Source organism: uncultured Idiomarina sp. (assembly GCF_964010655.1).
Classification (GTDB): Bacteria; Pseudomonadota; Gammaproteobacteria; order Enterobacterales; family Alteromonadaceae; genus Idiomarina; species Idiomarina baltica.
The window spans coordinates 1-57,671 of the sequence record NZ_CAXGLS010000010.1; the positions used below are offsets into that span (position 1 = coordinate 1).

The window sequence follows — 57,671 nt, forward strand, 5'->3', positions numbered from 1 at the left end:
ATAGTTGTAACTTCGAAGTTTTGAATACCATTACCGCCCGCCACTAACTCAGCATTTTCTGCGTTCTTTTTAATTTTTGGCCAAAGTGAGTCAGGGTAGGTTGCAGAGCGACGCGTTGGGTAAACGATCATTTTGTAATCGTCATACTTATTAAACATCGCAATCTGACCTGGCGTCAGGTTGTCTTTGTATTGATCGAGGTTGTCGTGAGTAATCGTGAACAGTGGTTCGTCACTTGCGAACGGGTCCGTGCCGCGCACAATCTCAACGCTTGCATCAGAATAACCACCATTCCAAGCTGGAATTGAACCGTCTGCATTACCGGCTTTTTCAGCACCAATCGGTGTTAAATCCTTGCCTAAACGATCGGCTTGGTCAGGCGTGACCTTAGCCATTACGCTGGCGGAGATAACTGATAGGGCGAATACACCCGCTTTTAGCATCAGTTTATTCATGGGTAATTTCCTTGTTGTTCTACTTTCGTACATCACTTTGCCAGAGGTTAGACCTGTAAGACAATAGTTTCACTAAAAAAAGCAGGAAAATATGCGAAAAAGGTTTTCAAATGAATATAACCTTATACAATTCTAAGACATTTTTTTTGTTTAGGAGGTTCCATGCGTCTGTCCCCAACCCATATTGGGTTGTTGCTCAGTGGGGTTTTGAGCACTTTTGCATTCGCACAAGCAACCGATGTGTCGTCGCAGCAAGAATTTGATGTGATTTACGCGCCGGCAATGCAAGCAAGCAGCAAACTAATTATAAAAAACCCGCTTATTGCAACCGCTAAGCTATCTAACCGCCTTGTTGCGGTCGGCTCACATGGCAATATCATTACTCGAGATCTCAATAGTAACACATGGAAACAGGCTAATGTTCCGACCAGTGTGTTACTGACCAGTGTCGACTTCGAATCTGACTCGATAGGCTATGCCGCAGGTCACCATGGCGTGATATTAAAAACGACCGATGGCGGCAATACTTGGCAGCGTATCTTTGATGGGTTTGATCTGCTCGATCTTGAAGTTGCGTTTTATCAGCAACGCATTGCAGAACTCGAACAAAAAATAGCCGCAGATGGTGATGAGTCGGGTGATTTGCAGTGGGCGCTCGATGATGCCAGGTTCTATTTAGAAAATGCACAACGTGCAAAACAAGAGACAGGCCCTTCAAAACCGATATTAGATATTAAAACGCTAGCCAATGGCGATGTGCTGGCGGTAGGCGCTTACAACACTTTGTTGGTCAGCCAAGATAAGGGGGCGAATTGGCAACTTATTAGTGGTCGTCTAGATAACCCAAATGGTTTTCACTTAAACGCCATCGCTACGCAGGGCGACAATGTATTTATCGCCGGTGAAGCGGGTACCGCGTATGCGAGCCAAGATGGCGGCGCATCATGGTCGTCGGTTGCACCGCCGTACGATGGTTCATTGTTTGGTGCTCACTTTGATAACCAAGGTCGGTTATGGACCTATGGACTACGTGGCAATATTTTTGTCTCGGACGACTTAGGTGAGCGTTATACCGCAATTGATAGCCCTGCGGATGCCAACTTGATGAGTGGCTACGCGGATACTAAAGGTACTCAATGGATCGTGGGTAACTCAGGTGTCATTTTAGAAATTACGCCCTCTCTCGACGTGACTGAACACACACATCCAAGTAGTGCTGTATTCGGCGATATGGTTGAATTTAACGGCGAAAAAGTACTGACCAGTCGTTCTGGTATTTACTATTGGCCAGCAAAAACAACCCAAAGTGACACAGCGGAAAAGGGGCTAGAGTAGCGTGGATAATAATATCGAAAATAAAAAACCCTCTTTACTCGAGCGGGCATTATTCAAGTTTCGTTTAGGTTGGTTACTGTTATTTGCGGCGGTTACCCTTGTGCTGGGCTACAACGCCGTTCAAGTGCGCCCAGACGCTTCTTTCACCAAAATGATTCCGACTCAGCATCCGTTTATTCAAAATTATTTTGAATACCAAAAGGATCTATCGAGTCTTGGCAACGTGGTGCGTATTGCCGTTGAAAATAAGCAAGGCGATATTTTTGAGCCTGAGTTCCAAGAAACGGTCAAGCAAATTACCGACGAAGTGTTCTACATCCCTGGTGTTAATCGCTCAGGTTTACGAAGCTTATGGACACCCAATGTACGTTGGATGGAAGTCACTGAGGAAGGCTTTGTGGGCGGCCCGGTTATCCCAGACGGTTACGATGGTGGCAAAGAGTCCATAGCTCAACTGAGGGAAAATGTGCTTCGCTCCGGTGAGGTGGGTAACCTGGTTGCGAACAACTTCGAGTCAACTATCATTTATGTCCCTCTCGACGAAGTGAATCCCGAAACGGGCGAAAAGCTGGATTATGGGGAATTTTCGGAGCGCTTAGAAACCTTAGTACGTGACAAATATCAAAGTGATGAAATTGGTATTCACATTACCGGTTTTGCCAAGTTGATTGGTGATTTGATCGATGGTGCCGAGCAAGTGGGTTTGTTCTTCTTGCTAGCGATCCTTATCACTTTGGCTATGTTGTATGTGTACAGTCGCTGCTGGCGTAGTACCTTCACCGTACTGGGCTGCTCAATCATTGCCGTGATTTGGCAACTGGGAATTATCGACCTGATTGGTAGTGGGATAAACCCATACTCGATGCTAGTACCGTTTTTGGTGTTTGCTATTGGCGTCTCTCACGGTGTGCAAATTATTAATGCCATTGGTTACAATCGCACGCATGGTTTCGATAAATTTGAAGCGTCCAAGCTTGCTTTTCGGAGCTTATACATTGCGGGTCTAACCGCATTGGCGAGTGATGCGATTGGCTTTACCACGCTGATGGTGATTGATATCGCTGTGATAAAAGAGCTTGCGATTGCGGCCAGTATCGGTGTAGCGGTTGTGGTACTGACTAACTTAGGTTTATTACCTATTTTGATGTCGTACTTCGGGGTATCTGATAAAGGTGTCGAGTATCACCGCAAAGCGGAAAGCGAAAAACACATCGTGGTGCGTACCTTTGAGAAGTTTGCTCAACCGAAGTGGGCCTACAGTGCCTTGGGTATCGCGATAGTGTTATTGGCATGGGGTCTTTATTATGGTCAGCAGATGCAAATTGGTGACTTAGATAAAGGTTCGCCGGAACTACGTCCTGATAGTCGCTATAATCTTGATAATGCCTACATCGTTGATAACTACAGCTCAAGCACTGATATTTTTGTTGTGATGGCTGCGACTGAACCACAGCAATGTATCGCGTATAATAACCTTGAGTTTATGGATCGCTTTAGTTGGCATATGCAAAACACCAATGGTGTCCAAGATGTCAAATCCATCGTATACGTATCGAAGATGGGGATGTTTGCCATTAACGAAGGTAACCTAAAGTGGTTCACCTTAAACCGCAACCAGTTTGTTACCAACGCATCGTTGAGCCGTATTCCAGATGGCTTAATTAACAACGATTGTTCGATGGCGCCGATTATTATATACCTTGATGATCATAAAGCGGAAACATTGAAGAATGTGGTCGCCTCTGTGGAGTCGTTTAAGCAGAACTACCAAAAAGAAGGTATTGATTTGCTGATGGCGGCGGGTAACTCAGGTATTGAAGCAGCAACAAACTCCGTCATTGAGAGCGCCCAGAACAAAATGCTGTTGTGGGTCTATGGTGTAGTGATTTTCCTTTGCTTAATCACCTTTAGAAGCTTACGCACAGTGGCTTGTATTGTGCTTCCTCTCGCCTTTACAACAGTCATGAGTCAAGGGTTAATGGCGGTGTTAGGGATAGGCATTAAAGTTGCGACCTTGCCGGTTATTGCACTCGGTGTAGGTATTGGTGTCGACTACGGCATCTATATTTATAGTAAGGTTAAGGAAGGTTTGCAGCGTGGTATGGATCTGCCAGCTACCTATCGTTATGCACTTGAGAACACGGGGAAAGCGGTTGGCTTTACTGGATTGACGTTAGCGATTGGTGTCGCGACGTGGATCTTCTCACCGATTAAGTTCCAAGCGGATATGGGGATTTTGCTCACCTTTATGTTCCTTTGGAATATGCTCGGTGCGCTGATCTTGATCCCTGCGTTAGCGCGTCTATTTAAGGTCGGAAAACTGCATCAAAAATAAACGCGTGTAATTAACGGAGAAAAATTAAAAGGCGTCGGCTTTAATCAAGTCGGCGCCTTTTTCAGCTATAGCGATGGTAGGGGCGTTGGTATTACCACTGATAGGCGTTGGCATTATTGACGCATCAATAACTCGTAATTTGTTGACTCCGCGCACACAGCATCGTGGATCAACGACGGAATGCTGGTCTTGACCCATCCGACATGTACCTACAGGGTGGTAGATCAGCCCGATTTCCTCGGTAATTTGCTGGGCGAGTTCGCTATCTCGATTATAGGGGCGAGGAAACAACCGTTTACCTACGAATGGCTTCAGGGCATCGGTCTCGAGTAAGCTACACACCTTTTTAACCGCCGCTGTCAACGCGACTAAGTCATTGGGGTTTTCGAAAAAACGGTAATTGATGAGTGGCTTTCCAAACGGATCCTCGGGGTTAATTTGAATGCTTCCGCGTGACTCAGGCCGGAGCAAACAGACATGAATACTGAAGCCATGCTTTAATGTGGGCCACCAGTTATAACCCGAATCTTTAAACATCACGGGTAGCACATGGCACTGAAATCTAGGCTCATTATCATTCGCCCAATCGTTATCGCTTACATCGAAAAATGCGCCTACCTCGGCCAATGAATGGCTTAATTGTCCGTTTTTATTGATAAGGTAGTACAAAAGCGCGGGTAAGAGTTTCACTAGGCCCCAAGGCGTGAGTGTCAGTCCATTCCGTTTTTTATTTTTCACATGGACACAAATATCTGCGTGTTCGGCAAGATTCTTACCCACTTCGGGCGCATGGTATACCACCGGAACATGCACCGATTTAAGTGATTCGTTGTCACCAATTCCCGAACGTTGCAAAATAACAGGTGATGCGAGTGCACCGGCGGCAAGAATGACTTCACGATTGGCATAAAAATGTTGCTTTTGCCCCTCACAAAACGCCTCCACACCTTGAGCATTGTGCCCATCAAATAGCACACGATGAACATCGTAACCCGACAGTATGGTTAAGTTATGTCGGTCTGCCACCGGTTTTAAGTAAGCTTTATAGGTGCTGCAACGTTCGCCATCCGCCATAGTAAATTGGAATGGACCTGCACCTGTTAAGGTATCGCCATTAAAATCATGATTATACGGTAGCCCGAACTCTTGGCAGGCCTCCACAAATGCTCGACAGACGGGGTAATAGGGGACTTTATCACTGACTTTTAACGGACCTTGAGCGCCATGGTAATAGCTAGCACCACGCTGATTAGCTTCGGACTTTTTAAAGTAGGGAAGTAATGCAGCATAACTCCACTCGTGGCCAGCCGCATCGGCCCAGCGCTGATAGTCTTGTTGACTACCTCGGCAGTAAATCATTGCATTGATGGCACTTGAGCCACCTAACCCCTTACCCCGAGGTGTGTAGGTTGTTTGTTGAGCGAAGCTTTGGCCGCGGTAAAGCCAATTAAAGGTCGGGCTATGAATAAAGCGGGCAAAGCCAGAGGGCATCGTGGAGAAAAAGCCGGGCGGCTTGCGCCCGGCTTCTAAGAGTAAAATGCGGAATCGTCCGCCTTCACTCAGTCGATTGGCAAGCACACAGCCAGCCGATCCACCACCGACGATAATATAGTCAAAACTGTGTTCAAAGCCCTTGTGCGTAGTCATAAAGTGATTTCAGCAGCTGCATACGATGTTTATTATCCTGATACTGCTGAGCCAAACCTTCAAGTTTTTCTGCAAACTCGGTTATCGAAAGCTGCCCGTTGGTCGGTTCGGTAAGGCGTTGACGACAGAATTGCTGCCAGCGCTGAAGCTCGCTTTGATTGAGTGTCGCCGGATAATTCCGTGCGCGGTAGCGAAACAATAGCTCGGGTAGACGGCTATCTTGCGTATTCAGCTCAATACCGGCTAACTGTTCGGGTCTCATCGCACGAATCATCTGTAAATTCTGCTTATCTTGCGCGTCGAAGAAACCATCGTATAAGCGTTGATCAACGTCTAAAGGCGGCTGTTCGCCACGCTCGAGTGCGCTATCAAAAATCGCCATGATACGATCACGGAAGTCACTGTTCTCGGCTAACCAACGAGTCCGCTCCCTAAGCGTTGCCAAGTCGATTTGAGTACGTTGTTGTGCTTCCTCTGTTAGCGTTGCCAACGGCGCTAAGAACGGGCAACGATTGAGCGTAATCTGGGTTGCGCCAGGGCGTTGTGTTCCGTTGTTCTGATGCTGCTGACGGGAGGCAAATAGCAAATCTCGTAGTTGCTCAGTCGAATAATCCACAAAATCTGCTGGGTTAATACGTAGATCCCAAGCGATCAGTGCATTAGCACGTTGAGCATGAAAACCAATCGGCAGCACGGCGGATACGAAGAAGTTATCGGCGCCATACAAACCCGAGACATGTATTAAAGGCTTAATCTGCTGCCAATTAATGAGGTTCATCAGGTCATTCTTATGACGGTGCTGTAAGGCAAACTGCCACAGTTTCGGTTGCTTTTCTGCAATCAGTTGTGCCATCGCGATGGTCGCTCGGACATCGGACATAGCATCATGCGCTTGCCCATGCTCAATACCATTTGCTTGGGTCAACTTTTCAAGTCGCAAGGTCACACGACCATCTTCGTCCTCCGGCCAATGAATACCCTCGGGACGCAGCGCGTAACAGGCGCGTACCACATCAATCAAGTCCCAGCGCGAATTACCGTTTTGCCAAGTATGAGCATAGGGGTCATAAAAGTTGCGATAACACAGTGAGCGCGTTACTTCATCGTCAAAACGAATGTTGTTATAGCCAATAATAATGGTATTAGGTTGACTCATCTCTTGCACAATAGCTTGTGCAAAGTTGGCTTCGTTAACGCCCTGGTTAAGCGCATATTGCGGAGTGATCCCGGTGATGAGTACCGCTTCTGGATCGGGTAAAAAATCTGGCGTGGGTTGCGCATAGATCGTTAAAGGACGTCCAACGGGTTGAAAGTCCAATGTGGTGCGCATGCCGGCAAATTGTGCAGGCCGATCAATTAATGGCCGTGCACCCCACGTTTCATAGTCGTGCCAGTAGAAGGTGGGTTGATTTTTATTGTTTTCTGGAACGGATTGCATGTCTCATACCGACTCAATTTAGTTGGCTTGGAGGCTACACCATTGTTGGTAGCCCTGCAATATTAGCACTTTGATATTGAAGTCGCTAAGAGCGGCAACTAAAGCCGCTCGATGTGAGTGATTTTCAAGTCATACGCTTTGTAGAGCTTTTCTTCGACGTTACGGTGGTCATCGTGATTAACCGCCAGTTCGGCATGAGGTAGAACACGCTCAGCGAGTCGACGAGCTACTTCGTCGCGCAAGTCGCGATCGCTATCTAAATGCTCAATCGTCGGTACATTGAGTTGGACTTGCTCGGGTGCACCAAGATGATCGTAGTTAACGCGATAAGTGGGCATAGAGTTACCTCCAAAAACATTGCATTGTGGTGTCGATTACCCTGTAATGTGTAGTTTGAATCCGTTATTAAGGATAGAACCATGAAAATAAAAACAACACTGACTATGCTTACGCTTGCATTGGCGGGAACGTTCACTACCGTGGCAACGAAAGCTGAAACACATGAGTCTGCGGATAACAAGTCACCCATTGCTCTGGTTATTCACGGCGGTGCAGGCACGATTACCCGGGCCAATTTAACCGCAGAACAAGAGGCAGCGTACCACGCGAAGCTCGAAGAGGCTCTGCAGGCGGGTTATGCAGTACTTGAGCATGGCGGCAGTAGCACTGATGCGGTGATTAGTGCGATTCAAGTGATGGAGGATTCACCCTTATTTAATGCGGGTAAAGGCGCGGTGTATACCTGGGATGGCGAGCATGAACTTGATGCGTCTATTATGGATGGCGCAACGGGCAATGCAGGTGCTGTTGCTGGGGTTAAGACGGTAAAAAGCCCGATTGAGCTGGCGCGCACCATCATGGATAAGTCGGTGCATGTGATGCTCAGTGGCGATGGGGCGGCACAATTTGCTCAGCAGCAAGGTTTAGCCCAGGTTGATAATAGTTACTTTGATACTGACCATCGTTATCAGCAACTCATTAACGCGAAACAAACGATTCGTAAAAGTGAGCAACCGGAACAACAAGCTTGGCGTTACCTTGATCTCGATTATAAGTATGGCACTGTCGGCGCTGTCGCACTGGATCAGTCAGGTACCCTCAGTGCAGGCACATCAACGGGCGGGATGACTGCTAAGCGTTATGGTAGAATAGGGGATTCACCGATTATTGGCGCTGGCACTTGGGCGGACAATAGTAGTTGTGGTGTCTCCGCAACCGGTCATGGCGAGTACTTTATTCGTTACCATGTAGCAGCGGATATCTGTGCACGAGTTAAGTATCAGAATCAAACGGTAGAAGAAGCCGGTGATGCAGTGATTCATGGTGTGTTAGAGCAAGCGGGTGGCACCGGTGGTGTCATTATTATGGATGCACAAGGTCACATTGCAACACCGTTTAACACCGAAGGTATGTACCGTGGTTATATTCGCAATGGCAACGTTCATACTGCGATTTACAAAGATGAGGATTAAAGCGGGCGTTTATGAGTCGTACCCCCAAAAAAACTAAACCGCTATCTGCGGAGCAAAAACAAGCGCAAAAACAGGTGCTCGATAAATTTGCCAATGCACTGGCAGAATGTACGTTAGCGGATGCCGCTCTTCTTAGAGGGCGGCTGCGTGGCAGTGTCAAAATTAAAGATGCTGAGCGACGCGCGCGCGTTCAAAGCCAAATTGAGCAGGATATCGAGGCAGCGCAATTGCATTTGCTCGCGCGGCAAGAGCAACAATTTAAACTGGATTACCCCGAACAACTGCCGGTCGCGCAGGAACGCGAGCGTATTTTAACAGCGATGCGCGAACATCCGGTGGTCATTATTGCGGGTGAAACGGGTTCGGGTAAAACGACTCAGTTACCCAAGATGTTGCTCGAATTGGGTTATGGGCGTAAAGGCACTATCGCACACACGCAACCTCGTCGACTGGCGGCACGTAGTGTCGCCGCGCGTATCGGTGAAGAGCTCGGTGATACGCAGAAGCAACAGGTCGGTTATAAGATCCGGTTTCAAGATGAGACGGCACCGACCACTGCGGTTAAGTTAATGACCGATGGTATGTTGTTATCGGAGCTACAAAACGATCCGCTCTTACTGCAATACGATGCGATTGTCATTGACGAGGCGCACGAGCGAAGCCTGAACATTGACTTTTTATTGGGGGTTTTGCACCAACTTCGGCGTAAACGCCCCGATCTCAAAATTATCATCACGTCGGCAACGATAGAAACCGAACGTTTCTCTAAGCATTTTGATAATGCGCCTGTACTCACTGTAAGCGGGCGCACGTACCCTGTCGAAGTGCGTTATCGTGACCCATCGGAGCAACCTGAGGCTCAGAATGATGTTCTGGCAAGTTTATTAGATGCGGTGCAAGAGCTGCAAGCCGAAGGTCCCGGTGATATTTTGATTTTCGCCAGCGGCGAACGTGAAATACGTGATTACGCGGAGGCGATTCAAGAACTGCAATTGCGCGATACCGAAGTGTTGCCGCTCTATGCGCGCTTATCATCGAGTGAGCAGAACCGTGTCTTTCAGTCGCACAGCCAACGCCGTGTGGTGATTGCGACTAACGTTGCGGAGACATCACTGACGGTGCCGGGCATACGCTACGTGATTGACCCCGGAACCGTGCGTATGAGTCGTTATTCATACCGAACCAAAGTACAGCGTCTTCCTATTGAACCGATTTCGCAAGCCAGTGCGAATCAGCGTAAAGGTCGTTGTGGTCGCGTGGGACCAGGTATTTGTATTCGCTTATATAGCGAGGAAGATTTTCTCAGTCGCCCAGAATATACCGATCCTGAAATTCTGCGGACTAATTTGGCGGCAGTTATATTGCAGATGTCCGCGATGCGACTGGGCGATATTAGGCGCTTTCCATTTGTCCAGAAACCTGATGAACGTTTTATTAAAGATGGTTTAAATCTGCTGGAAGAACTCAACGCGATTGCGCCCAACCGAAAACAACAGCAACCACGATTAACAGACACCGGTCGACAACTGGCACGTTTACCGCTCGATCCTAAGCTGGCGCGTATGGTGCTCGCGGGGCATGAGCAGGGCTGCGTCCGCGAAATGCTGATTATTACCTCGGCGCTCAGTATTCAAGATCCTCGCGAGCGCCCGAGTGATGCAAAGGAAAAGTCGGACCAAGCACACGCACGGTTTGCCGATGACAATTCAGACTTTATGAGTTTTCTCAACTTATGGAATTATTTAAGAGAGCAACAGCAAGCACTCTCAGGTAATCAGTTTCGTAAGCAATTAAAGAAAGAGTTCCTGCATTTTTTACGTGTGCGTGAATGGCAGGATGTCTATACCCAAAGCCGACAAACGGCACGTGAGTTAGGATTACGCATTAATGAGGAAGCGGCGACTTACGAACAGGTGCACCGAGCACTACTCGCAGGCTTACTGTCTCAAGTTGGTTTAAAGGATGCCAAGCACGAGTATCAGGGTACGCGTCAAACTCGCTTTCATATTTTCCCCGGCTCTCATTTATTTGGACGACCACCTAAATGGGTTGTCAGTGCTGAACTCGTTGAAACATCAAAGTTATATGCGCGCGTTAACGCCAAAGTTGAGCCTGAGTGGATTGAGCAGGCTGCTGGGCATTTGGTTAAGAAACAGTATCTTGAACCGCATTTTGAAGCCAAACAAGGCAGCGTTGTTGCTGACGAGCAAGTGACGTTGCTCGGGCTGATCTTGGTGGCGCGTCGGCGCGTACAGTTTGGTCCCATCGATCCCACGCTCGCGCGACATATTTTTATTCGTGAGGGGCTGGCGCAGGGCCAAATCAAACGTCAATTGCCTTTTATCAAGCACAATCTGGATTTGATCGCGAGTGTACAAGCGCTGGAGGAAAAATCGCGCCGTCGGGATATCCTCGTTGATGAACAGGAATTATTTGAGGCGTACGAGCGTCATATTCCAGAGGGAATTTATAACGAGAAGCTACTCGCAGGCTGGTGGCATAAGGCCGCAAAGTCTGAGCCTAAGTTGCTGTTCTTCAAGCGTGACGATTTGATTGACGCAGATACCAGCCATATTACGGAACAAAGTTACCCCGAGTTTTGGCGACAGGGTAACCTTAAATTGCCGCTGAGCTATCATTTTGAACCCTCCGCTGAAGATGATGGGGTTTCGGTGAATATTCAGTTGGCAATTCTCAATCAAGTCGAAAATGAAGGATTTGACTGGCATATTCCCGCGTTGCGTGAAGAACGAATAACCGCGTTGATTAAGTCATTGCCCAAGCCGATTCGCAGAAACTTTGTGCCGGCACCTAACTTTGCTCAGGCCGTATTTGCGGATATTGAACCGGGTGAGTTGAGTCTGCTTGAAGCCATGTGTAAGAAGCTACTGCGTATGACGGGCGTGCGAGTGGAGCCCAGTGACTTTAAGCCCGAACAAATTGATGCTCACTTGCAAATGAATTTTAAAATTCTTGATGGTAAGAAGCTAATACGTCAGGGCCGTGACCTCACGGCGCTTAAAAATGCGCTATCGGGTCGCGTACAGGCGCGTCTTGATAAGACCGCGGGGCAGGAAGTTGAACGTGAACCATTGGAAACCTGGTCGATCAACGATTTGCCCAAGGTGGTAAGCGAAAAGCAGCACGGTTTTGAAATGCGGGCATACCCAGCGGTAACGGTAACGCCTGATGATCAATTACAAGTTCAGATGTTCGATCATCAAAAAGAGGCTGAGCTGGCGCATGCCCGAGGAATTCGTGCCTTAGTGCTTAAACAAGTGCCTTCACCTATTAAATACTTGCAGAAAAGTTTGTCTAATAAAGCCAAGCTGGCGATGTACTTTAATCCCTGGGGTAAAGTTGATGCGCTCATCCAAGACTGTATTGATGCAGCAGTGGATAATCTGTATCAAGATTTTGTCGCAGCGGAAGATGAGGTTCGCACGGAGTCCGCGTTTAACGCGCTAGTAGAAAAAACCCGTGCTGAGCTGAATGAGCGCGTTGAGCGTATCGCGCAGCAGGTTGAGCAATGCTTAATCCGCTCCAACGATCTGAAGAAGCAACTGAAGGGAAAAATCCCATTGGATCAGATTCAATCGCGTGGTGATGTGCAGAAACAGGTCGAGTCGCTTGTTTATCGCGGTTTTGTATCTGAGGTTGGTGCCGAGCGATTGCCAGATATCGAACGTTACTTAAGCGCCTTGCAGCGTCGCCTAAAAAAGTTACCGGAAAATCCGAACAAGGACCGGCTGGCAACATTAATGCTTGATGAATTGACTGAGAGCTACAATGCCTTGGTTAAACGCTATCGTCGTATCGTGCCGACTGAGGTTCGAGAGATCTATTGGATGATTCAAGAGTTACGCGTATCGCTCTTTGCGCAGACGCTGGGGACTAAATACCCTGTGTCCGAGAAGCGAATTAAGCAAGCCATAAACGAAATAAAGGCACCTTGAGGTGCCTTTATTTCTTTGCTCACTTAATTAAAAGAATTAAGCGGCGTATAAACCTAAGTGCTCTTTAGCATAGGCTTCAAATTCGGTGAAGCCACCAACATGTGTTTCATCAACGAAAATCTGTGGCACTGTGTGCACTGGTTTACCAACGGTCTTCTCTAAATCAGCTTTGGTAATACCTTCTTCGTGAATATCGACATAGCGATAATCAAAATCGTCGCGATCTGCTTTTAATTGCTCGGCCACTTCTTTAGCGCGAACACAAAAAGGGCATCCTGGGCGACCAAAAATAACTGTAAACATGAATAAACCTCGAGTCCTTGAATTTGACTCTATTATCCATATTTCACGGGTGCTCTACAATGTATCTGCACGATGAGGGTTATCGTTTTTTTCGAACGGTGAGATTAATGTTCAATATCAAGGTCGGATTCCGGAACACAACAACAGGGTAAAAAGTCACCTTTGCGAACATAGGCGAGAGGGTCGGTAAGATAGCGAACTGAGCCACTTTTGAGTTTAGAACGACAGGCCCCGCAAAAGCCACTTTTACAGTGATAATGTACCTCTAACTGATGCTTTTCGAGCGCATCGAGTAAAGTGCCTTCTGAAGCGTCAACGGTCAGCTCATGCTGACCGTTGACTTTGACTTTAAACAGTTTCGCTGTCATCAGGCGCGCTAAAGGTCAAAGTCGCCTAAGTCCGAGGCATCCACACTGCTGTCAATCTGACCGACCAAGTAAGAACTGATTTCAGCTTCTTGTGGTGCAACCTGTACGTTATCAGATACCAAGTATTTATTCATCCACGGCAATGGGTTTGAGCGCTGCTCTGGGAAAGGCGCATCATAGCCGATCGCTTGCATACGCAAGTTGGCAATATACTCGACGTACTGACACAACATGCTTTCATTGAGACCAATCATGGAGCCATCTCTAAATAGGTAATGGGCCCATTGCTTTTCTTGTTTAACGGCTGTCATGAAGATCTCATAAGCTTCGTCGGCGAGTTCTTCAGCGATCTCTGCCATTTCTGGGTCGTCTTCACCATCTTGCCAGAGGTTGATCATGTGCTGAGTTGAAGTCAGGTGCACGTTTTCATCGCGCGCAATCAGACGAATGATTTTTGCGTTGCCTTCCATGAGTTCGCGCTCTGCAAATGCGAAGGTACAGGCAAAACTGACATAAAAACGAATCGCTTCTAACGCGTTAACTGAGTTGATGCACAAGAAGAGTTTTTTCTTCAGTTCGCGGCGAGTCACGTTATGCTCTTCACCATCGACGGTGATCTTGCCCTCGCCATGGGTTTGCCACAGCTGCGTGTAGAAAATCAAATCGTCGTAGTAACGAGAGATGTCGTTAGCGCGCAATTTGATTTGGTCATTAATGACGATATCTTCGAAAATTTCACTTGGATCGCTAAACAAGTTACGCAGAATATGCGTGTAGGAGCGCGAGTGAATGGTCTCAAAGAAAGACCATGTTTCAATCCAAGTTTCGAGCTCAGGCAGCGAAACGATAGGCAGTAGCGCAATGTTAGGGCTTCGACCTTGGATCGAGTCGAGCAGTGTTTGATATTTCAAATTTGAAATAAACACATGCTTTTCACTGGCGGTTAACTTGTTAAAGTCAACACGATCACGACTCACGTCGACTTCTTCTGGACGCCAGAAGAAGCTTATCTGTTTTTCGATAAGCTTTTCAAAAATACTGTGCTTTTGTTGGTCGTAACGTGCAACGTTGACCGAGTTCCCAAAAAACATGGGTTCGGCCAACGGATTAGTTTGTTCTTGGTTAAACGTTGAATAAGACACGCAAATCGCTCCTTATTAAATCTTGCACGCACCGCCTGCGCAATCGTCGTCTTCTTCAATCACCACCTCGGCAGGGCGATCACTTTGCTTACGTTGACGCTTTTGTTCAGCGGAAATGTCGGATTGGTTATCGGCTGCACCGTCGCGCGTATTGTGATAGTAAAGTGTTTTCACACCCATCTTATACGCTGTTAATAGATCTTGAAGTAATTGTTTCATCGGTACCTTAGCACCATTGAACTTACCCGGGTCGTAATTGGTGTTGGCCGAGATAGTTTGATCGACAAACTTCTGCATAATGCCGACCAGTTGCAAATATCCCTTGTTATCCGGGATCTGCCACAATAGCTCGTAATTGTTTTTCAGGTTTTCGTAATCGGGCACCACTTGCTTTGTCACACCGTCTTTAGATGCTTTGACACTGACAAATCCACGCGGTGGTTCGATACCATTCGTCGCGTTAGAAATTTGCGACGACGTTTCTGAAGGCATTAAGGCGGACAACGTTGAGTTACGCATGCCGTGTTCTTGAATGTCCTTACGGAGCTGCTCCCAGTCGAGGTGGAGTGGCTCTGAACAAAACGCATCTAAATCTTTCTTGTAGGTATCTGTCGGTAAAATACCTTGAGAGTAGGTGGTTTCATTGAATTTAGGACATTTGCCTTTCTCTTTAGCGAGTTCCATTGACGCTTTCATCAAATAGAACTGAATCGCTTCAAAGGTACGGTGCACAAGACCGTTGGCTGAACCATCGGAATACTTCACGCCGTGTTTAGCTAAATAGTACGCAAAGTTAATGACCCCTATACCGAGCGTTCTACGGTTCATGGTGGCGTTATAAGCCGCAGGTACGGGATATTCTTGATAATCAAGCAAACTGTCGAGAGCACGTACGGCAAGATCCGCGAGCTCTTCGAAATCGCTGAGCGATTTGATTTTACCTAAGTTAAACGCTGATAAAGTACATAGCGCAATCTCACCTTCTTCGTCATTGACGTGACTGAGTGGCTTGGTCGGTAGCGCAATCTCTAAGCACAGGTTGCTCTGACGAACAGGCGCAACTTTTGAATCGAACGGACTGTGAGTATTACAGTGATCGACGTTTTGCACATAAATTCGGCCGGTGCTCGCACGCTCTTGCATAAACAAGCTAAACAGCTCGATGGCTTTAATACGCTTCTTACGAATATTTTCATCGTTTTCGTATTGGACGTAGAGACGCTCGAACTCTTCTTGATCTTCAAAGAATGCGTCATACAAGCCAGGCACATCCGATGGACTAAACAGTGTGATGAAGTCATCTTTGACGAGGCGTTGATACATCAAGCGATTGAACTGCACACCGTAGTCGAGATGGCGAACACGGTTTTCTTCCACACCACGGTTGTTTTTAAGTACCAACAGGTTTTCAATCTCAAGGTGCCACAGCGGATAAAACAGCGTTGCCGCGCCACCACGTACACCGCCTTGAGAACAGCTTTTCACAGCAGTTTGGAAATACTTATAGAATGGGATACAACCCGTATGGAACGCTTCACCATTGCGAATAGGGCTACCGAGTGCGCGAATACGTCCGGCATTGATACCAATACCCGCGCGTTGCGATACGTATTTAACAATAGCACTGGCTGTCGCGTTAATTGAGTCAAGGCTATCACCCGTTTCAATCAATACACATGAACTGAACTGGCGGGTCGGCGTACGCACGCCAGACATGATAGGCGTTGGCAACGATATTTTGAACGTTGATGTCGCGTCATAAAAGCGCTTGATGTAGTCCATGCGAGTGGACTTAGGGTAATTAGCGAATAAACAAGCAGCCACTAAAATATAAAGAAACTGAGCACTTTCGTAGATATCACCGGTGACTCGGTTCTGCACCAAGTACTTATTCTCTAGTTGCTTAACCGCAGCGTATGAAAAGTTCATGTCACGCCAGTGATCAATGATCTCGTCCATCTGGTCGAATTCTTGCTCACTGAAATCTTCTAGCAAGTGTGCGTCGTAACGCTTCTCATCAACCATTTTCTTCACATGGTCGTAGAGGCGAGGGGGCTCAAACTTGCCGTACGCACGCTTCCGTAAGTGAAAAATGGCCAGACGCGCAGCCATATACTGATAGTCAGGCGCTTCCTCTGAAATTAGGTCCGCTGCTGCTTTGATAATGGTCTCATGGATATCTTCGGTTTTGATCCCATCATAGAACTGAATATGCGACTTAATTTCGACTTGAGAAGCAGAGACATTATTAAGGCCTTCTGCAGCCCACATGATGACACGATGAATCTTATCTAAATTCAGCGGTTCGCGTTGACCACTGCGTTTGGTAACGAAAAGTTGCTCGTTCATTTTAGCGCCGACTCTTAGCTGTTTGTTATAGATTTGTGGCCACAAGATATTGTGTGATTTTCGGTCTGTACACCAAATGAACACAATATCTAGTAGTCGATGTGTTACAGGCATACTAGATACAACCCGCACATCGATCAAGTCTATTTAGTAGTAAATATTCGTTTAAAGCCGCTTGAAATTTTGCAAGCGCTTATCGTGCATAGGCTTGCGTGAAAGTGTAAATTTTATAATTTTTTAGTTGAAAAAATCATGACTTTAGAAACAAGCGTTCTATGCAAAAAAGGTGTCATAAAAACTATTAAAAAATGAACGATTTAGAACATCTACTTTGGTAAAGCGAGTAGCTCCATCAAGGCATTGGGGTGAGCGATGGTGTAGTCCGCTAACCATTGTTGTGGTTGGTCAGTACTAGAGATATAGCCATACTCTGCGAGTACCGTCACCATACCTGCATTACGCCCGGCCACGATATCGCGTTCTGCATCGCCTATATACACACAGTCCTTGGGGTCCACAGTAAGTTGTTCTGCTGCGTAGTAAAGTGGTTTGGGTGACGGTTTGGCTTCTTCCAACGTATCACCACAGACGACTACCGAAATACTTTGTAGCGCTTCAAACTGCGCAATCAGAGGGTGAGTAAGAAACTCAGGTTTATTGGTGACGATGCCTATTTTAATCTGATTGCGGCGAAGCGAACTCAGTAACGTCTCAACGCCGTCAAATAACTTACTGTGAAGCGCTAAGTTGTTGCGATAAATATCGAGAAACCTTGGTTTTAGCGCAAGTAGCGCATCTTCATCCAATTGCGTTAAACCTAATAACCCACGAGAACCGTGCGAAGCAACAGGCGTAAATACCTCTGCGGGTATCTCCGGAAGTCCATTTTCACGACAGACTTGATTGAGCGCAAAGCCCAAATCCGGTGCTGAATCTAATAATGTACCATCGAGGTCAAACAAAACTGCAGCTACCGGATGTTTGTTCACGCGAGTTCCCTAATGAGTTAACGGCCTGGTTTATGAAGTGCAACGATGTAATTAACGTCAACATCATGCTCGTCTAGCATAAAGCCTTGCAATGGCTTATATACGATGCCATTCATCTTCATTGCTTGCAATCCATGTACATCTGTCATACGCAGTAATTCAGAAGGCTTGATAAATCGTTGATGCTGGTGAGTCCCTTTAGGCACCCACCGTAAAACATGCTCAGCCGCCACAATACCTAGCAGCCAAGATTTCACGTTACGATTCAACGTAGAGAAAATAGCGTAACCGCCCGGTTTCACCATCTCACATACAGCACCAACAATGGCGGCAGGGTCAGGAACGTGTTCGAGCATTTCCAAACATGTGACGACATCAAACTGTGCGGTATGTTCCGCAGCAAAGTTTTCAGCGCTTATTTGCTGGTAATTGACACTGAGTTGCGACTCTAAAGCGTGAAGTCGAGCGACTTCTAACGAGTCATGCGCAAGGTCGATACCCGTTACCTGAGCGCCACGACTCGCCATACCCTCGGTTAATAAACCACCACCGCAACCCACATCAACAACATGCTTGTTGAATAACCCGCCTACTTGCTGTTCAATAAAGGTTAATCGCAATGGATTAATTTGATGCAGCGGTTTGAATTCGCCTTCGGTGTCCCACCATCGCGAAGCAAGGGCGGAAAATTTTTCGATTTCTTTTTCGTCAACGTTATTGCTAAGGGCACTTAAAGAGGCTCGTTCTGACATGTGTTAGAGGTTCCAAATTGGCGTAACTTCTATAGAGTTTACATCAGCGGACGTTTTTGAAAAAGAGGGTGCGTGTTCACCCCGTGACGGGTACAATACCTGATTAATTATAACAACGATTAAGTATAGCTTGAGTTTAGGGATACATATATGAGCGATCTGGCTAGAGAAGTCTCACCCATCAATATCGAGGATGAATTAAAAAGTTCTTATCTTGATTACGCGATGAGCGTGATTGTGGGTCGAGCGCTTCCAGATGTTCGGGATGGTTTGAAACCCGTGCATCGTCGCGTACTTTTCGCGATGAATGAATTGCGGAACGACTTCAACAAACCCTATAAAAAGTCTGCCCGTGTGGTGGGTGACGTTATCGGTAAATATCACCCACATGGCGACAGTGCGGTTTATGATACCATCGTGCGTATGGCACAACCGTTCTCGCTGCGCTACACCTTGGTTGATGGTCAAGGTAACTTCGGTTCAGTTGACGGTGATTCAGCCGCAGCCATGCGTTATACCGAAATTCGGATGGAAAAAATTGCCCATCAGTTGTTAGCCGATCTCGACAAAGAAACCGTCGATTTTGTTGATAACTACGATGGTACCGAGCGTATTCCAGACGTTTTGCCAACTAAAGTGCCTAACTTAATGGTCAATGGTTCATCGGGCATAGCGGTGGGCATGGCGACCAACATTCCTCCACATAACTTAACCGAAGTTATCAATGGCACCTTAGCGCTGATTGATAATCCAGAAATCAGCATTGAAGAGCTGATGGAGTTTATTCCAGGACCTGACTTCCCAACGGCGGCGTCAATCTCGGGCCGGTCCGGTATTGTCGAGGCCTACAAAACAGGTCGCGGCCGCATTCATTTGCGTGCTAAAGCCGAGGTCGAAGTTGACGAAAAGTCAGGTCGTGAAAGCATTATCGTCAGTGAAATTCCATATCAGGTGAACAAAGCGCGTTTGATCGAGAAAATCGCTGAGCTGGTGAAAGAAAAACGCCTTGAGGGTATCAGTGGCTTGCGCGATGAGTCGGATAAAGACGGTATGCGTATCGTTATTGAGATTCGTCGTGGTGATGTGGGCGAAGTGGTACTCAACCACCTGTACGCCAATACGCAAATGCAAGTCGTGTTCGGTATTAACATGGTTGCGCTTGATAAAGGTCAACCTAAGCTGTTCAACCTTTATCAGGTATTGGATGCGTTCGTTCGTCATCGCCGTGAAGTGGTGACACGTCGCTCGGTATATGAATTACGCAAAGCGCGTGAACGCGCTCACATTTTAGAAGGCTTGGCGATTTCACTCGCGAATATCGATGAAGTGATTGAGCTTATTCGTCGCTCGCCAACCCCAGCAGAAGCTAAGCAAGGGTTGGTCGCGCGTGGCTGGCAGTTAGGCAATGTCGCGGCCATGCTAGAATCCGCGGGTGTGGATGCAGCGCGTCCTGAACACCTACCAGAAGAGTATGGTATTCGTGACGGTAGCTACTACCTGACCGAAGAGCAAGCACAGGCTATTTTGGATCTTCGCTTGCATAAGCTGACTGGCTTAGAGCACGAGAAGATCCTTGACGAATATAAAGGTCTGTTGAAACAGATCGAAGAACTCCTGCATATCTTGCGCTCAACTGAACGTTTGATGGAAGTGATTCGCGAAGAGTTGGTTGAAATTCGTGACAACTTCGGTGATGCACGTAAAACCGAAATCACCGCGGCTGCGCACGATATCAGCATGGAAGACTTGATCAACGAAGAAGACGTTGTGGTAACGCTGTCTCACGAAGGCTATGTGAAGTATCAGCCATTAACTGAGTACGAAGCGCAACGCCGAGGTGGTAAAGGTAAAGCAGCCACGAAGATGAAAGACGACGACTTCGTTGAACGCCTGTGGGTTGCCAATACTCACGACACCATCTTATGTTTCTCGACCCGGGGTCGTATTTATTGGATGAAGGTCTACCAGTTGCCGTTGGCGAGTCGCGCTTCGCGCGGTAAGCCTATTGTCAACCTATTACCGCTTGAATCGGATGAGCGTATTACGGCGATTCTACCAACCCGTGATTATCCAGAAGATAAGTTCGTCATCATGGCGACTAAGCACGGCACGGTTAAGAAAACACCATTACCTGAATATTCACGTCCACGTAACGGCGGTATTATTGCGCTCAACCTGAATGAAGGCGACGAATTAATCGGTGTTGATATCACCGATGGCGAGCAAGAGATTATGCTGTTCTCAGACGGCGGTAAAGTTGTTCGCTTTAGAGAAGACCAAGTACGTTCAATGGGTCGTACGGCTACCGGTGTGCGTGGTATCCGTCTCGAGGAAGGACAGAAAGTAGTTAGCCTTATCGTTCCGGGTACGTACGAAGATGAGCAACAAGCGGCGATTCTGACGGTCACAGAGAACGGCTTTGGTAAACGCACCTTGGTCGAGGAATATCCGACTAAGAGCCGTGCTACTAAAGGTGTTGTGTCGATAAAAGTCAGCGAACGTAATGGTGCTGTAGTCGGCGCGATGGAAGTTGTAGATGGCAATGAGATCATGCTGATCAGCAACAAAGGTACGTTGGTTCGTACGCGCGTCAATGAAGTCTCGATGGTCGGTCGTAACACGCAAGGCGTGCGTTTGATCCGTACCGGTGACGATGAACAAGTTGTTGGCTTACAGCGCATTGATGAAGTCGACGAGGACGATCTCGAAGATGTGGTTGTTGAAGGTGAAGCAAGTGAAGTGACATCTGAACAACAGTCGTCTGATAAATCTGAGGCAAACGATGAGTAAGATCTTTAACTTTTCGGCCGGGCCGGCGATGTTACCGGCCGAGGTCATGCTGCAAGCACAGGAAGAGTTCTTACAATGGAATGGTACAGGTGTCTCGGTGATGGAGTTTTCACACCGCGATCCTGCTTACGTAAAAATGGCGCAAGAAGCTGAGCAAGACTTGCGAGAGTTGTTGAGCGTACCGGATGATTATCATGTACTGTTTTTGCAAGGCGGTGGTCGCGGTCAGTTCTCTGCCGTACCACAAAACATTGCAGCAAAGACAGACACTGTCGATTATCTTGATTGCGGCACTTGGTCAGGATATGCCATTCGAGAGGCTGAGAAGTATGTGAGCCAAGTTAATGTTGTGGGCGCAGCTCAACAAACAGAGCAGGGCAAACGTATCCAACCCGCCAGTGAATGGCAATTAAGTAACAATGCGCGTTACTTCCACTATTGCCCGAATGAGACAGTGGATGGTATCGCGATTCACGATATTCCTGATGTGCAGGCACCTATCGTTGCCGATATGTCTTCAAATATCCTTTCTGCACCTCTCGATGTTAGCCGTTTTGGGGTTATTTACGCAGGCGCTCAAAAAAACATTGGTCCTTCAGGCTTTGCTATCGCGATTGTTAAAAAGTCACTTTTAGGTCAACCACAACCTGAGGTGAGCTCGATTATGGACTATCAGTTACAGGCCAAAGATAACTCGATGTACAACACGCCCAACACCTTTGCTTGGTACCTCTCTGGGCTCGTGTTTAAGTGGCTGAAAAGACAAGGCGGTCTTGCGGGTATTGGTGAGCTCAACCAGCGTAAAGCCAAGGCTTTGTATGACTATGTTGACGCGTCTGACTTCTATCGAAATGAAGTTCACCCTGACTATCGGTCTATTATGAATGTACCCTTTCAATTAGCTGACGATGAGCTCGACAAGCACTTTCTAGAGCAAGCTCATCAGGCAGGCCTAGTCGGTCTCAAAGGTCACCGATTTGTCGGTGGCATGCGTGCGAGCCTGTACAATGCCATGCCTTATGCGGGCGTTGAGGCGTTGATTGACTTTATGCGCGAATTTGAGCGTACAAACGGCTAAATCTGCTTATCAAAATAAAAGAACAAAAGAAGGAATGAGCATGGCAAAGTTTGATGCAACCCAGATGGCAAACCCCGGCGTTAGGGAGTTACAACCCTATCAAGCGGGCAAACCGATGGATGAACTGCAGCGCGAATTGGGCTTAGATAAAGTCGTTAAGTTGGCTTCAAATGAGAATCCGTTGGGTATTAGTGCTCGTGTCAAGCAAGCCCTCCAGGGTGAAATCGATGATTTGATTCGTTACCCGGACGCTAATGGCTTTTATCTTAAAAGCAAAATTGCTGACAAGTTCTCGGTAGCGACAAATCAAGTGACCTTAGGCAATGGCTCAAATGACGTACTCGAGCTATTAGCGCGTACCTTTGTCAGTGACCAGCACGAAGTCATTTTCTCTCAGCATGCGTTTGTTGTTTATCCACTGGTGACGAAAGCGATTGGGGCAACACCGGTCGCGGTTCCCGCCAAAGATTATGGGCATGATCTCGATGCGATGCTCGCGGCGATAACACCGAAAACGAAGATGATATTCGTCGCTAATCCAAATAATCCGACGGGCACCTTTTTGACGACAAATGCGTTGTATGACTTTGTCAAACAAGTACCTGATAACGTTTTGGTTGTGCTTGATGAAGCCTATTACGAATATATTCCGAATGACGAGCGCGCGCCTTCAATTGAGTGGTTAGCTGAATTCGATAATTTGGTTGTGACACGCACCTTTTCAAAAGCCTATGGCCTTGCAGGGTTACGTGCTGGCTTTTCGGTGAGCTCTGCGGCGATTGCCGACTTAATGAACCGTATTCGCCAACCGTTTAATGTTAATGCGCTGTCATTGAAAGCGGCGGAAGTGGCATTAGACGATGATGATTATCTCGCTGAAGCGGTGCGCGTTAATGCACAGGGGATGCAGCAGTTGATTCGCTTTTGCGAGCAACACAACTTCAATTATATTCCTTCGTACGGCAACTTCCTTACTATTGAAGTGGGATCGGACGCTGATGATATTTATCAAAAGTTATTGCATGAAGGCGTGATTGTACGTCCAGTCGCAGGCTACGAATTACCTCATCATCTGCGTGTAAGTATCGGTCTGCCAGAAGAGAACCAAGCGTTCATCGAAGCAATGGAGCGCATTGTTAAATAAAGGTATTACGTTGTTGAATTTACCTGATCCGCTACACCTTGCACCGCGTTCAGCGTGTAGCGGCACGGTTACACTGCCGGGTTCGAAGAGCATCTCAAACCGTGCACTGCTGATGGCGGCATTGTGTGGCCAACCTGTGACCTTAAAGAATGTGCTTGAAAGTGATGATACGGCGCGCATGATCGATGCCTTAACGACACTCGGCGTATCTGTTAAACGCAGTGATTTGGATCCCTCCGAATACCAAGTCGAAGGCTGTGGTGGCCGTTGGCAACCCGCTCATAACGAACTCTATCTTGGCAATGCAGGCACTGCCGTCCGTCCTCTTGTCGCTGTGCTTGCCGCCTCATTGAGCAACACGCAAGTGATGCGGCTTGATGGCAATGCGCGCATGCGCGAGCGCCCAATCGCGGCGCTAATTGACAGCTTAACCGCGGCCGGCGCAAACATTCAGTGTCATGCAGAACCCGGTTTCTTACCGTTGACTATCGAGAGTGGTTTTAAGGGCGGAGAGGTGACTATTGATGGTAGCGCGTCGAGTCAATACATCTCGGCGTTGTTGATGGCTTTACCTTTGCTTGCTGACGACAGCGAATTGTTATTAGTGAACGAGGTTATCTCGGTTCCTTATATCGAACTCACCTTATCGATGCTGCGTGATTTTGGCATTCAAATTGATAAACACAGTGACCGTCATTACAAAATTCCCGGTCGCCAGAGCTATCGTTCGCCAGGCAGTTACTTTGTTGAAGGTGATGCAAGCGGAGCGAGCTACTGGATCGGCGCGGCAGCAATTAGTGGTGGTCCAATCACGATTTATGGCGTGGGTAAAAATTCAATTCAGGGCGACGTACATTTTGCTGAACTAGCGCAGCAAATGGGAGCAAACGTCGAGATGTTGGATAACGCAATTCGTGTATCCCGGAGCACTGAATTGAAAGCCATCGATGTGGATTGCAATGATCTGCCTGATGCCGCAATGACGCTCGCTCCTATGGCATTATTTGCTCAAGGAACGACGGTGATTCGTAACGTCGCCAGTTGGCGCGTAAAAGAAACCGACCGATTGGCGGCGATGGCGGCTGAATTGCGTAAAGTCGGCGCTCAGGTGGAAGAGGGCGAAGATTATTTATCAGTGATGGCTCCAGCGCATTGGCAACATGCTTTGCTAGATACCTATGATGATCACCGCATGGCGATGTGTAGTGCCTTGATTGCGTTTTCTCCGGTAGGCGTCAGCATCAACGATCCTCAATGCTGCTCGAAGACCTATCCGCAATTTTTTGATGAGTTTTCACGGCTTTGTCACGATTAAAATATAGTCTTACATCAAACTTTGATGTAAACGGCGCGTGACAAAAGATGCAAAATTTTCACAAATCAGTATAATTGCGCGCTTAAATCTGCAAAGAGCAGGGCAAATAGAGGAATTTATGGCGACTCGCGTACCCGTAATTACAATCGATGGGCCAAGTGGCTCAGGCAAAGGCACAGTGAGCCGTTTGTTGGCCGAGAAATTAGGCTGGCACCTTCTTGATAGTGGCGCAATCTATCGTGTTTTGGCATTAGCCGCGATTCATCACGACTTTAGGCCCGAAGAAGAAGAAAAACTTGTCACGTTAGCTTCACACCTAGATGTGAAATTCGAAGCCGAGGAAGACAAAAGCCTAACGCATATCATCTTAGAAGGTGAGGATGTAACCCTGACAATTCGCACTGAAAGCGTGGGTAACATGGCATCTAAGATCGCTGCGTTACCAAGGGTTAGAGAAGCGTTGTTAAGGCGTCAACGTGGTTTCAAAGAGCTTCCAGGCCTGATTGCCGACGGACGAGACATGGGCACAGTGGTATTTACTGATGCTGAAGCCAAAGTATTCTTGACCGCCTCTGCTGAGGAGCGTGCACAACGTCGCTTCCTGCAATTGAAGGAAAAAGGTTTTGATGCTAACATTGACCAATTAATAACCGAAATTAAAGAGCGCGACGATCGCGACACAAATCGTGCTGTCGCACCGCTTAAACCGGCCGAAGATGCTTTGTACATCGACTCAAGTGACAAAAGCATAGAGGAAGTCGTCGATTCGGTTATGGAGTTTGCACATAGCAAACTGTCACAAACTAGCTAGCTGGTCATTAAGACGAGCTATTTAGGGACCTGCTGTAAGGATACGTGCAGGTGAATTTAATAACCCCGCTGAACAGGATGTCCAGTGGATGTCATCTAAAAAGTGAAGTTAATACATATGTCAGAAAATTTTGCACAGCTGTTTGAAGAGAGCCTGAAAGAAGTCGAAACTCGTCCGGGTTCTATCGTTAAAGGTACTGTCGTTGCGATCGAAAAAGATCTTGTTTTAGTCGACGCAGGCCTGAAATCTGAAAGTGCTATCCCTGCCGAACAATTCCGTAATGCTGACGGCGAACTTGAAATCACCGTAGGTGACGAGATCGACGTAGCGTTAGACGCGGTTGAAGACGGTTTCGGTGAAACAATTCTTTCACGCGAAAAAGCTAAGCGCTATGAAGCTTGGCTGCAGCTGGAAAAAGCATACGAAGATAACGCAACTGTTACTGGTATCATTTCTGGTAAAGTTAAAGGTGGTTTCACTGTGGATCTGGGTGGCGTTCGCGCGTTCTTGCCAGGTTCATTGGTTGACGTACGTCCAGTACGTGAAACTGCACACCTTGAAAACAAAGACCTTGAATTCAAAGTTATCAAGCTTGATCAGAAGCGTAACAACGTTGTTGTTTCTCGCCGCGCAGTTATCGAGAAAGAAAACAGTGCAGAGCGCGAAGAGCTTCTTGAGAACTTGCAAGAAGGTCAAGAAGTTCAAGGTATCGTTAAGAATCTTACCGATTACGGTGCGTTCGTTGACCTTGGCGGCGTAGATGGCCTATTACACATTACCGACATGGCTTGGAAACGTGTTAAGCACCCAAGCGAAATCGTTAATGTGGGCGACGAAATCACTGTTAAAGTACTTAAGTTTGATCGCGAGCGTACTCGTGTATCACTTGGTCTTAAGCAGCTTGGCGAAGATCCATGGGCGGATATCGCAAACCGCTACCCAGAGGGCACTCGCCTGACTGGCCGCGTGACTAACTTGACTGATTACGGCTGCTTCGTTGAAATCGAAGAAGGCGTTGAAGGTCTTGTACACGTGTCAGAAATGGATTGGACGAATAAAAACGTTCATCCTTCTAAAGTGGTTAACTTGGATGACACTGTTGAAGTTATGGTCCTTGAAATTGACGAAGAACGTCGTCGTATTTCTCTTGGCCTTAAACAGTGTAAACCTAACCCTTGGGAAGAGTTTGCTAAGAACCACAACAAAGGCGATAAAGTCTCTGGCAAGATCAAGTCAATCACTGACTTTGGTATCTTCATTGGCCTAGAAGGCGGTATCGACGGTTTGGTTCACCTTTCAGACATCAGCTGGAACGCGACTGGCGAAGAAGCGGTCCGCGAGTATAAGAAAGGCGAAGAAGTCACTGCGGTTGTGATGCAAGTCGACGCAGAGCGTGAGCGTATTTCCTTAGGTATCAAACAGCTTGAAGAAGATCCGTTCAACAACTTCTTGGCAGCGAACAAGAAAGGTTCTATCGTAAACGGTACTATCACTGAAGTAGACGCTAAAGGTGCTAAAGTTGAATTAGCAGACAGCGTTGAAGGTTATATCCGTGCAGCTGACATCTCACGCGAGCGCGTTGAAGACGCAAGCACTGAGTTAAGCGTTGGCGATAGCGTTGAAGCGCGCTTCATGGGCGTCGATCGTAAGAACCGTACGTTAAGCTTGTCTATCCGTGCGAAAGACGAAGTTGAAGAGAAAGAAGCCGTTGAACAAGTGAACAAACAGCAAGAAAGCTCTGGTATCAACAGCGCTATGGCTGATGCGTTCAAAGCGGCTAAGACTGACGATTAATTAAACCTTTAGCGAGGAGGTAGGTAAGATGACAAAGTCGGAGTTGATTGAGAAATTAACACTGAAGTTCTCGGACCTGCCTCCGCGAACGGTAGAGTCTTCTGTGAAAGATATTCTTGAACAGATGATTCAAAGTTTAGCAAAGGGTCGGCGCATTGAAATTCGTGGGTTTGGAAGCTTTTCGCTTCATTATCGAGCACCTCGAATTGGACGTAATCCTAAAACGGGTGATCAAGTTGAGTTGGATGGTAAGTACGTTCCTCACTTTAAGCCGGGTAAAGAATTACGGGAGCGCGTCGACAATTTTAATTAGTTTGCGTTCGTTCGTTGAAAACGGCATGCTATACTAGCATGCCGTTTTTATTTATATGAGGTTCGGAACGTGCTTAGACGGATATTAATATTAGTTCCCATTATCCTCTTGTTTTTGCTAGCACTCGCGTTTGGTGTACAGAACCCAACGGTGGTGAGTGTAAACTTTCTTGTAGCAAAAACTGACTTTTCTGTCGCTGGTTTAGCGGCCATTTTTCTTGCCGTTGGATTTTCCATAGGTCTCATTTTGCTAGTGCTGTATGGTGTAAAGTGGCGAATGCGTAATGCTAAGCTTGAGAGACGCTTAAAAAGAGCCGAGCATAAGGCGACTGAATCACGTGAAAAGCAGTCGTAATCGTTTATGTTAGAGCTGCTGTTTTTACTTCTTCCTGTTGCAGCTGCCTATGGTTGGTTCATGGGACGCAACAGTGTGCGCTCAGAAGAGCGCAAAGAACAGCAACAGTTTTCTAAGAAGTATGCAGCGGGTCTTAACCTACTACTATCTGATGAACCTGATAAGGCGGTTGATCTATTTGTCGAACTGCTTGACGTTGATAGCGACACGCTTGAAACTCATTGGACGTTAGGTACATTATTTCGTCGCCGTGGCGAAGTCGAACGTGCAATTAAAATCCATCAGAATCTTATCAATAGAAGTAATATTACCGAATACGATCGACTGAATGCGATGTTTGAACTGGGTAAGGATTACTTATCAGCGGGTATTTATGACCGCGCAGAACAAATGTTTTCGCGGTTGCAAAATCACAAGCTATTTAGAACTGCAAGCCGACACTATTTACTCGAACTCTTCCAAGCAACCCATGATTGGGATAAGGCGATAAAAGTCGCTCTGAGGTTAAATCGTGATGATCACATCGAAGCTGTGGTAGGGCAGCTATATTGTGAGTTGTCTCTCACTGAACAATCGGTTCCGAAGCAAATCAAATATTGTAAAAAGGCGCTGAAATACGATAAGCGGTGCGTGCGAGCGAGTATATTGCTCGGTCAAATTTACGCTGGGCGAGACCAACTCAGAGAGGCCATTCATAGCTATGAGTATGTGCTTGAACAAGATAAACAGTTCATACGTGATGTATTGCAGCCCCTGAAAGCATGTTACATGAGTTTACAGGATGAAGCCGGCTACATTGAGTTCCTTAATCGATGTGTGGCCGCTAACGCAGGTACGAGCGCGGTCATTGAATTGTCCGAATACCTGTTTGAGAATCAAGGCGGTGATGCGGCAGAACGCTTTATTCGCTCAGCGATGGAACAACATGCAACCATGCGAGGTTTCCACCAACTTATGGACTTTCACATTCGTGCAGCAGATGTAGGCAATGCTCGGGAGAGCTTGCGCATGTTGCAAAAAATGGTTGCTGAGCATATTAAACAACGCCCGAGTTATGCCTGTCGCCAGTGCGGCTTCTCTGGACAAACCCTCTATTGGCAATGCCCCTCGTGTAAAACATGGGGTTCCACTAAACCCATTAAAGGATTAGACGGTGAATAATAAAAGCTTACCTTTGATTTACGTTGCACTTGATTTTGAAACTGCAGAAGAGGCTAATCGTCTCACTGAACAACTGGATGCGAAATTAGTTGGACTCAAAGTCGGCAAAGAGTTATTCACCGCGGCAGGACCCGAGTTAGTTAAAAACTGGGTTGAACATGGTTTTTCAGTCTTTCTCGACCTTAAGTTTCATGATATACCGAACACAGTCGCACAAGCGGTTGTGCAGGCGGCAAGACTCGGTGTAGACGTAGTTAACGTTCATGCCTCGGGCGGGCGAAAGATGATGGCTACCGCCAAACAAGCCTTGGAAAAAGAGTCTCACCAACCGCTACTCATTGCCGTGACTGTGCTTACCAGTATGACGGATGAGGACCTGACTGAAATAGGTGTGCACCGAAATGCTCAGGAGCAGGTGATGGCATTAGCCAAACTGACTCAAAGTGCGGGCTTAGATGGCGTTGTTTGCTCAGCACAAGAGGCTGAAATACTTAAGTCTACATTGGGTGAGTCTTTTAAACTTATGACACCAGGTATCCGTCCCAAAGGAAGCCAACAGGATGATCAAAAGCGAGTGATGACGCCCCAGCAAGCGCAACAAGCAGGCGTTGACTTCATGGTCATAGGACGCCCGATTACAAAAGCCAGCGATCCCGCTCAGGCAGTGTCAGACATTATTGCTTCTCTATCGAGGTAATGACGTAATTCCCTAAAAAGACCCGCAAAGTTTTCTCCTTTTCACTATGCTTGTTGCGCTGAATCGATCAGCGTAGCAAGAGGAGAAATCAATGTTACGTAAATTTCTAATACCCACAGCAGTAGTTGTGCTCTCAGGTCTCTCAATGGGTAAAGCGGCAGTAGCTGCACCTACACCAATTAGCTCACCTTTAATGCCTTATGTGCAAGCTGCCGAAAGTCAGTACGAGAAGTTAAACATCAATACAGCGACGGCTGAACAAATAGCCGTGGCTATGATTGGCGTGGGGAAATCGAAAGCTGAAAATATTGTTAAATTTCGTGAGCAGTTAGGTGGATTCAAAAATATTGACCAATTACTTGAGGTGAAGGGGATTGGTCAGCGCACGCTCGATAAAAACCGAGATCGACTAACTATCGAGTAGGCTGTACACATTACGAAGCTACAAAAAAAGGCTGCATAATTGCAGCCTTTCTCATATTTAACCTTCAACGACGGGTTAATTGCTCGTGCATTTTGTCATCACAGCGTGCGCGGAATGGGTCGCCGAAGCGAAAGATGCCACACGCTCTGATTTAGCAAACGGCATGCGAGTTTCAGCCGCTGCAATCGATAAAGCACTAAACTCCGAGTTTCGAGGTTGAGCTGACGCCTTTGTCATCTGAGCAAACGCTTTGCCGCCGGTAATCGTAGATGGAATAACCGGTGTAGTCACTGATTTACTTTGCTGACTCATTTCGCGTTCCTGCTTACGACGTTGGCCCGCTGCTCGCATGTGACGAGGCGAGCGCCGTGAACGGTTGCGTTCTTTAGGTGCTTGTTCCGTTGTCGGTGATGCAGTCGGTGCAGACGCGTGCTCAGTTGCGGCCGTCGGTGACGTTTCTGACTCTGCTGTCGTATCCGCCTCAATATCACGAGCAGGTTCATCAACATCAGCCGCGACCGGTTCCTCAGGCAATTCTGATTCGCTGCCTGTAGCAACGTTCGTGCGTTCTTGTTGAGCTGAGTTAGTTGCTTCCTTAGGCGTTTCTTGCGGATCTTGCTGCGGCGCTTTGTCGTTGCTATCTGCTGCTTGCTTAACAATTTCTGCAGCCGCCTGCATACGCGGATCCATGACCTTTTGCTTAATTACGTCATCGGCCGGTGCTGACTGGACCTGAGGTTTTGCTTCGTTTGACGCTGTTACCTCTTTGGGTTGCTCTACAACCTCAGTTTGTTGCACTTTCTGCTTTTGCTTAGCAGGTTTTGCCTTGCTTTGCTCAGGTTCAGCTGATTTTGCCACATCCTTTTTGGCCGTTGGGTTTTCAGTCTGATCACCTTTAACACGCACCGAACGCTCTAGTTTTCTTGGTTCACGGCGCTTTTTAGGCTGTGATTCACGTTTGTCTTGAGTCTCACCTTTAGACTTTTCAACAGCTTGCTCTTCAGCTTGATTAGTGACAGTTTCACTCGTTTTGTTAGCTGATGCGTTCTGGTGTTGATTACGGTTTCTATTGCGACCACGACGATTGCGACGATTCGAATTAGCACGACCCTCTGAGTTGGAGCGTTCATTTTCAGTCTTCGACTTATCCTGAGGTTTGCTGTCTGTGCTCGTGTTTGGTTTGTCACTATCGCGATTATTCGCTGAGCGATTATTATTCCGGCGACCGTTATTACGATTGTTGCGACGCTGGTTATTATTGCGGCCACGGCGTTGATTGTTGTTGTTACGCGGCTTAGGCTGCTGCGTTTCTTCAACTTCATCGGTACCCAATAATTGACTCAACCACTGACTAATACGTTTCAGTAGCGAGACAGAACCCGCTTTAGCTTTAGGTTGTGACTGTGGTGTAGGTGCCGGTGGCGCCGTCGGTGCTTGTAAGCCTTTAAGTGCTGGCTCTTCAAGCTGTTGACGCTCTTTAGTCAGCGTTATCGCAACGCTTTCTTCTTGTTGCTCCGGTTTTTGCACCTGATTAAAACTTGCCGCCTCTGGCACTTCGTCATCACGGATACGGACAACCTCAAAATGAGGTGTATCCATATGATGGTTTGGAATAATAACGGCTTTTACGTTATGGCGCTCTTCGATCTTGATAACTGAAGCACGCTTTTCGTTTAGTAAGAAGGTCGCAACCGACACCGGAACTTGCGCTTGAACCTGCACGGTATTGTCTTTGATTGCTTCTTCTTCGATGAGGCGTAAGATCGATAGTGCTAAAGACTCACTTGAGCGGATGGTGCCTTGACCACTGCAACGCGGGCAAATGGCGTTGGCAGACTCGCCTAACGAAGGGCGCAGGCGTTGGCGCGACATTTCGAGCAAGCCGAAGCGAGAAATTCTTGCGACTTGAATGCGTGCGCGATCATGTGCAAGGCTGTCGCGTAAACGGTTTTCAACTTCACGTTGATGACGTGTTGGTGTCATATCGATAAAGTCGATAACGACTAAGCCACCAACATCGCGCAGACGCAATTGGCGTGCAATTTCTTCAGCGGCTTCGAGGTTTGTTTGGAATGCCGTTTCCTCAATATCGCCACCTTTGGTTGCGCGCGCTGAGTTAATATCAATGGACGTCAGCGCCTCAGTCGGGTCAATCACGATAGAACCGCCGGATGGCAAGCGCACTTCGCGTTGGAACGCCGACTCTATTTGGCTTTCAATCTGGTAGTGACTGAACAGAGGTACATCGCCCTCGTACAATTTAACGCGATTGACGAAATCGGGACGAATTAACTGAATATGGTCGCGAACCTGTTCAAATACTTTTTTGCTATCAATGAGCACTTCACCAATATCACGGCGAAGATAGTCACGTAACGCTCTAAAAATAACGTTACTTTCCTGGTGGATTAGAAACGGAGCGGGGCGCTTTTGTGCCGCTTCGCTAATAGCCGTCCAGTGATGAATGAGAACGTTCAAATCCCACTCGAGCTCTTCCTTTGATTTACCAACACCTGCGGTACGTACAATAAGCCCCATTTCTTTGGGAACATTAATTTCACTCAGCGCTTCTTTGAGAGCGGAGCGTTCTTCTCCCTCGATTCGACGTGAGATGCCGCCAGCGCGTGGATTATTGGGCATGAGCACCAAGTAACTGCCGGCCAATGAAATAAAGGTGGTTAAAGCAGCACCTTTCTGACCACGTTCTTCTTTATCAATTTGGACAATAACTTCTTGACCCTCACGGACAACATCTTTGATGTTGGGGCGACCATTAAATGTGTAACCATCGGGGAAGTAGGTTTTAGCAATTTCTTTGAGGGGTAAAAAGCCGTGGCGCTCGGCGCCATAGTCTACGAAAGCAGCCTCTAAACTCGGCTCGATGCGGGTGATTTTACCCTTATAAATATTGGCTTTCTTTTGTTCATGACCTGGGCTTTCGATGTCTAGATCGTACAAGCGCTGACCATCAACCAGCGCAACACGCAACTCCTCGAGCTGCGTGGCATTGATTAACATTCTCTTCATTTTAGTGACTCAATATTATTGTGCCACTGGTAAGCGTATAGCGGTAGCAGACGTGCTTTACTTCTTTGACTGATTGTACTTGGGGTTCATCAGGAACCTTGCATGGCCACCCGTTACGTTCATTTCGATTGAATATAACGTGTGCCTCAAACTATTCTTTATCTGATTGACTGTCTGTCTTCAAATCCGCTCCTCGAAACAAACGGTTATCGAGGGCTACGCTACCAAGTAGCGTTAATTACAAACGTAGCTCGCTAACAAAACTATCTCCAAAGCAACCCTGTGCATTCGAAATCTCGGTTTACCGTATCTCGACGTAGGGACGGAGCATGGTTTGTAGCCAACCACACGATTAATGTCGTCTCAAACCAGCCACTGAGTGTGCGCCTCATAAGGCTGCTGATAGATACTCAGCGCGGCATAAAATTTGACACTTCATTAAATCACAAATCATGCACGCAAGACAAGCACGTTTTTTTGTGCACACGCAACCAAAGTTGATGTTAAAATAACGCCATGAACACAGAATTCAATCAAGTGCAGTGGCACGACGTTGTCAGCGAGGAAGCTGGGCAACGTATCGACAACTTTTTAATCGCTCGACTACGGGGTGTCCCGAAGTCGTTGGTTTACCGTATTTTACGAAAAGGCGAGGTACGGGTTAATAAAAAGCGTACAAAACCCGATTACAAGATTAAGGCAGGTGATGCGATTCGAATTCCGCCTGTTAAAGTCGCGCCTAAACCTGACTTGCCATCACCCAAACTCGAAAAGGTTGCCGAACTTGAGCAGGCGATCGTCTTTGAAGATGATGCATTGATGATTGTCAATAAACCATCTGGCCTTGCGGTTCACGGTGGTTCGGGTTTGAGTTTTGGCCTAATCGAGGGTTTACGCGCATTACGCCCAAATGACACAGCATTGGAACTGGTGCATCGACTGGACCGAGACACCAGTGGTTTATTAATGATTGCGAAAAAGCGCAGTGTATTAAAAGCATTGCATGCGCAACTTCGTGATAAAGAGATGAACAAACAGTACCTTGCTTTAGTAAGGGGCCAGTGGCAGAAAAATGTGCGTAGCGTTGAAGCGCCATTAAAAAAGAACACGCTAAAATCAGGTGAGAGGATCGTGCGCGTCGATGCGGAAGGAAAACCGTCTCATACGCGCTTTAGAATTAATCAACGTTACGCGGAGGCAACGCTCGTTGAAGCTTCGCCGGTAACAGGTCGTACTCATCAAATCCGCGTTCATGCTTTACACGCGGGGCATCCGATTGCCGGCGATCCTAAATATGGTGACGCATCGTTCAATGAACGGATGCAGCAAGGTGGACTGACGCGATTGTTTTTACACGCTTGGCAACTGTCATTTAAACATCCCGTTACCGAAAAAACAGTGTCATTCGAGGCGCCAATGGATAGCTCGTTAACGGCTATTCTCAGTGAGCTGACGCGTATTTAATAAGTAAACGAGGTTAACGTGGTCAAACTGGTCGTATTCGATTGGGATGGAACACTCATGGACTCTGTCCCGCGTATCGTTTCTGCAATGCAAGAAACAGCACGTATGCTATCGCTTCCAATACCTTCTCGCAGTGACGTGCAAGAGATTATCGGCATCAGCTTAGAACCAGCGATTGAACGTCTATTTGGTCGGCTTGATGCCGATACTCATCAGTCCTTCTTAGCGGTGTATAGGGATGAGTATGTGGAGCGCAACCAAACGCCATCTCCTTTGTTTGCCGGTGCCTTGACACTGCTACAGCAACTGCAGCAAGACGCTCTTAAGTTGGCTGTTGCAACGGGTAAAGCGCGACGAGGGCTTGACCGCGTGTTGCTCGAAACTCAAACCGGCGGTTTTTTTGCGGCAACGCGATGCAGCGACGAGAGCGAGGGCAAGCCTTCGCCTAGAATGTTGCATGAGCTCATGACTGAACTCGAGGTTGACGCACACGAGACAGTGCTTATCGGTGACTCTATTCATGACATGCAAATGGCGAGCAACGCTGGCGTAAAAGCGGTGGGTGTAAGCTTTGGCACCCATGCCCGAGAGCGGCTTATCGAACATGGCGCTGTGACGGTGATAGATGATCTGATGGGTTTGCCCACCGTGCTGAAACGAATAAAAACTGCTGTATAAAGGATGAATGATATGGCTCGAACACTTATTCTTGGCTCGTCTTCTCCATACCGACGCGAACTGATGAAGCGTCTGCATCTCGATTTCCAAACGTTTAAACCGGAAATCGATGAACAAGCTTTATCCGACGAAGCACCGCAAGTGTTGGTACAGAGGCTCGCTGAAGAAAAAGCTAAAAAGGTAAGTCGTGTAATGCACGGTGCAGAGGATGCTCTGATTATTGGCTCAGACCAAGTTGCTGTTTGTAACGGCAAGATCCTCGGTAAGCCGCACACTCATGAGCGAGCAGTAGAGCAACTACTCAGTTTCGTAGGACAAAAGGTCACTTTTTTTACCGGTTTAAGCTTGTACGATGCGAGAGAAGATATAGCACAAACCGTATGCGAACCCTTCTATGTCACTTTCCGTAACGATCTAACAGAGGCAGAAATCAGTCGTTACGTTGAGCTTGAGCAACCGCTGAATTGCGCGGGTAGCTTCAAAAGTGAAGGCTTAGGTACGGCATTATTCGCAGAATTATCAGGCAGTGATCCGAACAGCTTGATCGGGTTACCCACAATTAAGTTGCTTAAACTGTTACGTAATGTCGGCGTTAACCCGCTTACCTAAAAGGATTAAGCTTGTCAGAGTCAGTTATTAAAGGTATCATTAACCGCCTATGCAAAAGGTCAGAATTCCGGTCAGCGTTGACCCGGTAAAGAGCGCGAATAAAAAGCAAACGTTTGATGGGGTCGTACCCGTCCAAACTTTAAAGCGTTTGCAGGAGTTGCTTGCAAAGCCTTGCGAGACCGATCCCAATGTGGTGGTTGAGTTTGGTGTAGATGAGCAGGGCATGAGCTATTTTTCCGGTACGGCGTCGGTCAGCGTTATTTTAACCTGCCAGCGCTGTAATCAACCATTTGAGGTTGATATTACTGCACAATTTGCGTATGCTCCTGTTTCTTCCAAGCAGGGAGCTGATGAGTTACCTGAACGCTATGAAGCGATCGAGACTAACGAATTCGGCGAAGTTAACCTTCACGGGTTAATTGAAGATGAACTTATTTTGGCAATGCCTCTTGTAGCAAGACATGCTCCAGAGGATTGCTCCGTAGACCGTGACGCAATGACATGGGGTGAAATCGAAGAAGACGATGAAAAGCCTTCTGACAACCCGTTTGCTGTGTTACAAGAATTAAAGCGTAAATAACTAGGAGATAGCGTAAATGGCTGTTCAACAGAATCGTAAAAGTCGTTCAAAACGCGACATGCGTCGTTCACACGATGCGCTAAGCGGCCCTACACTGTCGGTTGACTCTACCTCTGGTGAGACTCATCGTCGCCACCATGTAACAGCTGACGGTTATTATAAAGGTCGCAAGGTCGTCAACAAGTAATTGTTGATTCCAGGCGATGCCTGAATTAAAACTAGCGATCGATGCAATGGGGGGCGACAACGGCCCCTCTGTTGTGCTCGAAGCCTTAAAAAATAGTCTTAAACAGAACACAACGACACAATTCGTCGTGGTCGGTGACGAGACTATTTTATCTCCTCTTTTTGACCAGTTTGAACTCTCTCATCATCCTCAAGTCACGTGTGTTCACGCCGAACAAGTCGTCGAAATGACCGACAAGCCAGGTGCGACGATGCGTCAAAAGCCACAATCGTCCATGCGCATTGCGCTCGACATGCATGCTCACGGCGAAGTTGATGGCGTCGTCAGTGGCGGCAATACAGGCGCTTTGATGGCCCAAGCCTATTTTATTTTGAAGCCCATCCCGGGCGTGCTGCGACCAGCGCTAATGGCAGCAATACCCAATATGACCGGAGGGCGTTCTTATTTGCTTGATTTGGGTGCGAATCCAAGTTGCGATTCAGAAACGTTATTTCAATTTGGTGTCATGGGCTCGGTAGCGGCGCATGTGCTGGAGTCTGACAAAAATGTATCTGTTGCGCTTCTGAATATGGGTGAGGAGGAACTGAAAGGCAACGATGAAGTGCGCAGTGCGGCACAGTTGTTAAGTCAGTCAGAGCATGTCAATTATATCGGCTTTATTGAAGGTAATCACCTCTTTAGCGGACGTGCGGATGTTATTGTATGTGATGGCTTTGTTGGAAATATTGCATTGAAGAGCTGTGAAGGTCTGGCAACGTTAATTATCGATGAATTGAAAGCATCGTTGACGTCTCATTGGCTGTATAGTTGGTTCTTTAAGTTTCTACAAAAGCGGACTAAAAAGTCCTGGCAACGGTTGAAGCCCGACCACTATAACGGTGCAAGTTTGATAGGATTGCGTGGCGTGGTTGTGAAAAGCCACGGTAGTGCGAATGCAAAGGCATTTGAAAGCGCGATTTCTCACGCGATTAAGGAAGCGAACCATCGTCTTCCAGAAAAAATTCAAGATCGTGTTGAATCGGTCCTATTAGAACAACATTAAGTACCCATTTTATGACGTATTCAAAAATCGTCGGCACGGGACATTACCTCCCGAGTCTACGACGTACGAACGACGATCTCAGTCAACAAGTTGATACCTCTGATGAATGGATTACAGAGCGAACAGGAATAAAAGAGCGTCGCATCGCCGATACCCACGAAGGCGTTGCCTCCATGGGGGCCGCCGCTGCTAGAAAGGCGCTAGAAGCCGCTGGTCTTACTGCAAATGATATCGATATGATTGTCGTTGCAACAACGTCGGCTGACCATGCATTTCCGAGTGCCGCATGCGAAATTCAAGCCCTGTTAGAGGTCACTGAGATACCCGCATTTGATATTGGCGCTGCGTGCTCTGGCTTTATTTTCGCGTTAAGTGTAGCAGACCAGTATATCAAAACGGGTCAGCATCAACGCGTCTTGGTTATTGGTAGCGACGTGTTAGCGCGAATGTGCCATCCAGAAGACCGTAATACGTTGGTTCTATTTGGTGATGGAGCAGGAGCCGTTGTACTCGAGTCTGATGACAATGCAGGTATTCTTTCGACGCATCTTGCCAGCGCTGGTGAGTTTGGGCATTTATTGGGCGCATCACAGCCGGTCAGAGGCACGCAAACGAGCTCGAGCGAAGGTTGGATGTATATGAAAGGCAACGAGGTATTTCGTGTCGCAGTTGATAAGCTGAGTCGATTGGTGACAGATACCTTGGCGGCGAATAATCTGCAACCCGAGCAATTAGATTGGTTAATTCCGCATCAAGCGAACTTAAGAATCATTAAAGCAACCGCTAAAAAATTGAAACTACCGATGTCACAGGTCATTATAACACTCGATAGAACGGGTAACACATCTGCTGCGTCGGTTCCTATAGCGTTGGATGTGGCAGTGCGGGATGGTCGCGTTAAGCGCGGTGACAATTTGCTACTAGAAGCATTTGGTGGCGGCTTTGCGTGGGGTTCCGCGTTGGTCAAATTTTAGAGGACACTATGACAAAAATAGCTTATGTATTTCCAGGTCAAGGCTCACAAGCGAAAGGCATGTTAGCTGAGTTAGCGCAAACAAATGATATTATTCAAACAACTTTTGCAGAAGCGTCCGAGGAACTGGGCTACGATCTATGGACTATCGCGCAAGAGGGGCCGGACGAAAAATTAAACGACACGCGGATCACGCAACCCTTATTATTAACGGCAAGTGTTGCACTTTTTCGTTTGGCGCAGGAAAAAGAGTTGAGCCAGCCTCAAGTGATGGCGGGTCATAGCTTGGGTGAGTACTCGGCGTTAACTTGCGCGGGTGTTTTAGAGTTTCGGGATGCGGTTCGTCTTGTTGCATTGCGAGGTGAAGCGATGCAAAACGCGGTCGCTCCAGGTGAGGGGGCAATGGCTGCGGTCATTGGTCTGGACGACGAAGTGATTGCTGAGTTATGTCAGAAAGCGGCCGAAGATGAAGTGGTGACACCGGTAAACTATAATTCTCCAGGTCAAGTTGTGATTGCAGGGCACCGCAATGCCGTTGCGCGGGCAAGTGAATTACTTAAAGAAGCAGGAGCGAAACGTGTATTGCCTCTACCGGTGAGTGTGCCGTCGCACTGTGAATTAATGAAGCCCGCAGCTGAACAACTCATGTCAGCGTTAAAAGCGGTCACTTTTAAGCCGGCATCATGTGATGTAATCAACAATGTGGATGTTTCTATTAACGATGATCCTGAGGCAATTAAAGACGCGCTAGTTCGGCAATTGTATTTTCCAGTTCGTTGGACAGAAACGGTAGAAAAGCTAGCTGAAATGGGTGTTGAGGCCGCTTATGAGGTAGGCCCGGGCAAAGTATTAACCGGTCTCTCAAAACGAATTACTAAAGCTTTTGGTTGCCAAGCACTTAATACACCTGAAGCGTTTGAAACAGAATAAGTAAAGAGGTTAATCATGTTTTCATTGAACGAACACGTTGCACTCGTGACCGGTGCAAGCCGCGGTATAGGTCGCAAAATTGCTGAGCAGTTAGCGGCTCAAGGAGCCTTTGTAATTGGTACAGCGACAAGTGACAAAGGCGCGGCGTCGATTGCGGAATACCTTGGTGATAAAGGGCAGGGCTTGGCGTTAAACGTCAATGAAACAGACGAGCTGGCGGATAAAATCAAAGATCTTGAAAAGACGCATGGTAAAATCGATATTCTGGTCAATAATGCCGGAATTACGCGAGATAACCTGATGATGCGTATGAAAGAGGATGAGTGGAATGCGGTTCTTGATACCAATCTCACTGCTGTATTCCGCATTTGTAAATTGGTTATCCGTGGCATGATGAAACGACGCCATGGTCGAATTATCAATATCAGCTCTGTCGTTGGGACGACTGGAAACCCAGGACAAGTTAATTACTGTGCTGCGAAAGCTGGATTAGTCGGCTTTTCCAAGTCGCTAGCCAAAGAAGTAGCAGCGCGCGGTATCACCGTAAACTGTGTCGCTCCTGGTTTTATTGACACCGATATGACGAAATCATTAACGGACGATCAAAAACAAGCGATCTATGCTAATATTCCAGCAGAGCGTTTAGGTCAACCTGAGGAAGTTGCCTCTGCTGTGGTCTTTTTAGCGAGCAAAGGGGCAGCCTATATCACCGGTGAAACCATTCATGTGAATGGTGGTATGGCCATGGTGTAAAGTCTTAGGGGTACGACCTCTAGGATAATTTTAAATTTTTACTTTATATTTCGCGCTGGTTTCACTAAACTAGCCGAAAATTTTGACACTCGTGAAGACTATTTAAGGATTTTATAATCATGAGCACTATCGAAGAACGCGTTAAAAAAATCATCATTGAGCAACTAGGTGTTAAAGAAGAAGAAGTTAAACCAGAAGCTTCTTTTGAAAACGACTTAGGTGCTGATTCACTTGATACAGTTGAACTGGTAATGGCTCTTGAAGAAGAGTTCGAAACTGAAATTCCTGATGAAGAAGCAGAGAAAATCAAAACTGTTCAAGCGGCAATCGATTACGTGAAGTCTCACTCTGACGACTAATAAACGGCATTGCTTGCAAGATTTTGAGAGGCGACCACAGGTCGCCTTTTTTATATCAGATGGTGCAGGGATCCCTGATATAGCCGAGGTTGAGTTATGTTCGATACGCTTTACGATGCTAATACAGGTCTCGATCGCGGAATTCAGTTTGGTGACGGTCATTTTACGACGTTAGTATTCAAACATGGACAACCGCAGCTGTGGTCTTACCATAAGCGACGATTGCTGGTTACAAGCGAACGCTTAGGCATGCGACTCGGCGATGCATGTTTTAACGACATCGCGCAAGCCGTTTTTAAGGCGTGCGAGAAACAGCAAAACGGTGTTATGAAAGTGATTGTCACGCGCGGAAACAGTCAACAAGGCTACCGTTTACCGGAGCAAGCTGCACCCAATTGGTACCTGACGACTTCACCACTACCCACACGATTTAATTCATCGTGTCATGTGGGCTTTGCCGACATGCAACTCGGTGAACAGCCGCTGCTGGCTGGGCTGAAAACGCTTAACCGTTTGGAACAAGTTATGTTGCACAAAGAGCGGGCTGAAAGGGGGTTTGACGATCTGATTGTATGTTCGAGTACGGGGTACGTTATTGAAGCAATACAAGGCAATTTATTTTGGCGGCGTCATGATCGCTGGTTTACCCCTAAACTCGAGCGATGCGGTATTGCCGGTATATTGAGACAGGCGATACTGGACCAAGGGTTGTTACCCTCCGTCTCGATAGTTGAAGAAGAGCTCACTGATCTGACTGATATTAATGCGATGTTGATTGTAAATTCAGTACGCGGTGTGATTCCCGTCTCGCAAATTCATGATAAGGTTATTGATAATACGATTCCAGCGGACCTAAAAGCCTTTACTGATGAAACGTGCGCTTAAGCTTCTAATTTTACTGTTGTCTCTCTTGATCATAGCGACTAGCGCGGTGTTTGTGTTAGTCGATTGGCGATTGGCCCAGCCATTGGCCAAAGTGGACTCAAAGGATGGCGTATTCGAAATCGCACCGGGTGATACAGCGCGTACCATTGTTACGCGCATTAACACGCGTTTTAGTAGAGATTTTGCAACGCTTGATTATCGGTTAAGCCAAGTTTTAGTGGGTGTTGATAACCTGCCAGCTGGCGTTTATCGTGTATCGCATCAAGATACGTGGCGTTCGTTATGGGCACGTATTAAAAACAATGATGAAGCATTATTTAGTGTTACGCTGATCGAAGGAAAGACGCTAGAACAGTGGCTAAAACAGCTACATGGTGCCGACTACCTCCGTCAATCACTCAAAAATACTCAGGCTTTATCCAACTTACTGAATATTAAGCAAGACTCCGCAGAAGGGTGGTTCTACCCCGAGACTTATCATTATCGAGCGCACGAAACAGATTTATCAATTTTGCGTCGTGCACATGCTAAGATGGTGACGCTTATCGATAGGGCGTGGCAACAGCGTAATACATTGTGCGAAGTACAGTCGCCGTATGAACTACTTATTTTAGCCTCGATTATTGAGAAGGAAACCGGCGTGTCGGGTGAGAGGCGCATGGTGTCTAGCGTATTTCATAACCGACTCCGCAAAGGGATGCGTTTGCAGTCCGATCCAACGACGATTTATGGAATTAATAATTTTGATGGCAACCTGACGCGGGCACATTTAAGGGAAAAAACACCGTATAATACCTATCGAATAGATGGTCTGCCACCAACACCGATTGCAATCCCCAGCGAGGCATCAATATGGGCAGCAGCACAGCCTGAACCGTCGGAATACTTTTACTTCGTCGCCAACAAGAAAGGTGAACACGTGTTTTCTAAAACCTTAGAGCAGCACCAACGTGCGGTGAACCGTTATCAGTTAAATTAAGAGACCGAATAGGGAAAAACGTTTAAATGGAAGGGAAATTTGTCGTCATTGAGGGCTTAGAGGGCGCCGGTAAAAGTTCTGCCATGGCGAGCGTTGTAAGCCACCTTCAAGCCAAAGGTATTCGTACCGAGACCGTAAGAGAACCGGGTGGAACACCCATGGCCGAGGCTATTCGCAGTATTGTAAAGCAACGTTGGGAAGAGCAAGTTCAACCGGCGACCGAATTACTTTTAATGTACGCAAGCCGTGTGCAGTTGGTAAAAACAGTTATTGAGCCTGCTCTTGAACAGGGAGCCTGGGTTATTGGTGATCGTCATGATCTTTCCTCGCAAGCGTATCAGGGGGGAGGTCGCGAGCTAGGTGCCGAATTACTGGAAAAGCTAAAGGACATTGCGCTCGGCTCTTTTGTGCCCGATCTCACGTTATATTTGGATGTTGACGAGGAGACAGGCTTACAGCGTGCTCGTGGTCGCGGAGAGCTCGATCGTATTGAGGAAGAGGATATTGAATTCTTCCGACGCACGCGAACTCGCTATTTAGAACTGGCTAAACGCGATCCAAACATCGTCATAATCAATGCAAACCAAGAAATGTTAAACGTTCACCAAGCCATATTAAGAGCGCTAGAGGAGCATTTGTTTTAATGAGCTTTCCTTGGATGAGACAACCCTGGCAGCACTTATTGGCAGCCTTTAAGGCGCAACGATTATCTCATGCTTACTATTTTAAACAGGCTCCCGAACAGGGTACTGAGGCGCTTGCGCAGGAATTTATCTCTTTGTTGTTATGTCGTCAACCAGGGCAAAGAGCCTGTGGACGCTGCAAGGCGTGCTTATTACGTCAGGCCAATAATCATCCGGACGTAATTCAGTTTAATGTGGATGAAAAGCACAGTACCTTAGGTGTAGATGAGGTGCGGCGCCTAACGCGTTTTATTCATCAAACAGCCAACCAAGGCGGTCGACGTGTCATTTACCTTGAAGTTATGGATAGAATGACTGAACAAGCCGCCAATGCTATTTTAAAAATTTTAGAAGAGCCGCCAGAAAATGTCGTTTGGTTATTGTCTGTTGAGCAACCCGAGCGAATTTTAGCGACTTTACGCAGTCGAATGCAGTGGATCCACATTGCCTTACCTAAGCCTGAATACGAATCTGAGCAACGATTAGCTGAACAGTTGATCAGTGCCATCGATAAGCGCTCACCTTGGCCCGCTTTAGGAGCCAAACATAGCTTGCAGCAATGGCTTGACGTAAGTGAGCATGTTTTAACGGATTTATGGCGGGTGAGTGCTACAGCACCTATCGCCCAGCTGACATTTCCTGACTGTTACGAAGCCTATCGTTTGATAGTGGTTAATGGCTTAGGCGGATTAGCTCCGCTTGAGGAAAAAATACGCGATATTCGACAATTAAGACAGTTATCAACACAAGCCCGCGGGCTTAATATCGCTATAATCTTGCAGAACCATTGGTTAACTTGGACGCAAGAATATGCAACTGATCCCACAGCTGAGCTATACCTTTGATTCAGCCGAGCGACTCGCACGGCACATCACACAAATCGATAGCCAGCTTATTCTTTGGTGTCCCGTATCGGCTCAACCCCATCATGATGTGCGTATCAGTATTTTATTGCCCGACCACCTACCACCTTTCGTCGGTAAATTAGTGCGCAGTGCGCACCTGATTGGTATCAATGGTATTCATTTCGCCGGGTTCATGATCAATGAGCAACACGCCTTATTACGAATGCGCTGTTTAGCCTTGATTCAGCCTCATCGGCAATTATGTGGTACCATTTTAGCTAGGTTGTTTTAGTATTTAGGAGCAAAAATGTTTGTCGACTCCCACTGCCACTTAGACAAAATCGATCCAGATAAAATTGGGCTGACTTTGCAACAAGTGGTCGACAACGCGCGCGCACAGAAAGTTGAGAAGATTTTGTGTGTGAACGTGACCTTAGAAGATTTTCCTCATATGCGAGATAGCGTGGTGGAATTCGATGATGTGAGTATATCCTGTGGTTTACATCCACTTTATGTGAATGATAACAAGACGCCACTTGCTGATATGCATGGACATCTTAAACAGCTATCAAGTGAACCTCGCGTGGTAGCTATCGGTGAAACCGGGTTAGATTACTTTTATGATCCTGATAGCAAAGCGATTCAGCAACAAAGTTTTGCAACACATATCGATGTCGCCGTTGAACTAGATAAACCTCTAATCATTCATACACGCGATGCGCGAGAAGACACATTGGCTTTGCTTAAAAATGGTCATGCTGAGCGTTGCGGCGGTGTTTTGCACTGCTTTACTGAGACTTTGGAGATGGCCGAACGCGCGATTGAAGAACTCGGGTTTTATATTTCGATTTCAGGTATCGCAAGTTTTCGTAATGCGCAAGCGCTTAGAGATGTGGTTAAAGCACTGCCGTTGGAACGTCTATTGATTGAAACAGACAGTCCTTGGCTTGCTCCCGTGCCGCATCGCGGCAAGCAGAACCAACCCGCTTATGTGACCGATGTCGCAAAATGTGTCGCGGATACTAAAGGTGTATCGTTAGAAGAGGTTGCTCGTGTTACGACGCAGAACTTCTACAACCTGTTTAAAGGTTGTGCATAAGTTGTTGGTATGCTGTGATTTAAATGCGACTACAAGCGCCAATCAATTGATTCATTAAATTTTTAAAATTTATTTAAATTAAGTAGATCTTTCAAAAATCTGTTCTAGACTAAAATGTAGTGTCTACTTTTTAGCCATTTAATAGTTTAATTAGCGCACGGCTCATCATTTGAGCCATTCCCCTATACCCGAGGCTAGTCATTTGCTTCGGGTTTTTTTTGTCCGATGTCAGCGATCGAATCTCGCTACAGCAACGTAGCCATGTAATAAATATAGCAGGGAGGTGATACGTGTCGGATCAATTTGATAGTAACGAGCGTCCAGATTTTGATATTGAAATCAAGAACATTGCTGAATACGTTGCTACGCCACTGAAAGCGAGTGATGAAGCAAAAGATACCGCTTATGCATGTTTATTAGATTCGCTAGGTTGCGGGCTACTCGCACTAAGATATCCAGAATGTGTCAAGCATTTAGGTCCGCGATTGGGGCTCAACGCAAACTCAGGACAGGTCCGTGTGCCTGGAACACACTTTCAACTTGATCCTGAGAAAGCGGCTTGGGATATCGGCTGCATCATTCGTTGGCTAGATTACAATGATACGTGGCTTGCCGCAGAGTGGGGACACCCCTCCGATAATCTCGGCGCCATTCTCGCCGTTGCCGACTTCGTGAGTCAACGAAATCGCGCGGAGGGGAAAGCGGCCATTGGTCTGGATACTGTTTTAGAAGCGATGATCAAGGCGCACGAGATACAAGGTAATTTAGCAATAAAAAACAGCTTTAATCGGGTTGGTTTGGATCATGTAGTGCTCGTTAAGGTCGCAAGCACAGCGGTCGCTACTTGGCTTATGGGCGGAAACCAACAACAAATTGAAGTCGCTTTGTCGCATGCATGGGTCGACGGTCAAGCGCTGCGCACATACCGTCATGCGCCTAATGCGGGCTCGCGCAAATCTTGGGCGGCTGGCGATGCGTGTGGGCGCGCGGTTCGGCTTGCCGATATTGCATTAAGAGGTGAAATGGGGATCCCAGGAGCGTTGTCGGCGCCTCAATGGGGGTTCTATGATGTCCTCTTCAGCAAAACTAATCGGGACCAAAAGGTGAAGCCCGAAAGCGAGCGGCGGTTCTTTTTTGAGCGTGATTACGGGTGTTATGTTATGGAAAACATTTTGTTTAAGCTGAGTTTTCCGGCCGAGTTTCATGCGCAAACCGCCTGTGAAGCAGCTATTAAATTGCACGAGCAGGTAAAAGATAGATTAGACGAAATTGAGCGCATCGAAATAACTACACATGAGTCAGCTATACGCATTATCTCTAAGCGTGGCGCACTGAATAACCCCGCCGACCGTGACCATTGCCTACAATATATGACCGCAGTATGTCTCGCCTACGGTGAGCTCACAGCTGATCATTACGAGGATAGCTTCCATGAGCAGCATCCTAAAATTGACCAACTTCGTGAGTTAATGGAAGTCACTGAAAATGAATCCTTCAGTGCTGATTACTTAGATCCGAATAAACGTTCGATTGCGAATGCGGTGCAAGTATTCTTTAAAGATGGAGGAAAAACAGAACAAGTGACTGTTGAGTATCCGATCGGTCATAGGAAACGCCGAGAGGAGGGTATGGAAGTGTTAAAATCCAAGTTTTTAGCCAACTTGAAGACTTGCTACCCTGCGCAGCGTGCGAATCATATTATGTCTCAGTGTGATGATGCTTCATCGACTTTGAGGATGACCGCTGACGAATTTATGCAGCTATTTTCATTAGCCTAACCATGGCGTTATCTGGCAAGGCTCTAGCCTTGCCAGATAACGAGTGCGATGAGTATTGGACAGATAAACTTCACGTACCATGGCCAAATTTTCCAGAAAAGTGACCGCTCAATATCTTCTGCACCTTGCTGCAACGCCTTAAGCAGTAAGTTTTGACGCAAAATCCAAGTCAACATCACACCAAATACCAAGGCCATAATGGGCTGCATATAAACCGTACTGAAGGTGATGACGGCACCAAATAACGATTCGAAATTAACGACAATCACGCCAGAAATTAAAGTAACTATTGTTGCAATAACCCAAGTCCCAGAGTGTCGCTCAAGATTAAGCTCTTCACGTAACGCATTGACAGGTGCTTCAAGCATTGAAATGGACGATGTAATTGCGGCTATCAGCATTAGCAAAAAGAATGCAAACGCAACAAACAGACCAGCAACACCTAAGCTATCAAACATTGCCGGGAGCACAGTGAATACGAGTGTGTCTGCGGATTTTAACGTGCCATCTGCCGCATAGATTTCTACGCCATTATTTTGTGCGACAAACATAGCCGGTAATATCAGAAGGCCCGCTAAAAACGCAACACTGGTATCAATTAGCGTCACCCAACCGGCAGTTTTAGGAATGTTTTCTTGATTGGAAAGGTACGCGCCGTAGGTCATCATCACGCAAACACCCAGCGAAAGGGAAAAGAATGCCTGTCCCATTGCGCTGATAATCAGTTCCGGTTTAAAAACCTCACTGAAGTCTGGACGCAAATACATAATCAAACCTTCAGAGGCACCCGGTTGAGCAAGAATATAAAAAGCCATACCAATTAGGAGCACAAATAGCATTGGCATGAGCCGGCGAGACCAACGTTCGATCCCTTGATTGACACCACCGCGAACGACATAGACGGTCAACAACATGAACACAAGCATCGCAATTAAGTTGCGCTCAACACTGAATTCAGTAAGCCAAGTTGCTGTTGCGTTTAGTCCAATAAGGGTCATGAGTGGAGCCAACATATATGATAAAAGCCACCCCGAGACAATCGCATAAAAGCTCAAAATAAGCGCCAGTACTAACAATCCGACAATACCAGCGATAGCGCCAAACATACGTCCAAGTTTATGTTCAGACATCGACCGTAAGGCATCAATAGGGTTGGTGCGCTTGAGCCGTCCAATGGTGATTTCAGCAACCAACATGGGATAGGCGAGCAGCAATATCATGACGAGATATACGAGCAGGAATGCCCCACCACCGTTACTAGCGGCCTGAGTGGGGAAGCCCCAAATATTGCCAACGCCTACCGCGGAACCCGCAGCGGCAAGTATGAAGCCTAAACGTGAGGCAAAAGCTGGTTTTTGAGTTGCCATATACTGTTCTTATTATTGTTGTAAATTATTGTGTTAGTTCGCCGCGCAAGTCCGTTGTAATGTGTTCAATAATGGCTTGGCGAGAGAGGTTTTGTGATAACAGATAATGCAGCTTAGTGAGCGCTGCTTCAATTGTCATATCACTACCTGAGACAATGCCCAGCTGCGCGAGCGCGTTGCCCGTGGCGTAACCATCCATGTTGACTCGACCTTTAAAACACTGCGTACAATTAACAATTATAATGCCTTGATCGATGCCACGCTTGAAGCTATCGAGTAGCTGTTTATCCTGTGGCGCATTACCAACACCATAACTTTGAATGATGAGCGCCTTTACCGGTTGCTGCATCATATTATCAATTAACTTTGCCGAAATGCCAGGATAGAGCATGACAACGCCAATTGGCTGAGGCGTCATTTCTGCTACGGACATGGGAACCGTAGGCGGTTTACCTAACTCACCGGCATTGAGCTTTATTTGAATTCCGGCTTCCAGCAAGGAGGGATAATTAGGTGACGAGAACGCATTAAAACCATTAGCATCAGCTTTAGTGGCGCGGTTACCTCTAAATAAGGTGTTGTTAAAAAACAGGCTGACCTCATTGATCGGGTAGTTAGCGGCAATATATAACGCATTAAGCAAATTAATTTGCCCGTCTGATCGTAAAGCAGAAAGCGGTATTTGAGAGCCTGTCACAATCACTGGTTTGCTTAGGTCTTGCAACATGAAAGAGAGAGCGGATGCGGTATAAGCCATGGTATCAGTACCGTGCAGAATGACAAACCCGTCGTACTGATGATAGTTACGCTCTATATCTCGCGCGATACGAACCCAATCGCTAGGGGTCATATCTGACGAGTCCATGAGCGGTGTATACTCATGGATATCGAAGCGAGGCATTTCATCCCGGAAAAACTCAGGTAGATTTTCGACACATTGGCTCAGGTGTCCCGCTGCTGGGACATAACCCTGAGCCGATTTCTTCATACCTATGGTACCGCCTGTATAGGCGACGTAAATATTCTTACGCTCCAAACTCTACTCCAAAGGGTGACTGTGTGTTGAGACACAGTTTACCGCGGTTGGACGCACAGTGCACAGTAGGTATAGATATTTTTTGGATCATTAAAGTTTTGCAACGCCTGAGACTCGCTCACAACATGTCTTACGTTACGAATCAACCAGTTTTGTTCATTAGATACGAACGGCCATGATAGGCTTGTTTGACCCATCAAATTGGCGAAAAACTGTTGTTGCGGGCTTAAATCTTGAGTAATAGTGTTAACCGTATAATCATTTAAATCCGCACGTTTAGCTGCCGCCTGTATGGCATCATCAAAGTCACCTAAGTTATCAACCAGGCCACGCTCCAGTGCTTGACGTCCTGTCCAAATACGACCTTGTGCCACGCCGTCGACAGCTTCAGGGGTCATATTGCGTGCTTCGGCGACCATGGTGATAAAGAACTGGTAAAAGTTCTCAGTTGAGCGTTGCAAGATACGTGCTTGACTGTCGCTGATACCTTCAAGGGTATTCAGTGACTCAATTTCTGTGGTACTCACGCTGTCACTATGTACGCCAATTGCAGCAGCACTGTCTTCCAACGTCATGACCAAGCCAAATACACCGATTGAGCCAGTGATTGTAGTTGGCGCCGCCCAGATTTCGTCCGCTTCAGCGGCAATCCAGTAGCCACCAGAAGCGGCGACACTGCTCATTGACGCAATAACGGGGATTCCTTTTTCTTTTAGCTGCAGAATTTCTTGACGAATAATTTCTGAAGCGAAACCACTACCACCCGGTGAGTCTATGCGCAAAACGACTGCCTTTGTACGTTCATCCTCGCCTGCTTTACGCAATAGGGCAGCTGTGCTGTCACCGCCAATCATGCCTGCGCGCTGTGTGCCATTGACAATTTGCCCACGGGCTACCACAACCGCAATTTGATCTTTCTTGGATTCAGCAAGAGGGTTAAGATCTTCATCAGGTTCAGTAATGTAGGATGAAAAACCAATGTTACGGAAGGTTTTCGCATCTTCATCGTAACCTGACAGGTTAATCAACTCATTGCGAATTTCGGTGCGTGTTTTAAGTGCGTCGACAAGGTTGGTATCGAGTGCCATTTGCGCCATATCGCCATTCGCTGATTCAAACGCCGCCATATAGTCGTCAAGCTGACCGCTAGTGATAGTGTCTGAAAGTTGACGTTGTGCTGTGACATCTGCTTTGAAGTTTTCCCACATCGCATCATACAAATATTCGTTCGCTTCACGCGCTTCGTCGGACATTGAATTACGTATGAAGGGTTCAACCGCTGCCTTATAGGTACCGACCTTAAATACGTGTGGCTTGACTTTAAGCTTATCGAGTAGCTCTTTGAAATAGACTTGGGAATAATCAAACCCATCAAAAGCGACTGAACCTAAAGGGTTTAAATAGACTTTATCCGCGTACGAGGCGAGATAATATTGGTACTGCTCAAAGTAATCGCCAGCAGCGATGATAGGTTTTTTACTGGTTTTAAAATCACTCAGAGCCTCACCAACGGCCTGTAACTTATTCACACCACTTGGGTACAGTGCCGAAAGGTCGAGGTATAATGCACCGATGCGATCATCAGTTTTCGCTTTCTCGATGGCATCAATGACGTCTGATAATAGGACCTCAGGGATCTCATCGTCAGCACCAAATGCACGATTAAAAAATTGGTCGACCGGGTCACGGTATGTCTGTTCTTCGACCAAGATACCGTGAGGGTTCAATACGAGTACGCTATTGTCAGGTACTTCAACGGGATCTTCTTCACTGACAAGAACGGCGATAAAGCCGACTAATAATGCGAAGAAAATGATATTCAGGATTACAACGCGTAATCCATTGATGATTCGCCAAATATATTTAAATATAGAGCCAATAAAACGCATAGGGCCTTCCTAACTTAAGATATTATTCCTTAGCTTATACAATCCGTATGGGCATAACCAGAGTAAGAATGTAACGAAGCATGACAAAAGCAGAAAAAATAGAGGTAATATGGACGCGCTAGAACTGCTACAGACACGCTCATCAATGCCGCGCTTAATAGAACCAGCGCCGACCCCCGAACAGCTTGAAATCATTAAAAAAGCTGCTGTGAGAGTACCCGATCACGTGAACCTAAGTCCCTATGCATTTTATCAATTTATGGGGAGTGATCGACAAATACTGGCGGACATCTATCAACAGGCTGCGAGGCTTAACGATTTTTCCGAAGAACGAGTTGAACAAGCGGGCCAAATCCCATTTCGGGCACCACTTATCATTACTGCCTGTTTGCGTTATCAAAAGCACGATAAAGTGCCTCGTGACGAGCAGTTTGCTACCACAGCCTGTGCGCTGATGGCGATGCAACAGGCGGCTTTTGCACAAGGGCTTGGGGCTATTTGGCGTACGGGTTGGCCAGCTCAAAGCGACTACGTGCGTGAGCAATTTAAATGTAGCGCAGATGATGAAATTGTAGGTTTTCTTTACATTGGAACGCCCGCAGTACCCACACCTATAAAACCTGAGAAGGACTATTTGCCTTACTTTTTAACCGCAAGCCAAGTGGGCGAGTAGCGCAATAGAGTGTCAATAATAAAAAAGCCAGCAGTTGCTGGCTTTTTTATATTCATATTGGATAAGCGGGCGAGCTTAGAACTGTGCCGATTTGGGCGCACGCGGGAAAGGGATCACATCACGAATATTTTGCATACCCGTAACGTAAGACACTAAACGCTCAAAGCCTAAGCCAAAACCTGCATGTGGCACAGTACCGTAGCGACGCAAGTCGCGATAGAACTCGTACTCTTCAGCTGGCAGGTCCATTTCCGCAATACGCTGGTCGAGCACATCAAGGCGCTCTTCACGCGCACTACCGCCAATGATTTCGCCAATACCTGGTGCTAATACGTCCATCGCTGCAACGGTTTTGCCGTCTTCGTTCTGACGCATGTAAAAAGCTTTGATATCACGAGGGTAGTTCTTCAAGATGACAGGCGCTCCGACGTGCTCCTCGGCTAAATAGCGCTCATGCTCCGATTGTAGGTCGACTCCCCATTCAACTGGGTACTCAAATTTCTTACCACAGTTTTTCAAGATCTCGATGGCATCCGTGTAGTCCATGTGAACAAAGTCACTGTCGACCATACGTGTGAGGCGCTCGACCACGTCTTTATTAATGCGTTGCTCAAAGAACGCCATATCGTCAGGGCGTTCTTCAAGTACCGCTTTGAAGACATACTTCAACATGTCTTCGGCAAGGTGCGCGACATCATCGAGGTCGGCAAACGCAACTTCTGGCTCAACCATCCAAAATTCTGACAAGTGGCGACTCGTGTTTGAGTTTTCCGCTCGGAATGTCGGACCAAAGGTATAAACTTTGCTCAATGAGCATGCATAGGATTCAACGTTGAGCTGCCCCGAGACCGTTAAAAACGCTTCTTTACCGAAGAAGTCTTGTGAGAAATCAACATTACCTTGCTCGGTTTTAGGGACATTCATCAAATCAAGCGTCGAAACACGGAACATTTCACCGGCGCCTTCACAGTCCGACGTAGTAATAATCGGTGTGCTGACCCACAGGTAACCGTGCTCGTGGAAAAATCGGTGGATGGCTTGAGACAATGTATTGCGTACGCGCATTACAGCACCGGTCACGTTGGTGCGCGGGCGTAAATGAGCGTATTCGCGCAAATACTCCATGCTGTGGCGCTTAGGTGCCATCGGATAGGTATCGGGATCTTCGACCCAGCCATATACCTTTACGCCAGTCGCTTGTAGCTCAAACGATTGACCTTTACCTTGTGACTCAACCACCACACCGGTTACAGCGACTGAACATCCAGTCGTTAATTTGAGCACTTCGGACTCATAATTAGGTAATTCAGCAGGCACAACAGCCTGGATGGCATCAAAGCATGAGCCATCATGTACGTTAATAAATGAAATACCCGCTTTTGAATCACGCCGCGTCCGTACCCATCCACGGACCGTAACTGTTTCATCAACGGCGACTTTTCCTGCTAACACATCCACGACAGAAGCATACGACATGGGTTAGAAATCTCCGAAATGCAAATTTAACTAAATAAAGGTTGCTATGTTACCTGTCTTTGGCACAGACTCAAGTAGGATCCTATTAAAACTGACGATATGCGTAGCAATGACAGTAAACGATTGCAGAAATTGGGTGCCTGGCGGCGAGTCATGGGGACGCTTTCTATCCTCGGCTGGCTTATTTTTATTGCTGCATTGATAGTCTATGACTACGCAAAACCGGAAACGGGTACATTACTCAGTGAATGGTTGGATGTAGACCTTCGTTCAGGTTGGATTGCGAGCCTAGCTCAGCTTTATCTTTTCCTAATGGCGCTGGGGCTTGTAGTGAGTTGTGTCGCGTGTGTGCTGAATATATGGCTCCACCGAAGACGTCGAACGCATATATGGGTGAATACACTGATACTGGGGCTCGCCAGTATCAGTGGCTTATTATTATTCTTTTACGGTTTTAGCTAATTAGTGGTTGTTTCAAGGTAGACCGCAATCGCATGCGTAAGCTTACTGAGTTGCTGTCCGTTGATGCAGTAGGGTGGCATAATGTACATGAGACGACCAAATGGACGTATCCACACACCGAGCTCGACAAAAAGTGCTTGCGTGCGCGCCACATTAACAGGTTTATTCAGTTCAACAACGCCGATTGCACCCAATACTCGGACATCCGCAACACTCGGGTGACGCTTTAATGGACCAAGTTCCTCGCGTAACTGGCATTCGATACGCGGTACTTGCGTTTTCCAGTCACCGCTTTGAATTATGGTTAAGGACGCGTTTGCGACGGCACAGGCAAGTGGGTTTCCCATAAAGGTAGGTCCGTGCATTAATGCGCCACCGCCTTGTCCCTGACCAATGGCTTCTGCAACCTTAGCATGTGTCACCGTTGCGGCTAACGTCATATAGCCTCCGGTCAGTGCCTTACCGACACACATAATATCCGGTACGATACCGGCATGATCGCAGCCAAATAGTTGACCCGTGCGACCGAACCCCGTGGCAATCTCATCTGCGATCAACAAGACGTCATAATGATTACAGAGCTCTCTCAACTGCGTTAAATACTCTGGGTGATAGAATCGCATTCCGCCAGCACCTTGCACTACGGGCTCGATGATCACCGCGGCAATCTCTGTGTGATGTTGCTCCAGCTCTTGTTGAATACTGCTTAAACTGCTGGGCTCCCATTCATCGTCAAATTCCACTGCCGGACGCTCGACAAAATGCTGGTTACATAAAGCGTGACGAAACATATGATGCATGCCATTAACCGGATCGCACACTGACATAGCAGCAAACGTATCGCCATGATAGCCACCACGAATGGTTAATAATTGGTTTTTCTTGGGCTGCTCGATAGAGAACCAGTATTGGAGTGCCATCTTTATCGCGACTTCGACGCTGACTGATCCCGAATCCGCAATAAACACGCGGTCAAGAGGTGCAGGTGTGAGGTCTATTAAACGCTCAACCATGTTGATTGCGGGTTGATGGGTGAGGCCACCAAACATCACGTGACTCATCTTATCGGCTTGCGCATGCAATGCCGCATTGAGTTGAGGATGGTTATACCCGTGAATAGCGGCCCACCAAGAGGACATACCGTCCACCAAGATTTCGCCGGATGACAGCTCAATTTCGCATCCGCTTGCGGATTTGACATGATAACAAGGTAAGGGATCCGTCATAGAGGTGTAAGGGTGCCATATGTGTTGCTGGTCAAACTGGATAGCTTGCTGTAACGAGTTGCTCACTTTATAACCTCTTGTAAAGTTTTGCGTTCGTAAAAAATTGACAGTTTATCGATTAGCAGTAATCTAGTCGAGCATGAGAAGCCAATAAATAAAAGAGAACAGCGATATGAGCGCGCAAATAAAGACAGAAGTGAGAAATGACTGGACGCCGGAAGAGGTCAGCCAATTACTGACAATGCCTTTTAACGACTTGGTGTTTCAAGCCCAGACTGTTCACCGTCAGCATTTTGATCCTAATCAAGTGCAGGTCAGCACTTTACTATCAATTAAAACAGGTGCGTGCCCCGAAGATTGTAAATACTGCCCACAAAGTGCGCATTACCACACGGGGCTTGATCGTGAGCGGCTCATGGCCGTTGAAAAAGTATTGCAAGAGGCACAACTCGCAAAAGATAAAGGTGCGAGCCGCTTTTGTATGGGGGCTGCGTGGCGAAATCCAAAAGATCGCGACATGCCTTATGTTATTGAGATGGTGAAAGGTGTAAAAGAGTTAGGCTTAGAAACCTGCATGACGCTTGGTATGTTATCGCCCGAACAAGCCGCTGCGCTGCAACAGGCAGGGCTTGATTATTACAATCATAATTTGGATACCTCGCCCGAGTTTTATGGCGACATTATCACTACCCGTACTTATCAAGACCGACTCAATACTTTGCGTAATGTGCGTGATGCGGGTATGAAAGTCTGTGCGGGCGGTATCGTTGGGATGGGTGAATCCGTTGAGGATCGTGCATCATTGTTGGTCCAGTTAGCTAATTTGCCCAAGCACCCTGAAAGCGTTCCAATTAATATGTTGGTTAAAGTGAAAGGTACGCCGTTTGAAAACCTAGACGATTTAGATCCGATTGATTTCGTGCGCACCATTGCTGTTGCACGTATTTTGATGCCTGCTTCGCATGTGCGTCTGTCGGCAGGTCGCGAGTACATGAGTGATGAAATGCAAGCCATGTGCTTTCTAGCCGGCGCAAACTCTATTTTCTATGGTGAGAAGTTGCTCACCACGAGTAATCCCGAAGCCGATGCCGACCTGCAATTGTTTAACCGTTTAGGTATTACGCCAGAAACCCGTGATGGCTATGACGATGAAGTCCATCAAACCGTCATTAACGAGGCGATTAGTGAACAACAGCAACCGCCACTTTATTACGACGCGTCTTGAGCAGCGTCGCGATTCAAATCTCTATAGAACGCAGCAGGTGCGCACCGCCAGTGTGCGACCTGCGCAGTTGTCGTCGAATGATTATTTGGGTTTAGCGCAACATCCACGGGTAAAAGCCGCGGCACAACAAGCAATTGATAACTGGGGAGTGGGAAGTACAGGCTCCCCCTTGTTGAGTGGCTACACCCAGTTGCATCAACAGCTTGAAGAAACACTGTGCGACTGGTTGGGGTTCGAGGATGCTATCCTGTTTAATACAGGATTCGCGGCAAATCATGGTGCCATTACCTGTTTATTGCAGGCGCATTGCCAAGCACAGGGCGGACGCATTTACGCTGATCGCTTGATACACGCGTCCATGGTGGAAGGCATGTTAAATAGCGGTATTCGATTTAAGCGCGTGCCTCACTTAACTTGGCCATCAACAGCTCAAACTCACGACTGGTTTATCAGTGAAAGTATCTACAGCATGGATGGGGATCGGCTTAGCATTGCTCAAAGCCGGGACTTCACTGAACAATCACCTGTTCAGTGGTTACTGGATGACGCACATGGTATTGGTGTCATCGGAGAGCACGGTGAAGGTTATCTAGGACAGCTCAACCAACAGGTTAAGCTGGGCACCATCACCTTTGGAAAAGCGCTGGGTGCCAGTGGGGCGGCGCTTGTTGGCAGTCGAGATGACATCGACGAGATTCGCCAATTTTGTCGCGAATATATTTATTCGACTGCGATGCCACCGATGCAGGTGGCAGCGATACTCGCATCGATTGAGATTGTTAGAGGACGCGAAGGGCAGTTAAGGCGTGACGCACTGAATGAACGGATCGCTCGGATGAAGGAACTGATTAAGAAATACCAGTATCACTCAGTGGCTTCTGACAGCGCTATCCAAACGATTATTCTGGGTGAAGAAGGTCGCGCCATGGCGACCGGGAAACGCTTGAAAGAGGCGGGTATCGATGTCAGCGTCGTGCGGCCACCTACGGTGCCAAAAGACACAGCGCGTCTACGTATTAGCCTC

Annotated in this window: 52 protein-coding genes (1 of these 52 running past the window's edge); 36 read left to right on the top strand and 16 right to left on the bottom strand. The window is 47.1% G+C overall.

The genetic code is table 11. From position 1 onward, the window contains the following. A partial coding sequence (locus ABNS04_RS04325) for a DUF1329 domain-containing protein (RefSeq protein WP_272977310.1) occupies nucleotides 1–455 on the bottom strand: 455 nt, incomplete at its 3' end. Nucleotides 456–617: 162 nt separating this feature from the next. On the opposite strand from ABNS04_RS04325, the gene ABNS04_RS04330 reads away from it, so the two are divergent. Both ABNS04_RS04330 and ABNS04_RS04335 read left to right on the top strand, forming a co-directional pair. Then, nucleotides 618–1,790, top strand: coding sequence for a YCF48-related protein (locus ABNS04_RS04330; protein WP_272977311.1), 1,173 nt, complete (start codon nucleotides 618–620; stop codon nucleotides 1,788–1,790). Nucleotide 1,791: 1 nt separating this feature from the next. Beyond that, entirely contained in the window at nucleotides 1,792–4,125 is a 2,334-nt protein-coding gene (locus tag ABNS04_RS04335; RefSeq protein WP_272977312.1) for an MMPL family transporter, read from the top strand. Nucleotides 4,126–4,149: 24 nt separating this feature from the next. Here ABNS04_RS04335 and ABNS04_RS04340 read toward each other — a convergent pair whose 3' ends face one another. The 3 genes from ABNS04_RS04340 to ABNS04_RS04350 form a co-directional block, all read right to left on the bottom strand. Beyond that, a complete protein-coding gene (locus ABNS04_RS04340; protein WP_348671201.1) occupies nucleotides 4,150–5,772 on the bottom strand; it encodes a GMC family oxidoreductase N-terminal domain-containing protein in 1,623 nt (540 codons plus the stop codon). Next, the gene (sbcB, locus tag ABNS04_RS04345) at nucleotides 5,750–7,210 is read right to left on the bottom strand and encodes an exodeoxyribonuclease I (protein WP_272977757.1); all 1,461 of its coding nucleotides are present in this window, start codon (nucleotides 7,208–7,210) and stop codon (nucleotides 5,750–5,752) included. The genes ABNS04_RS04340 and sbcB overlap by 23 nt, the downstream gene beginning before the upstream one ends. A gap of 98 nt (nucleotides 7,211–7,308) precedes the next feature. Beyond that, entirely contained in the window at nucleotides 7,309–7,548 is a 240-nt protein-coding gene (locus ABNS04_RS04350; protein ID WP_272977758.1) for a hypothetical protein, read from the bottom strand. Nucleotides 7,549–7,629: 81 nt separating this feature from the next. Between ABNS04_RS04350 and ABNS04_RS04355 the strand changes: the two genes are divergently transcribed. Next, nucleotides 7,630–8,682, top strand: coding sequence for an isoaspartyl peptidase/L-asparaginase (locus ABNS04_RS04355; RefSeq protein WP_348671202.1), 1,053 nt, complete (start codon nucleotides 7,630–7,632; stop codon nucleotides 8,680–8,682). 11 nt (nucleotides 8,683–8,693) lie between these two features. Continuing rightward, entirely contained in the window at nucleotides 8,694–12,638 is a 3,945-nt protein-coding gene (hrpA, locus tag ABNS04_RS04360) for an ATP-dependent RNA helicase HrpA (protein ID WP_348671203.1), read from the top strand. A 36-nt stretch (nucleotides 12,639–12,674) separates the two neighbouring features. On the opposite strand, the gene ABNS04_RS04365 is transcribed toward hrpA, so the two are convergent. The 6 genes from ABNS04_RS04365 to ubiG form a co-directional block, all read right to left on the bottom strand. After that, nucleotides 12,675–12,941 (bottom strand): GrxA family glutaredoxin, encoded by a 267-nt coding sequence (locus ABNS04_RS04365; protein WP_006955353.1) that lies wholly within the window; start codon nucleotides 12,939–12,941, stop codon nucleotides 12,675–12,677. Between the two features lie 104 nt (nucleotides 12,942–13,045). Beyond that, entirely contained in the window at nucleotides 13,046–13,309 is a 264-nt protein-coding gene (gene yfaE / locus ABNS04_RS04370) for a class I ribonucleotide reductase maintenance protein YfaE (RefSeq protein WP_006955351.1), read from the bottom strand. Nucleotides 13,310–13,317: 8 nt separating this feature from the next. Beyond that, nucleotides 13,318–14,451: a class Ia ribonucleoside-diphosphate reductase subunit beta gene (gene nrdB, locus ABNS04_RS04375; protein ID WP_006955348.1), complete on the bottom strand. Its 1,134-nt coding sequence runs from the start codon at nucleotides 14,449–14,451 to the stop codon at nucleotides 13,318–13,320. Nucleotides 14,452–14,466: 15 nt separating this feature from the next. After that, nucleotides 14,467–16,800: a class 1a ribonucleoside-diphosphate reductase subunit alpha gene (gene nrdA / locus ABNS04_RS04380; protein ID WP_272978481.1), complete on the bottom strand. Its 2,334-nt coding sequence runs from the start codon at nucleotides 16,798–16,800 to the stop codon at nucleotides 14,467–14,469. Between the two features lie 326 nt (nucleotides 16,801–17,126). Beyond that, entirely contained in the window at nucleotides 17,127–17,789 is a 663-nt protein-coding gene (locus tag ABNS04_RS04385) for an HAD-IA family hydrolase (protein ID WP_272978479.1), read from the bottom strand. 17 nt (nucleotides 17,790–17,806) lie between these two features. Beyond that, nucleotides 17,807–18,541, bottom strand: a complete 735-nt coding sequence (gene ubiG / locus ABNS04_RS04390; protein ID WP_272978478.1) for a bifunctional 2-polyprenyl-6-hydroxyphenol methylase/3-demethylubiquinol 3-O-methyltransferase UbiG — start codon at nucleotides 18,539–18,541, stop codon at nucleotides 17,807–17,809. Between the two features lie 150 nt (nucleotides 18,542–18,691). Between ubiG and gyrA the strand changes: the two genes are divergently transcribed. The 11 genes from gyrA to ABNS04_RS04445 all read left to right on the top strand — a co-directional run bounded on the left by gyrA (nucleotide 18,692) and on the right by ABNS04_RS04445 (nucleotide 30,422). Further along, a complete protein-coding gene (gene gyrA, locus ABNS04_RS04395) occupies nucleotides 18,692–21,331 on the top strand; it encodes a DNA gyrase subunit A (RefSeq protein ID WP_272978477.1) in 2,640 nt (879 codons plus the stop codon). After that, nucleotides 21,324–22,409 (top strand): 3-phosphoserine/phosphohydroxythreonine transaminase, encoded by a 1,086-nt coding sequence (serC, locus tag ABNS04_RS04400; RefSeq protein WP_272978476.1) that lies wholly within the window; start codon nucleotides 21,324–21,326, stop codon nucleotides 22,407–22,409. The genes gyrA and serC overlap by 8 nt, the downstream gene beginning before the upstream one ends. 40 nt (nucleotides 22,410–22,449) lie before the next feature. Then, nucleotides 22,450–23,553, top strand: coding sequence for a histidinol-phosphate transaminase (gene hisC, locus ABNS04_RS04405; RefSeq protein ID WP_272978475.1), 1,104 nt, complete (start codon nucleotides 22,450–22,452; stop codon nucleotides 23,551–23,553). Next, entirely contained in the window at nucleotides 23,543–24,868 is a 1,326-nt protein-coding gene (gene aroA / locus ABNS04_RS04410) for a 3-phosphoshikimate 1-carboxyvinyltransferase (protein WP_286682265.1), read from the top strand. Before hisC ends, aroA begins: the two co-directional genes overlap by 11 nt. Before the next feature lie 118 nt (nucleotides 24,869–24,986). Further along, nucleotides 24,987–25,679 (top strand): (d)CMP kinase, encoded by a 693-nt coding sequence (gene cmk, locus ABNS04_RS04415; RefSeq protein WP_006955332.1) that lies wholly within the window; start codon nucleotides 24,987–24,989, stop codon nucleotides 25,677–25,679. A 117-nt stretch (nucleotides 25,680–25,796) separates the two neighbouring features. After that, a complete protein-coding gene (rpsA, locus tag ABNS04_RS04420) occupies nucleotides 25,797–27,473 on the top strand; it encodes a 30S ribosomal protein S1 (protein ID WP_272978472.1) in 1,677 nt (558 codons plus the stop codon). Nucleotides 27,474–27,501: 28 nt separating this feature from the next. Beyond that, a complete protein-coding gene (gene ihfB, locus ABNS04_RS04425) occupies nucleotides 27,502–27,786 on the top strand; it encodes an integration host factor subunit beta (protein WP_006955329.1) in 285 nt (94 codons plus the stop codon). Nucleotides 27,787–27,855: 69 nt separating this feature from the next. Then, nucleotides 27,856–28,140, top strand: coding sequence for a lipopolysaccharide assembly protein LapA domain-containing protein (locus ABNS04_RS04430; protein WP_272978469.1), 285 nt, complete (start codon nucleotides 27,856–27,858; stop codon nucleotides 28,138–28,140). A gap of 6 nt (nucleotides 28,141–28,146) precedes the next feature. Further along, nucleotides 28,147–29,301, top strand: a complete 1,155-nt coding sequence (lapB, locus tag ABNS04_RS04435; protein ID WP_272978468.1) for a lipopolysaccharide assembly protein LapB — start codon at nucleotides 28,147–28,149, stop codon at nucleotides 29,299–29,301. Continuing rightward, entirely contained in the window at nucleotides 29,294–29,998 is a 705-nt protein-coding gene (pyrF, locus tag ABNS04_RS04440) for an orotidine-5'-phosphate decarboxylase (RefSeq protein ID WP_272978467.1), read from the top strand. Before lapB ends, pyrF begins: the two co-directional genes overlap by 8 nt. Nucleotides 29,999–30,089: 91 nt before the next feature. Beyond that, entirely contained in the window at nucleotides 30,090–30,422 is a 333-nt protein-coding gene (locus ABNS04_RS04445; protein WP_272978466.1) for a helix-hairpin-helix domain-containing protein, read from the top strand. Nucleotides 30,423–30,497: 75 nt separating this feature from the next. Here the strand turns inward: ABNS04_RS04445 and rne are convergent, their stop codons facing one another. After that, the gene (gene rne / locus ABNS04_RS04450) at nucleotides 30,498–33,449 is read right to left on the bottom strand and encodes a ribonuclease E (protein ID WP_337878090.1); all 2,952 of its coding nucleotides are present in this window, start codon (nucleotides 33,447–33,449) and stop codon (nucleotides 30,498–30,500) included. 516 nt (nucleotides 33,450–33,965) lie between these two features. Here rne and rluC point away from each other — a divergent pair. The 17 genes from rluC (at nucleotide 33,966) to ABNS04_RS04535 (ending at nucleotide 47,293) form a co-directional block, all read left to right on the top strand. After that, nucleotides 33,966–34,913, top strand: coding sequence for a 23S rRNA pseudouridine(955/2504/2580) synthase RluC (rluC, locus tag ABNS04_RS04455; protein ID WP_272978465.1), 948 nt, complete (start codon nucleotides 33,966–33,968; stop codon nucleotides 34,911–34,913). A gap of 18 nt (nucleotides 34,914–34,931) precedes the next feature. Beyond that, a complete protein-coding gene (locus ABNS04_RS04460) occupies nucleotides 34,932–35,591 on the top strand; it encodes an HAD-IA family hydrolase (RefSeq protein WP_006955322.1) in 660 nt (219 codons plus the stop codon). 12 nt (nucleotides 35,592–35,603) lie between these two features. Next, on the top strand, nucleotides 35,604–36,200 hold the full coding sequence (locus ABNS04_RS04465) for a nucleoside triphosphate pyrophosphatase (protein ID WP_272978464.1): 597 nt from the start codon (nucleotides 35,604–35,606) through the stop codon (nucleotides 36,198–36,200). Between the two features lie 49 nt (nucleotides 36,201–36,249). Further along, nucleotides 36,250–36,780: a 23S rRNA accumulation protein YceD gene (yceD, locus tag ABNS04_RS04470; protein WP_272978462.1), complete on the top strand. Its 531-nt coding sequence runs from the start codon at nucleotides 36,250–36,252 to the stop codon at nucleotides 36,778–36,780. 16 nt (nucleotides 36,781–36,796) lie between these two features. Continuing rightward, entirely contained in the window at nucleotides 36,797–36,967 is a 171-nt protein-coding gene (gene rpmF / locus ABNS04_RS04475) for a 50S ribosomal protein L32 (RefSeq protein ID WP_006955319.1), read from the top strand. A 16-nt stretch (nucleotides 36,968–36,983) separates the two neighbouring features. Next, nucleotides 36,984–38,009, top strand: a complete 1,026-nt coding sequence (gene plsX, locus ABNS04_RS04480) for a phosphate acyltransferase PlsX (RefSeq protein WP_006955318.1) — start codon at nucleotides 36,984–36,986, stop codon at nucleotides 38,007–38,009. Nucleotides 38,010–38,020: 11 nt separating this feature from the next. Then, nucleotides 38,021–38,983 (top strand): beta-ketoacyl-ACP synthase III, encoded by a 963-nt coding sequence (locus ABNS04_RS04485; RefSeq protein ID WP_272978458.1) that lies wholly within the window; start codon nucleotides 38,021–38,023, stop codon nucleotides 38,981–38,983. Between the two features lie 8 nt (nucleotides 38,984–38,991). Further along, the gene (fabD, locus tag ABNS04_RS04490; protein WP_272978457.1) at nucleotides 38,992–39,912 is read left to right on the top strand and encodes an ACP S-malonyltransferase; all 921 of its coding nucleotides are present in this window, start codon (nucleotides 38,992–38,994) and stop codon (nucleotides 39,910–39,912) included. A gap of 15 nt (nucleotides 39,913–39,927) precedes the next feature. After that, complete coding sequence (gene fabG, locus ABNS04_RS04495) at nucleotides 39,928–40,665, top strand: 3-oxoacyl-ACP reductase FabG (protein ID WP_006955316.1); 738 nt, start codon at nucleotides 39,928–39,930, stop codon at nucleotides 40,663–40,665. 119 nt (nucleotides 40,666–40,784) lie between these two features. After that, a complete protein-coding gene (acpP, locus tag ABNS04_RS04500) occupies nucleotides 40,785–41,024 on the top strand; it encodes an acyl carrier protein (protein ID WP_071462711.1) in 240 nt (79 codons plus the stop codon). 96 nt (nucleotides 41,025–41,120) lie between these two features. After that, nucleotides 41,121–41,909: an aminodeoxychorismate lyase gene (pabC, locus tag ABNS04_RS04505; protein ID WP_272978456.1), complete on the top strand. Its 789-nt coding sequence runs from the start codon at nucleotides 41,121–41,123 to the stop codon at nucleotides 41,907–41,909. Beyond that, nucleotides 41,893–42,888: an endolytic transglycosylase MltG gene (gene mltG / locus ABNS04_RS04510; RefSeq protein WP_272978455.1), complete on the top strand. Its 996-nt coding sequence runs from the start codon at nucleotides 41,893–41,895 to the stop codon at nucleotides 42,886–42,888. Before pabC ends, mltG begins: the two co-directional genes overlap by 17 nt. A gap of 26 nt (nucleotides 42,889–42,914) precedes the next feature. Then, nucleotides 42,915–43,532 (top strand): dTMP kinase, encoded by a 618-nt coding sequence (gene tmk / locus ABNS04_RS04515; protein ID WP_272978454.1) that lies wholly within the window; start codon nucleotides 42,915–42,917, stop codon nucleotides 43,530–43,532. Then, a complete protein-coding gene (locus tag ABNS04_RS04520) occupies nucleotides 43,532–44,416 on the top strand; it encodes a DNA polymerase III subunit delta' (RefSeq protein WP_286682253.1) in 885 nt (294 codons plus the stop codon). The genes tmk and ABNS04_RS04520 overlap by 1 nt, the downstream gene beginning before the upstream one ends. Continuing rightward, the gene (locus ABNS04_RS04525; RefSeq protein ID WP_272978451.1) at nucleotides 44,382–44,708 is read left to right on the top strand and encodes a hypothetical protein; all 327 of its coding nucleotides are present in this window, start codon (nucleotides 44,382–44,384) and stop codon (nucleotides 44,706–44,708) included. The genes ABNS04_RS04520 and ABNS04_RS04525 overlap by 35 nt, the downstream gene beginning before the upstream one ends. Nucleotides 44,709–44,723: 15 nt before the next feature. Further along, nucleotides 44,724–45,515, top strand: coding sequence for a YchF/TatD family DNA exonuclease (locus tag ABNS04_RS04530; protein ID WP_006955731.1), 792 nt, complete (start codon nucleotides 44,724–44,726; stop codon nucleotides 45,513–45,515). Between the two features lie 290 nt (nucleotides 45,516–45,805). Next, on the top strand, nucleotides 45,806–47,293 hold the full coding sequence (locus tag ABNS04_RS04535; protein WP_348671204.1) for a bifunctional 2-methylcitrate dehydratase/aconitate hydratase: 1,488 nt from the start codon (nucleotides 45,806–45,808) through the stop codon (nucleotides 47,291–47,293). 23 nt (nucleotides 47,294–47,316) lie between these two features. Here ABNS04_RS04535 and ABNS04_RS04540 read toward each other — a convergent pair whose 3' ends face one another. The 3 genes from ABNS04_RS04540 to sppA are packed head-to-tail and all read right to left on the bottom strand — an operon-like array spanning nucleotide 47,317 to nucleotide 51,585. Next, entirely contained in the window at nucleotides 47,317–48,660 is a 1,344-nt protein-coding gene (locus tag ABNS04_RS04540) for a sodium-dependent transporter (protein WP_272978555.1), read from the bottom strand. Nucleotides 48,661–48,685: 25 nt separating this feature from the next. Continuing rightward, on the bottom strand, nucleotides 48,686–49,696 hold the full coding sequence (gene ansA / locus ABNS04_RS04545) for an asparaginase (protein ID WP_006955726.1): 1,011 nt from the start codon (nucleotides 49,694–49,696) through the stop codon (nucleotides 48,686–48,688). Between the two features lie 38 nt (nucleotides 49,697–49,734). After that, a complete protein-coding gene (sppA, locus tag ABNS04_RS04550) occupies nucleotides 49,735–51,585 on the bottom strand; it encodes a signal peptide peptidase SppA (RefSeq protein WP_272978558.1) in 1,851 nt (616 codons plus the stop codon). 109 nt (nucleotides 51,586–51,694) lie between these two features. Here sppA and ABNS04_RS04555 point away from each other — a divergent pair, with 109 nt between their 5' ends. Further along, nucleotides 51,695–52,258 carry a nitroreductase family protein gene (locus ABNS04_RS04555; RefSeq protein ID WP_006955746.1) on the top strand — a complete coding sequence of 188 codons (564 nt, stop codon included), beginning with the start codon at nucleotides 51,695–51,697 and terminating at the stop codon, nucleotides 52,256–52,258. A 75-nt stretch (nucleotides 52,259–52,333) separates the two neighbouring features. On the opposite strand, the gene asnS is transcribed toward ABNS04_RS04555, so the two are convergent. Continuing rightward, complete coding sequence (asnS, locus tag ABNS04_RS04560; protein ID WP_071462722.1) at nucleotides 52,334–53,734, bottom strand: asparagine--tRNA ligase; 1,401 nt, start codon at nucleotides 53,732–53,734, stop codon at nucleotides 52,334–52,336. Nucleotides 53,735–53,833: 99 nt separating this feature from the next. On the opposite strand from asnS, the gene ABNS04_RS04565 reads away from it, so the two are divergent. Next, the gene (locus ABNS04_RS04565; protein ID WP_006955789.1) at nucleotides 53,834–54,196 is read left to right on the top strand and encodes a hypothetical protein; all 363 of its coding nucleotides are present in this window, start codon (nucleotides 53,834–53,836) and stop codon (nucleotides 54,194–54,196) included. Here ABNS04_RS04565 and bioA read toward each other — a convergent pair. Continuing rightward, entirely contained in the window at nucleotides 54,193–55,488 is a 1,296-nt protein-coding gene (bioA, locus tag ABNS04_RS04570; RefSeq protein ID WP_272978561.1) for an adenosylmethionine--8-amino-7-oxononanoate transaminase, read from the bottom strand. The genes ABNS04_RS04565 and bioA overlap by 4 nt on opposite strands. Before the next feature lie 106 nt (nucleotides 55,489–55,594). On the opposite strand from bioA, the gene bioB reads away from it, so the two are divergent. Together bioB and ABNS04_RS04580 are read left to right on the top strand one after the other, a co-directional pair. After that, a complete protein-coding gene (gene bioB / locus ABNS04_RS04575; protein ID WP_006955787.1) occupies nucleotides 55,595–56,647 on the top strand; it encodes a biotin synthase BioB in 1,053 nt (350 codons plus the stop codon). Beyond that, nucleotides 56,607–57,671 carry the 5' portion of an 8-amino-7-oxononanoate synthase gene (locus ABNS04_RS04580; RefSeq protein WP_348671205.1) on the top strand. 66 nt of this gene lie beyond the right edge of the window, so only the first 1,065 of its 1,131 coding nucleotides appear in the window; the start codon lies at nucleotides 56,607–56,609; its stop codon lies beyond the right edge, outside the window. Before bioB ends, ABNS04_RS04580 begins: the two co-directional genes overlap by 41 nt.

Excerpts from the sequence above, each read along its gene's own strand:
- mltG (WP_272978455.1), top strand. The coding sequence starts at position 41,893 with ATGAAACGTGCGCTTAAGCTTCTAATTTTACTGTTGTCTCTCTTGATC.
- fabD (WP_272978457.1), top strand. The coding sequence starts at position 38,992 with ATGACAAAAATAGCTTATGTATTTCCAGGTCAAGGCTCACAAGCGAAA.
- rpsA (WP_272978472.1), top strand. The coding sequence starts at position 25,797 with ATGTCAGAAAATTTTGCACAGCTGTTTGAAGAGAGCCTGAAAGAAGTC.
- ABNS04_RS04365 (WP_006955353.1), bottom strand. The coding sequence starts at position 12,941 with ATGTTTACAGTTATTTTTGGTCGCCCAGGATGCCCTTTTTGTGTTCGC.
- ABNS04_RS04530 (WP_006955731.1), top strand. The coding sequence starts at position 44,724 with ATGTTTGTCGACTCCCACTGCCACTTAGACAAAATCGATCCAGATAAA.
- ABNS04_RS04540 (WP_272978555.1), bottom strand. The coding sequence starts at position 48,660 with ATGGCAACTCAAAAACCAGCTTTTGCCTCACGTTTAGGCTTCATACTT.
- ABNS04_RS04485 (WP_272978458.1), top strand. The coding sequence starts at position 38,021 with ATGACGTATTCAAAAATCGTCGGCACGGGACATTACCTCCCGAGTCTA.
- gyrA (WP_272978477.1), top strand. The coding sequence starts at position 18,692 with ATGAGCGATCTGGCTAGAGAAGTCTCACCCATCAATATCGAGGATGAA.
- sppA (WP_272978558.1), bottom strand. The coding sequence starts at position 51,585 with ATGCGTTTTATTGGCTCTATATTTAAATATATTTGGCGAATCATCAAT.
- ABNS04_RS04340 (WP_348671201.1), bottom strand. The coding sequence starts at position 5,772 with ATGACTACGCACAAGGGCTTTGAACACAGTTTTGACTATATTATCGTC.
- hisC (WP_272978475.1), top strand. The coding sequence starts at position 22,450 with ATGGCAAAGTTTGATGCAACCCAGATGGCAAACCCCGGCGTTAGGGAG.
- rluC (WP_272978465.1), top strand. The coding sequence starts at position 33,966 with ATGAACACAGAATTCAATCAAGTGCAGTGGCACGACGTTGTCAGCGAG.
- serC (WP_272978476.1), top strand. The coding sequence starts at position 21,324 with ATGAGTAAGATCTTTAACTTTTCGGCCGGGCCGGCGATGTTACCGGCC.
- fabG (WP_006955316.1), top strand. The coding sequence starts at position 39,928 with ATGTTTTCATTGAACGAACACGTTGCACTCGTGACCGGTGCAAGCCGC.
- nrdA (WP_272978481.1), bottom strand. The coding sequence starts at position 16,800 with ATGAACGAGCAACTTTTCGTTACCAAACGCAGTGGTCAACGCGAACCG.
- pabC (WP_272978456.1), top strand. The coding sequence starts at position 41,121 with ATGTTCGATACGCTTTACGATGCTAATACAGGTCTCGATCGCGGAATT.
- hrpA (WP_348671203.1), top strand. The coding sequence starts at position 8,694 with ATGAGTCGTACCCCCAAAAAAACTAAACCGCTATCTGCGGAGCAAAAA.
- ABNS04_RS04520 (WP_286682253.1), top strand. The coding sequence starts at position 43,532 with ATGAGCTTTCCTTGGATGAGACAACCCTGGCAGCACTTATTGGCAGCC.
- cmk (WP_006955332.1), top strand. The coding sequence starts at position 24,987 with ATGGCGACTCGCGTACCCGTAATTACAATCGATGGGCCAAGTGGCTCA.
- ABNS04_RS04555 (WP_006955746.1), top strand. The coding sequence starts at position 51,695 with ATGGACGCGCTAGAACTGCTACAGACACGCTCATCAATGCCGCGCTTA.
- yceD (WP_272978462.1), top strand. The coding sequence starts at position 36,250 with ATGCAAAAGGTCAGAATTCCGGTCAGCGTTGACCCGGTAAAGAGCGCG.
- sbcB (WP_272977757.1), bottom strand. The coding sequence starts at position 7,210 with ATGCAATCCGTTCCAGAAAACAATAAAAATCAACCCACCTTCTACTGG.
- ubiG (WP_272978478.1), bottom strand. The coding sequence starts at position 18,541 with ATGTCAGAACGAGCCTCTTTAAGTGCCCTTAGCAATAACGTTGACGAA.
- plsX (WP_006955318.1), top strand. The coding sequence starts at position 36,984 with ATGCCTGAATTAAAACTAGCGATCGATGCAATGGGGGGCGACAACGGC.
- tmk (WP_272978454.1), top strand. The coding sequence starts at position 42,915 with ATGGAAGGGAAATTTGTCGTCATTGAGGGCTTAGAGGGCGCCGGTAAA.
- ABNS04_RS04330 (WP_272977311.1), top strand. The coding sequence starts at position 618 with ATGCGTCTGTCCCCAACCCATATTGGGTTGTTGCTCAGTGGGGTTTTG.
- ABNS04_RS04465 (WP_272978464.1), top strand. The coding sequence starts at position 35,604 with ATGGCTCGAACACTTATTCTTGGCTCGTCTTCTCCATACCGACGCGAA.
- ABNS04_RS04525 (WP_272978451.1), top strand. The coding sequence starts at position 44,382 with ATGCAACTGATCCCACAGCTGAGCTATACCTTTGATTCAGCCGAGCGA.
- ABNS04_RS04445 (WP_272978466.1), top strand. The coding sequence starts at position 30,090 with ATGTTACGTAAATTTCTAATACCCACAGCAGTAGTTGTGCTCTCAGGT.
- yfaE (WP_006955351.1), bottom strand. The coding sequence starts at position 13,309 with ATGACAGCGAAACTGTTTAAAGTCAAAGTCAACGGTCAGCATGAGCTG.
- rpmF (WP_006955319.1), top strand. The coding sequence starts at position 36,797 with ATGGCTGTTCAACAGAATCGTAAAAGTCGTTCAAAACGCGACATGCGT.
- ABNS04_RS04355 (WP_348671202.1), top strand. The coding sequence starts at position 7,630 with ATGAAAATAAAAACAACACTGACTATGCTTACGCTTGCATTGGCGGGA.
- ABNS04_RS04350 (WP_272977758.1), bottom strand. The coding sequence starts at position 7,548 with ATGCCCACTTATCGCGTTAACTACGATCATCTTGGTGCACCCGAGCAA.
- ihfB (WP_006955329.1), top strand. The coding sequence starts at position 27,502 with ATGACAAAGTCGGAGTTGATTGAGAAATTAACACTGAAGTTCTCGGAC.
- asnS (WP_071462722.1), bottom strand. The coding sequence starts at position 53,734 with ATGTCGTATGCTTCTGTCGTGGATGTGTTAGCAGGAAAAGTCGCCGTT.
- ABNS04_RS04565 (WP_006955789.1), top strand. The coding sequence starts at position 53,834 with ATGCGTAGCAATGACAGTAAACGATTGCAGAAATTGGGTGCCTGGCGG.
- acpP (WP_071462711.1), top strand. The coding sequence starts at position 40,785 with ATGAGCACTATCGAAGAACGCGTTAAAAAAATCATCATTGAGCAACTA.
- rne (WP_337878090.1), bottom strand. The coding sequence starts at position 33,449 with ATGAAGAGAATGTTAATCAATGCCACGCAGCTCGAGGAGTTGCGTGTT.
- bioB (WP_006955787.1), top strand. The coding sequence starts at position 55,595 with ATGAGCGCGCAAATAAAGACAGAAGTGAGAAATGACTGGACGCCGGAA.
- lapB (WP_272978468.1), top strand. The coding sequence starts at position 28,147 with ATGTTAGAGCTGCTGTTTTTACTTCTTCCTGTTGCAGCTGCCTATGGT.